This is a genomic window from Roseburia sp. AF22-2LB (genome assembly GCF_003461125.1).
In the GTDB taxonomy this organism is placed as follows: Bacteria; Bacillota; Clostridia; order Lachnospirales; family Lachnospiraceae; genus Roseburia_C; species Roseburia_C amylophila.
In genome coordinates, this window is the sequence record NZ_QTWM01000001.1 from 57,672 (window position 1) to 115,342 (window position 57,671).

47 protein-coding genes (2 of these 47 cut by a window edge) are annotated in these 57,671 nt (G+C 40.7%); 46 read left to right on the forward strand and 1 reads right to left on the reverse strand.

What is annotated here, in order from left to right:
• The 18 genes from rpoB to DWX96_RS00370 form a co-directional block, all read left to right on the forward strand.
• On the forward strand, window positions 1–1,273 hold the final stretch of the coding sequence (gene rpoB / locus DWX96_RS00285) for a DNA-directed RNA polymerase subunit beta (RefSeq protein ID WP_118056676.1). Its footprint begins 2,585 nt before the window's first position; only the last 1,273 of its 3,858 coding nucleotides appear in the window; its start codon lies off the left edge, out of view; it ends in the stop codon at window positions 1,271–1,273.
• Window positions 1,274–1,293: 20 nt separating this feature from the next.
• Window positions 1,294–4,965 (forward strand): DNA-directed RNA polymerase subunit beta', encoded by a 3,672-nt coding sequence (gene rpoC / locus DWX96_RS00290; RefSeq protein WP_117697278.1) that lies wholly within the window; start codon window positions 1,294–1,296, stop codon window positions 4,963–4,965.
• A gap of 242 nt (window positions 4,966–5,207) precedes the next feature.
• A complete protein-coding gene (locus tag DWX96_RS00295) occupies window positions 5,208–6,236 on the forward strand; it encodes a LacI family DNA-binding transcriptional regulator (RefSeq protein WP_117841460.1) in 1,029 nt (342 codons plus the stop codon).
• Window positions 6,237–6,349: 113 nt separating this feature from the next.
• Entirely contained in the window at window positions 6,350–8,059 is a 1,710-nt protein-coding gene (locus DWX96_RS00300) for a sugar phosphorylase (RefSeq protein WP_118056675.1), read from the forward strand.
• A complete protein-coding gene (locus DWX96_RS00305; RefSeq protein ID WP_118056674.1) occupies window positions 8,056–9,390 on the forward strand; it encodes an ABC transporter substrate-binding protein in 1,335 nt (444 codons plus the stop codon). The genes DWX96_RS00300 and DWX96_RS00305 overlap by 4 nt, the downstream gene beginning before the upstream one ends.
• 79 nt (window positions 9,391–9,469) lie before the next feature.
• Window positions 9,470–10,351: a carbohydrate ABC transporter permease gene (locus DWX96_RS00310; protein ID WP_118056728.1), complete on the forward strand. Its 882-nt coding sequence runs from the start codon at window positions 9,470–9,472 to the stop codon at window positions 10,349–10,351.
• Complete coding sequence (locus tag DWX96_RS00315; protein WP_242986059.1) at window positions 10,335–11,189, forward strand: carbohydrate ABC transporter permease; 855 nt, start codon at window positions 10,335–10,337, stop codon at window positions 11,187–11,189. Before DWX96_RS00310 ends, DWX96_RS00315 begins: the two co-directional genes overlap by 17 nt.
• Before the next feature lie 23 nt (window positions 11,190–11,212).
• Window positions 11,213–12,268, forward strand: coding sequence for a zinc-dependent alcohol dehydrogenase (locus tag DWX96_RS00320; protein WP_118056673.1), 1,056 nt, complete (start codon window positions 11,213–11,215; stop codon window positions 12,266–12,268).
• A gap of 32 nt (window positions 12,269–12,300) precedes the next feature.
• A complete protein-coding gene (locus DWX96_RS00325) occupies window positions 12,301–13,092 on the forward strand; it encodes a sugar phosphate isomerase/epimerase family protein (RefSeq protein WP_117697271.1) in 792 nt (263 codons plus the stop codon).
• A gap of 34 nt (window positions 13,093–13,126) precedes the next feature.
• Window positions 13,127–14,173 (forward strand): Gfo/Idh/MocA family protein, encoded by a 1,047-nt coding sequence (locus DWX96_RS00330; protein WP_118056672.1) that lies wholly within the window; start codon window positions 13,127–13,129, stop codon window positions 14,171–14,173.
• A gap of 9 nt (window positions 14,174–14,182) precedes the next feature.
• Entirely contained in the window at window positions 14,183–16,489 is a 2,307-nt protein-coding gene (locus DWX96_RS00335; protein WP_118056671.1) for a glycosyl hydrolase family 65 protein, read from the forward strand.
• A 4-nt stretch (window positions 16,490–16,493) separates the two neighbouring features.
• Complete coding sequence (pgmB, locus tag DWX96_RS00340) at window positions 16,494–17,126, forward strand: beta-phosphoglucomutase (protein WP_118056670.1); 633 nt, start codon at window positions 16,494–16,496, stop codon at window positions 17,124–17,126.
• An 18-nt stretch (window positions 17,127–17,144) separates the two neighbouring features.
• Window positions 17,145–18,293, forward strand: a complete 1,149-nt coding sequence (locus tag DWX96_RS00345) for a glycerate kinase family protein (RefSeq protein ID WP_118056669.1) — start codon at window positions 17,145–17,147, stop codon at window positions 18,291–18,293.
• A 306-nt stretch (window positions 18,294–18,599) separates the two neighbouring features.
• Window positions 18,600–19,979, forward strand: coding sequence for a PTS transporter subunit EIIC (locus tag DWX96_RS00350; RefSeq protein ID WP_118056668.1), 1,380 nt, complete (start codon window positions 18,600–18,602; stop codon window positions 19,977–19,979).
• Entirely contained in the window at window positions 19,966–21,432 is a 1,467-nt protein-coding gene (locus tag DWX96_RS00355) for a glycoside hydrolase family 1 protein (RefSeq protein WP_118056667.1), read from the forward strand. The genes DWX96_RS00350 and DWX96_RS00355 overlap by 14 nt, the downstream gene beginning before the upstream one ends.
• Window positions 21,416–22,366 carry a nuclear transport factor 2 family protein gene (locus DWX96_RS00360; RefSeq protein WP_118056666.1) on the forward strand — a complete coding sequence of 317 codons (951 nt, stop codon included), beginning with the start codon at window positions 21,416–21,418 and terminating at the stop codon, window positions 22,364–22,366. The genes DWX96_RS00355 and DWX96_RS00360 overlap by 17 nt, the downstream gene beginning before the upstream one ends.
• 39 nt (window positions 22,367–22,405) lie before the next feature.
• Complete coding sequence (locus DWX96_RS00365; protein ID WP_117697257.1) at window positions 22,406–23,275, forward strand: PRD domain-containing protein; 870 nt, start codon at window positions 22,406–22,408, stop codon at window positions 23,273–23,275.
• Complete coding sequence (locus DWX96_RS00370) at window positions 23,275–23,751, forward strand: PTS sugar transporter subunit IIA (protein ID WP_117841448.1); 477 nt, start codon at window positions 23,275–23,277, stop codon at window positions 23,749–23,751. The genes DWX96_RS00365 and DWX96_RS00370 overlap by 1 nt, the downstream gene beginning before the upstream one ends.
• 2 nt (window positions 23,752–23,753) lie before the next feature.
• On the opposite strand, the gene DWX96_RS00375 is transcribed toward DWX96_RS00370, so the two are convergent.
• Entirely contained in the window at window positions 23,754–24,176 is a 423-nt protein-coding gene (locus DWX96_RS00375) for a hypothetical protein (protein ID WP_118056665.1), read from the reverse strand.
• A 91-nt stretch (window positions 24,177–24,267) separates the two neighbouring features.
• Here DWX96_RS00375 and DWX96_RS00380 point away from each other — a divergent pair, with 91 nt between their 5' ends.
• From DWX96_RS00380 to DWX96_RS00515, 28 genes are all read left to right on the forward strand, one after another.
• Complete coding sequence (locus DWX96_RS00380; RefSeq protein WP_118056664.1) at window positions 24,268–25,353, forward strand: serine/threonine-protein kinase; 1,086 nt, start codon at window positions 24,268–24,270, stop codon at window positions 25,351–25,353.
• A 139-nt stretch (window positions 25,354–25,492) separates the two neighbouring features.
• A complete protein-coding gene (locus DWX96_RS00385) occupies window positions 25,493–26,257 on the forward strand; it encodes a hypothetical protein (protein ID WP_118056663.1) in 765 nt (254 codons plus the stop codon).
• A gap of 238 nt (window positions 26,258–26,495) precedes the next feature.
• On the forward strand, window positions 26,496–26,984 hold the full coding sequence (locus DWX96_RS00390; RefSeq protein ID WP_118056662.1) for a GNAT family N-acetyltransferase: 489 nt from the start codon (window positions 26,496–26,498) through the stop codon (window positions 26,982–26,984).
• Between the two features lie 28 nt (window positions 26,985–27,012).
• A complete protein-coding gene (gene sfsA / locus DWX96_RS00395; RefSeq protein ID WP_117841444.1) occupies window positions 27,013–27,714 on the forward strand; it encodes a DNA/RNA nuclease SfsA in 702 nt (233 codons plus the stop codon).
• Window positions 27,715–27,750: 36 nt separating this feature from the next.
• A complete protein-coding gene (locus DWX96_RS00400) occupies window positions 27,751–28,305 on the forward strand; it encodes an acyltransferase (protein WP_117697243.1) in 555 nt (184 codons plus the stop codon).
• Between the two features lie 698 nt (window positions 28,306–29,003).
• The gene (gene rpsL, locus DWX96_RS00405) at window positions 29,004–29,423 is read left to right on the forward strand and encodes a 30S ribosomal protein S12 (RefSeq protein ID WP_022242941.1); all 420 of its coding nucleotides are present in this window, start codon (window positions 29,004–29,006) and stop codon (window positions 29,421–29,423) included.
• A 191-nt stretch (window positions 29,424–29,614) separates the two neighbouring features.
• On the forward strand, window positions 29,615–30,085 hold the full coding sequence (gene rpsG, locus DWX96_RS00410) for a 30S ribosomal protein S7 (protein ID WP_207659146.1): 471 nt from the start codon (window positions 29,615–29,617) through the stop codon (window positions 30,083–30,085).
• A gap of 50 nt (window positions 30,086–30,135) precedes the next feature.
• A complete protein-coding gene (fusA, locus tag DWX96_RS00415) occupies window positions 30,136–32,253 on the forward strand; it encodes an elongation factor G (RefSeq protein ID WP_117841443.1) in 2,118 nt (705 codons plus the stop codon).
• A gap of 116 nt (window positions 32,254–32,369) precedes the next feature.
• Window positions 32,370–33,557 (forward strand): elongation factor Tu, encoded by a 1,188-nt coding sequence (gene tuf / locus DWX96_RS00420; protein ID WP_117697235.1) that lies wholly within the window; start codon window positions 32,370–32,372, stop codon window positions 33,555–33,557.
• Window positions 33,558–33,664: 107 nt separating this feature from the next.
• Window positions 33,665–34,861: a helix-turn-helix domain-containing protein gene (locus DWX96_RS00425; protein ID WP_242988671.1), complete on the forward strand. Its 1,197-nt coding sequence runs from the start codon at window positions 33,665–33,667 to the stop codon at window positions 34,859–34,861.
• Window positions 34,862–35,042: 181 nt separating this feature from the next.
• The gene (locus DWX96_RS00430; protein ID WP_197420785.1) at window positions 35,043–35,948 is read left to right on the forward strand and encodes a transporter substrate-binding domain-containing protein; all 906 of its coding nucleotides are present in this window, start codon (window positions 35,043–35,045) and stop codon (window positions 35,946–35,948) included.
• 49 nt (window positions 35,949–35,997) lie between these two features.
• Window positions 35,998–36,753, forward strand: coding sequence for an amino acid ABC transporter permease (locus tag DWX96_RS00435; protein ID WP_117841442.1), 756 nt, complete (start codon window positions 35,998–36,000; stop codon window positions 36,751–36,753).
• A gap of 11 nt (window positions 36,754–36,764) precedes the next feature.
• On the forward strand, window positions 36,765–37,505 hold the full coding sequence (locus DWX96_RS00440) for an amino acid ABC transporter ATP-binding protein (protein ID WP_022243679.1): 741 nt from the start codon (window positions 36,765–36,767) through the stop codon (window positions 37,503–37,505).
• A 15-nt stretch (window positions 37,506–37,520) separates the two neighbouring features.
• A complete protein-coding gene (locus DWX96_RS00445; protein WP_118056661.1) occupies window positions 37,521–38,186 on the forward strand; it encodes a cytidylate kinase-like family protein in 666 nt (221 codons plus the stop codon).
• A gap of 232 nt (window positions 38,187–38,418) precedes the next feature.
• Window positions 38,419–41,028, forward strand: a complete 2,610-nt coding sequence (locus tag DWX96_RS00450; RefSeq protein WP_118056660.1) for an ATP-binding protein — start codon at window positions 38,419–38,421, stop codon at window positions 41,026–41,028.
• Window positions 41,029–41,045: 17 nt separating this feature from the next.
• Complete coding sequence (locus DWX96_RS00455) at window positions 41,046–41,990, forward strand: GTP-binding protein (protein WP_118056659.1); 945 nt, start codon at window positions 41,046–41,048, stop codon at window positions 41,988–41,990.
• A 443-nt stretch (window positions 41,991–42,433) separates the two neighbouring features.
• Window positions 42,434–43,651 (forward strand): aspartate aminotransferase family protein, encoded by a 1,218-nt coding sequence (locus DWX96_RS00460; protein ID WP_117697227.1) that lies wholly within the window; start codon window positions 42,434–42,436, stop codon window positions 43,649–43,651.
• A gap of 213 nt (window positions 43,652–43,864) precedes the next feature.
• Window positions 43,865–44,470, forward strand: a complete 606-nt coding sequence (locus DWX96_RS00465; protein ID WP_117841438.1) for a cytidylate kinase-like family protein — start codon at window positions 43,865–43,867, stop codon at window positions 44,468–44,470.
• A 12-nt stretch (window positions 44,471–44,482) separates the two neighbouring features.
• Window positions 44,483–46,006, forward strand: a complete 1,524-nt coding sequence (locus DWX96_RS00470; RefSeq protein WP_118056658.1) for an APC family permease — start codon at window positions 44,483–44,485, stop codon at window positions 46,004–46,006.
• An 86-nt stretch (window positions 46,007–46,092) separates the two neighbouring features.
• Window positions 46,093–47,277 carry an iron-containing alcohol dehydrogenase gene (locus tag DWX96_RS00475; protein WP_118056657.1) on the forward strand — a complete coding sequence of 395 codons (1,185 nt, stop codon included), beginning with the start codon at window positions 46,093–46,095 and terminating at the stop codon, window positions 47,275–47,277.
• 109 nt (window positions 47,278–47,386) lie between these two features.
• Window positions 47,387–47,950, forward strand: a complete 564-nt coding sequence (locus DWX96_RS00480) for a helix-turn-helix domain-containing protein (RefSeq protein WP_022243671.1) — start codon at window positions 47,387–47,389, stop codon at window positions 47,948–47,950.
• Window positions 47,951–48,823: 873 nt separating this feature from the next.
• A complete protein-coding gene (gene mgtE, locus DWX96_RS00485; protein WP_242988672.1) occupies window positions 48,824–50,215 on the forward strand; it encodes a magnesium transporter in 1,392 nt (463 codons plus the stop codon).
• Window positions 50,216–50,247: 32 nt separating this feature from the next.
• Complete coding sequence (locus DWX96_RS00490) at window positions 50,248–50,955, forward strand: YjjG family noncanonical pyrimidine nucleotidase (protein WP_118056655.1); 708 nt, start codon at window positions 50,248–50,250, stop codon at window positions 50,953–50,955.
• 29 nt (window positions 50,956–50,984) lie between these two features.
• Window positions 50,985–51,926 carry a helix-turn-helix domain-containing protein gene (locus DWX96_RS00495; RefSeq protein ID WP_117697219.1) on the forward strand — a complete coding sequence of 314 codons (942 nt, stop codon included), beginning with the start codon at window positions 50,985–50,987 and terminating at the stop codon, window positions 51,924–51,926.
• 226 nt (window positions 51,927–52,152) lie between these two features.
• Window positions 52,153–53,430 (forward strand): ABC transporter substrate-binding protein, encoded by a 1,278-nt coding sequence (locus DWX96_RS00500; protein ID WP_117841431.1) that lies wholly within the window; start codon window positions 52,153–52,155, stop codon window positions 53,428–53,430.
• 55 nt (window positions 53,431–53,485) lie between these two features.
• The gene (locus DWX96_RS00505; protein ID WP_117841430.1) at window positions 53,486–54,373 is read left to right on the forward strand and encodes a carbohydrate ABC transporter permease; all 888 of its coding nucleotides are present in this window, start codon (window positions 53,486–53,488) and stop codon (window positions 54,371–54,373) included.
• 3 nt (window positions 54,374–54,376) lie between these two features.
• Window positions 54,377–55,234 (forward strand): carbohydrate ABC transporter permease, encoded by an 858-nt coding sequence (locus tag DWX96_RS00510; protein WP_117841429.1) that lies wholly within the window; start codon window positions 54,377–54,379, stop codon window positions 55,232–55,234.
• A gap of 16 nt (window positions 55,235–55,250) precedes the next feature.
• Window positions 55,251–57,671, forward strand: the 5' portion of a protein-coding gene (locus DWX96_RS00515) for a GH36-type glycosyl hydrolase domain-containing protein (RefSeq protein WP_118056653.1). The gene runs 315 nt beyond the window's last position; the window shows 2,421 of its 2,736 coding nt (coding positions 1–2,421); its start codon is at window positions 55,251–55,253; its stop codon lies off the right edge, out of view.

Here is a 57,671-nt window from a genome sequence, read left to right on the forward strand (position 1 = left end):
TAAGGTTACTCCAAAGGGAGAGACAGAGCTTACCGCAGAAGAAAGACTGTTACGTGCCATCTTCGGTGAGAAAGCAAGAGAAGTAAGAGACACTTCCCTGAAAGTACCACATGGTGAATATGGTATCATTGTAGAGGCGAAAGTATTTACAAGAGAAAATGGTGACGAATTATCCCCTGGTGTAAATCAGGCAGTTCGTATTTACATTGCACAGAAGAGAAAAATCTCCGTTGGAGATAAGATGGCTGGACGTCATGGTAACAAGGGTGTCGTTTCCCGTGTACTTCCGGTAGAAGATATGCCATTCCTGCCGAACGGCCGTCCGCTGGATATTGTATTGAACCCATTGGGTGTACCTTCCCGTATGAATATCGGTCAGGTCCTGGAGATTCACTTAAGTCTTGCAGCGAAAGCACTTGGATTTAACATTGAGACTCCTGTATTTGACGGTGCACGAGAGATTGATATTCAGGATACCCTGGAACTGGCAAATGATTATGTCAACTCCACCTGGGAAGAATTTGAAGCAAAATATAAAGATACATTGCGTGAAGATGTAATGCAGTATCTTTCCGATAACAGAGACCACAGAGAATTATGGAAGGGCGTTCCGATTTCCCGTGACGGAAAGGTTCAGCTTCGTGACGGACGTACCGGAGAAGAATTTGACTCACCGGTTACCATTGGCCACATGCATTACCTGAAACTGCATCATCTGGTAGATGATAAGATTCATGCACGTTCTACCGGTCCTTACTCCTTAGTAACACAGCAGCCTCTGGGTGGTAAAGCTCAGTTTGGTGGACAGCGTTTCGGAGAGATGGAGGTTTGGGCACTGGAAGCTTATGGTGCATCTTACACATTACAGGAGATTCTGACTGTGAAGTCCGACGACGTGGTTGGCCGTGTGAAGACATACGAAGCAATCATTAAGGGTGACAATATCCCTGAACCGGGAATCCCAGAATCCTTCAAGGTACTTCTCAAAGAACTTCAGTCCCTTGGTCTTGATGTCAGAGTATTAGACGAAGACCGTAACGAAGTTGAACTGATGGAGACCAGCGAATATGGTAACACAGATTTGAATTCCATTATCTCAGGCGATAAAGATTTCGCGTTTGAAGACAGCGAGTCCTTCGGAAAGATGGGCTTTACCAAACAGGAATTTGATTCTGAGAGTGGAGAACTCAACAACGTAGAAGAAGAGGAAGAGGATGATGACGCAGGCTTCGATTTTGACGATGCTGCCGATGAAGTTCTTGACGAAGAATAAATAGGAAGGGAGTGTCATTAATGCCAGGAACAGTAAAACAGGAAACTTACCAGCCGATACAGTTTGATGCAATTCAGATTGGTCTGGCATCACCTGAGAAAATCAGAGAGTGGTCCAGAGGAGAAGTTAAGAAACCTGAGACCATTAACTATAGAACTTTGAAACCGGAAAAAGACGGATTATTCTGTGAGAAGATTTTTGGACCGAGCAAAGACTGGGAATGTCATTGTGGTAAGTACAAAAAGATTCGTTATAAAGGTGTTGTCTGCGACCGCTGTGGTGTTGAAATCACCAAAGCCAGCGTTCGTAGAGAGCGTATGGGACATATCGAGCTTGCAGCTCCGGTATCCCATATCTGGTACTTCAAAGGAATTCCATCCCGTATGGGATTAATCTTAGATCTTTCTCCAAGAACATTGGAGAAGGTTCTGTACTTTGCTTCCTATATCGTACTGGATGCAGGTTCTACAGATTTATCTGTAAAGCAGGTATTATCCGAGCAGGAATATCAGGATGCAAGGGAAAAATATGGCAGCTCTTTCCGTGTTGGAATGGGTGCAGAAGCCATTCTTGAGTTATTACAGGCAATTGACCTGGAGAAAGATGCAGCAGAGCTGAAAGCAGAATTAAAAGATGCTACCGGCCAGAAACGTGCAAGAATCATCAAGAGACTGGAAGTGGTAGAATCCTTCCGTGAATCCGGAAATAAACCGGAGTGGATGATTATGACCGTTATCCCGGTTATTCCACCAGACTTACGTCCTATGGTACAGCTGGATGGTGGACGTTTTGCAACATCTGATTTAAATGATTTATATCGTAGAATTATCAATAGAAACAACCGTCTGAGAAGATTGTTAGAGTTAGGTGCACCTGATATCATCGTTCGTAACGAGAAGAGAATGCTGCAGGAAGCAGTAGATGCCCTGATTGACAACGGTAGAAGAGGAAGACCGGTAACCGGACCTGGTAACCGTGCTCTGAAATCTCTGTCCGATATGCTGAAAGGTAAATCTGGACGTTTCCGTCAGAACCTTCTTGGAAAACGTGTAGACTACTCTGGACGTTCCGTTATCGTCGTAGGACCGGAACTTAAGATTTATCAGTGTGGTCTGCCAAAAGAAATGGCAATCGAGCTGTTTAAACCGTTTGTTATGAAAGAGCTGGTTGCAAACGGAACTGCACACAATATTAAGAGTGCAAAGAAGATGGTTGAAAGATTACAGCCGGAAGTCTGGGATGTCTTAGAAGACGTCATCAAAGAGCATCCGGTTATGCTGAATCGTGCTCCTACACTGCACAGACTCGGTATTCAGGCATTTGAGCCAATCCTGGTAGAAGGTAAAGCAATTAAGCTTCACCCATTGGTATGTACCGCATACAACGCCGACTTCGACGGAGACCAGATGGCTGCCCATTTACCACTGTCACAGGAAGCACAGGCAGAATGCCGTTTTATGCTGCTTTCACCGAACAACCTGTTAAAACCTTCTGATGGAGGCCCTGTAGCCGTTCCTTCACAGGATATGGTTCTTGGTATCTACTATCTGACACAGGAAAGACCAGGTTCCTTAGGAGAAGGTGGATACTATAAGAGCGTAAACGAAGCAATTCTGGCATATGAGAATCAGGCACTTACACTGCATTCCAGAATCCATGTGCGTGTTCATAAGACAATGCCGGATGGAACTGTTAAGACTGGTGTCGTTGAGTCAACACTGGGAAGATTTATCTTCAATGAAATCATTCCTCAGGATTTAGGTTTCGTAGACAGAAGCAAGCCTGAAAATGAACTGGTACTGGAAATCGATTTCCATGTAGCAAAGAAACAGTTAAAACAGATTCTGGAAAAAGTTATTAATACACACGGAGCAACCAAGACCGCTGAGGTATTAGACGATATTAAGTCCATGGGTTACAAGTACTCTACAAGAGCAGCTATGACCGTATCTATTTCAGATATGACGGTACCGCCTCAGAAACCGGAAATGATTGCAAAGGCTCAGGATACGGTAGACCGCATTTCAAGACAGTACAAACGTGGTCTTATTACAGAGGAAGAGCGTTACAAAGAAGTTGTTGAAACATGGAAAGAGACTGATGATGAGCTGACAGAAGCACTGCTTTCCGGTCTGGACAAATACAATAACATCTTCATGATGGCTGATTCCGGAGCCCGTGGTTCTGATAAACAGATTAAACAGTTAGCAGGTATGCGTGGTTTGATGGCGGATACAACCGGTAGAACAATCGAGCTGCCTATCAAATCAAACTTCCGTGAAGGTCTTGAAGTATTGGAGTACTTCATGTCTGCGCATGGAGCACGAAAAGGTATGTCCGATACTGCGTTACGTACCGCCGATTCCGGTTACTTAACCAGACGTCTGGTAGACGTATCACAGGATCTGATTGTCCGTGAATCTGATTGCTGTGCAGGCACAGGAAGAGAGATTCCTGGTATGTATGTCAAAGCATTCATGGATGGAAAAGAAGAAATCGAAAGTCTCGAAGAGCGTATTACAGGAAGATTCTCCTGTGAGACAATTTGCGATAAAGATGGTAATGTGCTTGTAAAAGCAAACCATATGATTACACCAAAACGTGCTGCAGCAATTATGAGCAAGGGTGTAGATGAGAATGGAGAGCCATTAACCAAGGTTAAAATCCGTACCATTCTTACCTGCCGTTCCCACATCGGAGTTTGTGCAAAATGTTATGGAAGCAATATGGCTACCGGTCAGGCAGTACAGGTTGGTGAAGCAGTTGGTATTATCGCAGCTCAGTCTATCGGAGAACCTGGTACACAGCTTACCATGAGAACATTCCACAACGGTGGTGTTGCCGGTGACGATATTACACAGGGTCTTCCTCGTGTCGAGGAGCTGTTTGAGGCAAGAAAGCCTAAGGGACTTGCAATTATCACAGAATTTGGTGGTGTTGCAACCATTAAAGATACCAAGAAGAAACGTGAGATCATTGTAACAAACAATGAAACAGGTGAGACTAAGACTTATCTGATTCCTTACGGTTCCAGAATTAAGATTATGGATGGCGCAGTATTAGAGGCTGGTGATGAACTGACCGAAGGTTCTGTAAATCCACACGATATCCTTAAGATTAAGGGCGTACGTGCCGTACAGGATTACCTGATTCAGGAAGTACAGCGTGTATACCGTCTGCAGGGTGTTGAGATTAATGATAAACATATCGAGGTTATCGTTCGTCAGATGTTAAAGAAGATTCGTATTGAAAATAACGGAGATTCTGAGTTCCTGCCAGGAACATTAGTAGATAATCTGGATTACGAAGAGATGAATGAGCAGTTAGAGGAAGAAGGCAAAGAGCCGGCAGAAGGTAAACAGGTATTACTTGGTATTACCAAAGCATCTTTGGCAACCAACTCCTTCTTATCAGCAGCATCCTTCCAGGAGACAACTAAGGTTCTGACAGAAGCAGCTATCAAGGGCAAGATTGACCCATTGATTGGTCTGAAAGAGAACGTAATTATCGGTAAGCTGATTCCGGCTGGTACTGGTATGAAGCGTTATCGTAACATCAAACTGAACACAGATGTAAACGAAGAGGAAGAACTCTCCTTTGATGATTTTGACGGATTCGATGAAGCACCTGTGACAGATGAAATCGAAGAGACAGAAGCAAAAGAAGAAGTAACTGCTTCTACAGAAGAATAAGAGTCAGTTCTGTGAACTGGCAGAGCTAATGGAAGGGAAGCTCTGGCTTAATAGGCCGGAGTTTCCCTTTCTGACATATATAAGAATAGATTCACCGGATGAAGATATAAAATTGGATAGATTGAACAAAAATAAAAAATACATTTTGTGTATAATTTCATGAAGAGAGATGTTGACGAAATCACTAACATTATGTATAATGACAACGTAAGACAAAGAAAGATGGGTTGTGAAAAGTGCATATGACAACGAAAGACAATAAGAAGAAATCAAGTAATGTAACAATAGTGGATGTGGCGGATATGTGTGGAGTTTCCGTAAAAACAGTATCAAGAGTTGTAAATCAGGACTCTAATGTATCGGAGCGCACCCGAAAAAAAGTATTAGATGCAATTAAGGAAACGGGATATCAGGTAAATATGTTTGCCCGGGGATTGAAAGGACAGAAAACCAATATAATCATGATATTTACCGACCGGCATGGAGAAGAACATTTGAGCAACTGGCATACTTTGATGCTGAAATACCTTTTCCGCTATGCAAAAGAAAGTGGAATGAAGGTTGTGATGTCACCATCTAACAGTACAAGGTGTATTGATGATGATACAGACGGATTTACTCTGCTGGCAAATGGAATGGCAGATGGCGCAATCCTGCTGGAAAATGTACACAGTGACCCGAGGGCAGTATATTTCCGGGAACACAATATTCCGTATGTAATGTTTGGAGAACCGGATGATGATGAGACCTACGCCGTCAGTCTGGATAACTATCAGGTAGGATATAAAGGCGGTGAATATCTGACTGGCTGCAGATACCGCAATATAGCATTTTTGGTCGGAGAAGCAAAGTTCTTATCTACACAGAACCGTATAAAAGGATTTGAAGATTCCGTAAAAGGAAAAGAGGGAAAATACAGAGTTTATTCTGGTGTAAATTCCATACAGCTTGCGTATGAAAAAGCCAATGAATTGCTGGCAGAGGGAAATGTGGACGCTTTCTTCATATCAGGAGATGAAAGAGCACTCGGTGTTTATCAGGCAATACATGAACATGGGCTGAGGATTCCAGAAGATGTTGCGGTATTAGGTGTAGACAATATTCCGATTGGAAAATATTATTATCCAAGAATATCAACAATTGATCAGAACTTTGAACAATTGGCAAAAGAGTGTATTGACCGGCTGGTAAAATTAATTAGAGGTGAAAAAATAGAAGGTGGAAAAGTGATAGAGTTCCAGCCTGAAGTATTAGAAAGGGAGTCAACATAATGAAAGGCCGGAGAAAAATCTCCGGCACACACAATATATTTTTTTACCACAAAATGACAACGTTGTCAACAAATAACAAAATTGTTCAATAACCTGATACATAGGAGAAAATTATGCGACAGGAACTGGAAAAAGAATTAAGAGAATTATATAGACAGATATATGGAGAAAAGGAAGCAGAACAGCTGTTGAAGGATGTGGATGAATTGATAAAAAATAGTCCGCAGAAGAATACAAAGCAATGGCTTACACAGAAAGACGCAGTTCTGATTACTTATGGTGATTCTATCATAGATAAAGAAGAAGCGGGACTTAAAGCATTAAATGATTTTTTGAAAAAGCATGTAGCGGATGCTATCAGTATAGTACATATTCTGCCGATGTTTCCCTATACATCAGATGATGGCTTTTCGGTGAGCGATTACAGAAAAGTAAATCCGGCACTGGGTGACTGGGAAGATGTAAACAGACTTGGTGAATCGTATGATTTAATGTTTGATGCAGTAATTAATCACTGTTCAAAATCAAATGAATGGTTTCAAAAATGTTTAAAAGGAGAAAAACCATATAAAGACTTTTTTATAGAAGCAGATCCAAAAGCTGATTACAGCAAAGTGACCAGACCAAGAGCACTTCCTTTGCTGACAGAATTTGACACTAAGGAAGGGAAAAAGAGCTATTGGACAACGTTTAGCACAGATCAGATTGACTTAAATTATCAGAGTATTGATTTATACAAAGAAATCTTATCTATTCTTTTGTACTATACACAGAATGGTGCAAGAATGATTCGGCTGGATGCAATTGGTTTTTTGTGGAAAGAACTTGGAACAACATGTATGCATCTGCCACAGACACATAAGGTGGTGCAGAGTTTCCGCAAAATTTTAGATGAAGCAGCACCGGGAACATTGATTATTACGGAGACAAATGTGCCTCATAAAGAAAATATCAGTTATTTTGGTGAGGGCGAAAAAGAAGCACATATGGTATACCAGTTTCCACTGCCACCATTGGTTATGTTTTCGATTCTTACAGGGAACTCTGAAAAATTAATAGAATGGGCAAAAAATTTATCGGAACCACCGGTGGGATGCACTTATTTTAATTTCTTGAGTTCCCATGATGGAATTGGTGTCCGTCCGGTAGAGGGAATATTAACGAAGGAAGAAATTCAGCTTATGGTTGATGCAACTCTTCGGAATGGCGGAGAAGTCTCTTATAAAGATAATGGAGACGGAACAAAAAGTCCATATGAATTAAATATCAATTATCAGGATGCACTTGCCTCCCCGGAAGATTCGGATGAGATCAGAATAAAAAGATTTCTTGCAGCAGAAACAATTTTACTTAGTATGCAGGGACTTCCTGCAATTTATATTCATAGTCTTCTGGGTTCCAGAAATGATTATTATGATAAGGCAGTATCTGGAATTTACAGAAGAATAAACCGGGAACAGCTGGACGTAAGCAGGCTGGAGAGACAGCTTACAGAAGAAACAAACCGGAAGAAAATATTCGAAGAACTAATCCGGAGAATTAATATCCGGAAAGAACATCCGGCATTTGCGCCGGAGGCAAAACAGGAAGTAATCCAGACTTCTTCCAAGGTCTTTCACATCAGAAGATTTACGGAGGAAGAACGGCTTACCATATATATTAATATTTCAGAGGAAGTGTGGCAGAGTGGTGAGAATGAAGTGAGTGGAAAAAATCTTCTGACCGGTAAGGAGATAAAAGGAACACTTGTACTTTCTGGCTATGAAGCAGCATGGATTCTGGAAAATAACTCACACAATAAAGGAAAAGGAGAAGGAATATGAAGAAGAAAATTTTAAGCATGATGTTAGTAGCAGCAATGACCGTTGGAACATTGGCTGGCTGCGGCAGCAATTCAGGAAATGGAAATTCTGAAAAAGGAACAGATACGACAGCAGATGCAGGAGAAGAGGTTACTATCCAGTTTATGCATATGCAGGTAGAGCAGGAAAGACAGGATGTAATTGCAAAACTGATTGAAGAGTTTGAAGCAGAGAATCCTGGAATTAAAGTAGAACAGATGCCTACAAATGAGGATGATTATGATACAAAAATCACATCCCTTGGTGGAACCGGTGTACTTCCGGCAGTTATGGAATTCTCACAGGATCAGGCAAAGACAAGTGTAACGAATGATTTTATTGATTTGGAAGCAAATAAAGAGGTTATTGACGGAAAAGGTGAAGATGCTTTCTTTGATGGAGCATTAAACGTAATTAAAACAGAAGATGGAAATGACTATGTTGGAGTTCCTGTTTCCGGATGGGTACAGGGAATCTGGTGTAATACAGCAATGTTAAAGGAAAAAGGATTTGATGTACCTCAGAACTGGGATGATGTATTAGAAATTGCAAAAGCATTTTATAATCCGGACAACAAACAGTACGGAATTGCATTACCTACATCAGAATCTGCATTTAGTGAACAGGTATTTTCACAGTTCGCAATTTCCAATGGAGCAAATGTATTTGATGCAGATGGAAATGTAACCATTGATACACCGGAAATGAAAGAAGCATTAGATTTCTATAAAGAGCTTTCATCTTATTCTATGCCGGGTTCTACTGAAGTTGCAGATGTAAAAGATGCATTTATAAATCAGAATGCACCATTATGCCTGTATTCTACTTATATTTTAAGTGCTGTTCAGGAAGCAGGTTTCCTGGATGATGTAGAACTGGCATTACCAAATAAGACACAGCAGGCAGCATATGGTTGTGTTATCGTATTATCCATTGCTTCCGGATTAAGTGATGCAGAGAAAGCAGCAGCAGAGAAATTTGTATCCTTTATGCTGGAAAAAGAAAACAATGAATCCTGGCTTCTGATGGCTCCTGGCGGAATCCAGCCGGTATTAAGTGAAGTAGCAGAAGATGCAGCATACAAAGAGAACGAAGCAATTGTCCCACTGGCACATCTCTTAGATGAAGTTGGAGTAGCATTTGATAATCTTCAGTTATTTGGATGTGTAGATGGTAAAAATTACATGGTAATGGGTGATGTTACCAACAAAGGAATTTTAAGCAAGATGATTAATAACGTAGTAGTACAGGGAAGTGACTCTCAGACAGAGCTGACAAATGCTCAGGCAGAAGTTGAAACAATGCTGAAATAAGAAGAAAGACATGGAAGGGGCACAGGTTATTATGTGCCCCGGAAATGTCAACACTTTCCCGATAAATGAGGTAGAAAAGATGAGGAAAAGAAGAGCATTAAGCGATACAAAATTTGCATATCTGCTGTTAGCCCCAAGTTTGATTCTGCTGGCAGCATTAATTGGCTATCCAATGCTTTATAACATTTATATCAGTGTTCTGGACGTTCCGGTAAACCCACGTAAGCCTTCTGTATTTGTGGGATTAGATAATTATATATCTGTATTAACGGATCCATCCTTTTATCACAGTGTAATTACAACACTTGTGTTTACATTTGTAGTAGTTGTACTTAGTACGGTAGTTGGACTTGCAATGGCGTGCTTTTTGAACCGTAAATTTGTAGGTAAAAAACTGGTAAATTCTTTAATAATATTGTCTTATGTAATTCCGTCGGTGTGTCTGATTTTTGCCTGGCGTTATATGTTCAATAATATTTATGGAATTATAAATTATATTGTGGTGGATGTGTTACATCTTGCAAAAGAGGTGCCGCTTTGGTTTGACCAGCCGGTCAGTGCTTTTATACTGGCTGCACTGTTTTGTATCTGGCGCTTCTTCTCATATGCATATCTTTCTTTTACTGCAATTCTTCAGACCATTGATAAATCATTGTATGAAGCAGCAGATATAGATGGAGCAACAGCATGGCAGAAGTTTAAGGTGGTAACATACCCGGCATTAAAATCAACAATGGTTACCGTAGTAAGCCTGCGTATCATCTGGGTTTTCTATATTTATGCAGAAGTATATCTGTTGACGAAACAGGTAGATGTTATCGGTGTATATCTGTATGACATGGCATTTGCAACACATGATTTTGGAAAGGCAGCTGCAATATCATTACTGTTGTTTGTACTGATATTTGCATGTGTAATAATGGTTAGAAAGGTGGTGCTCCGCAGTGAGAAAGAGGAATAGGAATGCGAGAAAAATTCGTAAGAATATCGTCTTTTATGTAATACTCATTGCAGTTCTGGCGGTATTAGTATTTCCAATGATTATGATGCTGAGCATCTCTCTGAAAGAAACTTCAGAGACAATTGGATATCCACCGACAATAATACCAAGAAGTTTTACATTAAAGCATTTTGCAGACATATTTAATGAGAGTATTTTTCCGTTTATGAAGTATTTTAAAAACAGTATGTACATAGCGTTGATTACATCAGTGCTGGTAGTGTTCCTTGGAATCTTAGGAGGCTATGCACTGGCAAGACTTCGCTTTAAAGGGAAAAATGTAATGACAGAAATGTTTTTCTTTGTATATATGTTTTCCGGAATTTTATTGATTGTACCATTATATAAGATGCTTGCATCTATCGGATTACGAAATACAAGGGAAGCGGTAATTATCTGTATGATTATCCAGACATTGCCGACAGCTATTTACATGACACGAAGTTATTTTGAAACTGTGCCATATGAGCTGGAAGAGGCAGGAAGGGTAGATGGTTTGTCGCGAATGGGCATTATTTTCCGCATTATGACACCGTTATCCATTCCGGGTCTGATTTCCGTATTTGTATATGCGTTTATGATTGCATGGAATGATGTATTATTTGCATCCATATTCTTAGATTCACCGGATAAATTGACGATTACAATCGGATTGAATTCACTGTTTAATACACCGGATTATATCTGGGGCAGAATGATGGCAGCATCGCTTGTAACTTCACTGCCGATTGTAATTATGTATGCATTTAGTCAGAACCTCATAAAGAGCGGCGCAACCGAAGGCGGCGTGAAAGGTTAATATAGGAAAAGGAGAATATTAATATGAAAAAATTAGTCGCAACAGCCCCAAGAGAGGCAAAACTGGTAGAGTATGAAGACAGACCAATCGCATCAGACGAAGTAAAGGTAAAGGTTGAGTTTGCAGCCCCAAAGCATGGAACAGAGCTGGCAGATTTTCGTGGAACCACTCCTTTTATTGATGGAAAATTTGATGATGAGTGGAGAATGTTTGTACAAAGAGATAAAGAGGAACCTAGAGGAATTGTCTTTGGGGATTTACCACTTGGAAATATGTTTGTTGGAACCATTATCGAAGCAGGAGCAGATGTTACTGAATATAAAGTAGGTGACAGAGTATGTTCTTATGGACAGATTAAGGAGACCCAGATTGTAAAAGCAGTCAATAATTATAAGCTCCGTAAAATGAAACCGACAGATTCTGCAGCAAATGCAGTATGCTATGACCCTGCTCAGTTTGCTTTGGCATCGGTCCGTGATGCGGAAGTAAGACCGGGAGACTGTGTAGCAGTTATTGGTCTTGGCGCCATTGGTCTGATTGCATTACAGCTTGCAGTAAAAGCTGGTGCAGCAGTTGTAATTGGTGTAGACCCGATTGAACATCGTAGAGAAGTAGCAAAGAAAATGGGCGCTCATTTCACCTTTGATCCGACACAGTGTGATGTTGGTTATGAAATTAAAAAAGCAACCGGAAAAATGGGTGCAGATGGAATTATTGAAACCAGTGGAAGCATGCAGGCATTACAGTCCGCATTAAAAGGAGTTGCATACAATGGAACCATTGCCTATGCAGCATTTGCAAAACCATTTCCGGCAGGTCTCTGGTTAGGACAGGAAGGTCATTTTAATCAGGCAAAAATTGTATTTTCCAGAGCCTGCTCAGAGCCATTGCCAGAATATCCAAGATGGACAAGAAAGAGAATTGAAGATGTGGTATGGAATATGCTGATGAATGGATATTTAGATTGCCGTGATATTGTATATCCGATTATTTCATTTGAAGAAAGTGCAGAAGGATTCTGCAGATATGTAGACAGAGAACCGGATAAGAGCATCAAGCTTGGTGTAACATTTAAATAACAAAGGGCTTTATTGAAAAGGAGGAACAGAATATGTTACTTGGAACACAGGATAGAGACTTTTTTCCAGAAGATTTAGTTGGGAAACTTACATTTGCAAAAGAAATGGGATTCGAATGCTTTGAAATCGATGGAAAAGTTCTGATGGAACAGAAGGATGAATTAAAAGAGGCAATCAAAGAGTCAGGACTTCCGGTATCTTCTGCATGCGGTGGATATCGTGGCTGGATTGGTGACTTTATAGAAGAGCGTCGTCTCAATGGAATTGCAGATTTGAAAGTTATTTTAAAGAATATTGCAGAAGTAGGTGGAACAGGCGTTGTTGTTCCGGCAGCATGGGGTATGTTTACCTATCGTCTGCCACCTATGGTTTCACCAAGAAGTCATGAAGGTGATGTAAAAGCCATCCAGGATTCCCTGAAAGAACTGGATCCGGTAGCCGGAGAATATGGTGTGAAAATTTATCTTGAACCGTTAAACCGTTACCAGGATCATATGTTAAATACGACCAAAGACGGTGTAGACATGATTGACATGGGACATTTCAAAAATGTCCAGATTACAGCAGATTTTTATCATATGTCCATTGAAGAGGATGATATTTCTGAGACCTTAAGAAAATACAAAGATTATATCGGTCATGTACATATTGCAGAAAATCATCGTTATCAGCCGGGTACCGGTTCTATTGATTTTAAACGTCATATGCAGACATTAAAAGAAATCGGATTTGATGGTGCTGTAGTAAATGAAGGAAGAATCCGTGGAGAGAATCCACTGGAAGCATATCAGAAATCAGTAACTTATATGAAACAGTTTATTTAAAGACAGATATACATGACAGAAGGGAAGAAAGAGAATGGAAGAAAAGAAAGTAATTCGAGCCGCAATTATAGGATCAGGTCAGATTGCAAGAACTTCCCATATTCCGGCATACCGTTCAATGGAAAATGTGGAAATCGTGGCAGTAAGTGATGCAAATGAGGCAGCTGCACAAAGGCTTGCAGAGGATTTTGATATTCCTGCATATTATCAGGACAGCACCAGAATGCTTCGGGAAGTAAAATCGGATGTAGTGAGCATTTGTGTTCCAAATAAATTTCACTATCCACTGACAATAGAAGCTTTAAATGCCGGCTGTCATGTATTTTGTGAGAAACCTCCTGCAATGAACCCAAAGGAAGCTTTGGAAATGTGCCAGCTTGCAGAAAAGAATGGATTGCTTCTTACCTACGATTTTCATTTCCGGCAAGGAAGAAATACAGCAATTGCCAAAGAGAAAATTGATAAAGGTGACTTGGGAACAGTGTATTATACCAAAGCTTCCTGGGTGCGCAGAAGAGGAATCCCGGGATGGGGATGTTTTACCAATCGTGAAATGCAGGGCGGTGGGCCGCTCATTGATATTGGAGCCCATATGTTAGATCTTGCATGTTATCTTCTGGATTATCCGGAAATAGCATATGTGTGTGCAGGCAGCTTTGACAAAATCGGAAAGACTGGAAGAAAAGGAATTATGGGAGAATGGAATCCGGATAAATATAGTGTGGAAGACAGTTTGTTTGGATTCATCAGTTTTACTGACGGAAGAGTTATGCAGCTGGAGACAGCTTTTGCATTAAATATAAAAGAAAAGGATAAGCGGAATGTTGAACTTTGTGGAGAAAAGAGTGGACTATCACTTTTTCCACTGGAGATTTATCAGGGTGCAGAAATGAGCAATACAGCATTTCCGTTTATTGAAGATATGGAACTTCATACAAAGGCTTTATATAATTTTATAAAGGCGGTAAGAGGTGAAGAAAAATTGCTGGTAACAGCAGAACAAGGCTATTATGTGCAGAGATTAATCGATGCATTGTATCGTTCAGCGGAGAGTGGAGAACCTGTCATGCTGGAAGAATAGGAGTGGAGTATGTTCTATTATCAACCAATCAAAAATAAAGAGGGGCTTTGGCTGGCGGAAGAGCATTATAACAGACGTTACATAGCAAAAACAGAATCAGTATTTGCACAGAGCAATGGTCACTTTGGAGTCAGGGCAATGCTGGAGTTGAGAGGCATTGATGCAACTCCCGGTATGTTTGTGAGCGGATTATACCAGAAAGCACAGGATGGTGAAGTAACAGAACTTGTGAACTGTCCTGATGTGGTAGAATTAGGCATGTATATACAGGGAGAGTCAGTGAACCTTGACAATGTCCGGGTAGAGGAATTTCAAAGAAAATTAAATCTTTATACCGGGGAACTGTGGATAAATATTCTGTTCCGGACACAAAACGGACTACGTTTTCTACTCCGGTCAAAACGTTTTGCAGCAGATTTTGAAAAAACCCTGTTTTACCATAAGACAGAAGTAACATTGCTGGATGGAAATAAGACAACAGTTACATTTGAATATGGAATTAATGGACAGATAACCAATTCCGGAACTTCTCATTTTCAAAAAACAGAATGCAGAGTCTATGGAAAAGAGATTATGGCATATCATGGCGCACTGCAGGATGATGGACTGGAAATACTGACAGGAACCTGTTTTGAAAAAAATCAGGAACAGCAGGACTGCTCCTATCATTTAAAGAGACGCAGTATCTACGCCAAAAACAGCATCTTAATGGAAAAGGGAGATGCGATAACTCTGTTTCGAATTTCTCATATACAGGAAGATTCCGCAGAATGTAAAGATGTTCTGGAAGAAAAATTAGAAAAAATACAGCAGCAGTTAAAGCGTGGATATGAGCAGGCAATAGCAAACCAGAAAAAAAGTATGGAAGGGTTCTGCCAAAGAGCTGCAATTGAAATTGATGGAGCCAGTCTGCAGGAAAAGGCAGGAATTGCATTTGCACAGTATCAGATGTATGGCATGGATCCGGCTTATACCAACCGGTATAGCATAGGGGCAAAAGGGTTAACCGGTGAAGGTTATAAAGGACATGTATTCTGGGATACAGAATTGTTCATCCTGCCATTTTTTGTCGCTGAGTTTCCGGAGGCGGCAAGAAAGTTATTGGAGTACCGCTATAGAGGAAAAGCCGGTGCAAAAAGAAAAGCAGAAGATTATGGCTTTCAGGGATTTATGTATCCCTGGGAATGTGCAAAGGATGGCTTTGAAGAAACACCGCTTTATGCAGCGTTAAATATACATACCGGTAAGGCAAATAAAGTATGGTCGGGTATCAAAGAGCATCATGTAACCGCAGATATTGCATTTGCAATAAGCCGTTATTATTATTGGAGTAATGACAGGGAGTTTTTGAATCAGTATGGAACAGAAATACTTTGTGAAACAGCAAATTTCTGGGTGTCCAGAGCAGAAGAACGGAATGAAAGACTGGAAATTCTCAATATCATCGGACCGGATGAATATAATGAGCATATTGATAATAATGCTTATACCAATTATATGGCGGCATATAATGTAAAACTTGCCCTGAAAGCATCCAAGGAAACATTGGATAGTCCATATGTTAAAAAGATGAAGGAAAATGGAACCCTGAAAGTCATGCAGGAAAAGTGGCAGTATTTTCTGGAACACATTTACCTTCCAAAGCCGGATAAAAATGGAATTATTCCGCAAGATGATGCATTTCTTGGCAAAGAAGAATTAAAGGATATTGAAAAATACAGACAATCACCTGTGAAACAATCCGTTTTGCTGGATTATTCCAGAGATGAAGTGGTAGATATGCAGGTATTGAAACAGGCAGATTTAGTAATGCTGTTTACACTTTTTCCGGGACTGTTTCCAGCAGATGTTGTAAAGAAAAATGTTCTGTTTTATGAAAAAAGGACTTTGCATGATTCCTCCTTAAGTTATTGCGCCCATGCACAGATTTGCGCAGAAATAGGGGAGATGGAGATGGCAGAAAGATTTTTTGCCAAGGCATTGGAAACGGATTTATGCGACAACCCGCAGGATTCTGTAGATGGTATTCATGCAGCATCCTTAGGCGGAATCTGGAAATGTGTTATTGCAGGATTTGCAGGAGTATCCTGTGATGAAGATGGTATTATATTAGCTCCACATCTTTTGGGACACTGGAATTCCATAAAATTTTCTGTTATGGTGCAAGGACAAAAAATGGACTGCTTTATGGATAAAGAAAATATTTCGCTCCATTTATGTAACAGCGGAAAAAGCAAGGAACCGGTAACCATAAAAGTCCAGGGAAAAAAATATATTCTGAAAGATGACCTGCATTTGAAATATGGAAAGGAATAAGGATATGAAGGCAATCATATTTGATCTGGATGGAGTATTGGTGCATACAGACCAGTATCATTATCAGGCATGGAAAAGTCTTGCAGATGAATTAAATCTTCCGTTTGATGAAAAGAAAAATGACAGACTGCGTGGAATCAGCCGTATGGAGAGTCTTGAGATTGTATTAGAAGACTCAGATAAGACTTACACCAATGAAGAGAAGGAGCATATGGCAGAAAAGAAAAATGAAATATACCGCCGGTTATTATCACAGATGACTCCACAGGATGTGAAAGCTGAAGTAAGGGAAGCGTTATCACGGTTAAAAAGTATGGGTTATCTTCTTGCGGTCGGTTCCTCCAGCAAAAATGCAAAATATATTCTGGAGAGAACGGCATTGACGGGATATTTTGATGCAATTTCAGACGGAAATGGATTACAGCATTCCAAACCGAATCCGGAAGTTTTTTTGAAGGCAGCAGATATGCTGTTGGTGAGACCGGAACTCTGTTATGTGGTAGAAGATGCAGAGGCTGGTATACAGGCAGCAAAAGCAGCCGGAATGGTGGCAATTGCCATAGGCAGTGCTGCGAAATGTAATATTTCAGACTTTTCAATTCATGATTTTTGTGACATACTTCAGGTAGTAGAATAAGCAAATGAGGAAAATCCAATGAAAGTAATCGTAGCAATAGATTCATTAAAAGGCAGTTTAAGTTCCTTAGAGGCGGGAAAAGCAGTGGAAGATGGTATTAAAAAAGCAATACCAACAGCAGAAGTTATGATAAAGCCGGTTGCAGATGGTGGAGAAGGAACAGTAACAGCCCTGACCACTGGATTGCAGGGCAGTCTGGAAAAGGTAGCGGTAACAGGTCCCCTTGGACAGAAGGTCGAGGCAGCGTATGGTATCCTGCCGGATAAAACAGCAGTCATTGAAATGGCAGAAGCCGCCGGACTGCCACTGGTGCCGGTGGATAAACGAAATCCAATGGAAACCACTACTTATGGTGTGGGGGAACTGATAAGCCATGCCATGGACAGAGGCTGCCGTAAGTTTATCGTTGGAATTGGCGGCAGTGCCACCAATGATGGCGGTGCCGGAATGCTGCAGGCATTAGGCTGTCATTTTTATAAAAAAGATGGAATCGAAATAGGATTTGGAGCAAAAGAACTGAAAGACCTGGAAACGATAGATACGGAGGCGTTGGATAAGAGGCTGAAAGAATGTACCTTTGAAATAGCCTGTGATGTGACAAATCCATTATGTGGCACAACAGGTGCCAGCGCTGTGTTTGCACCACAGAAGGGTGCAGATGAAGCAATGCTGGTAAAACTGGATGAGGCGTTATCTCATTTTGCTGATGTATCAGAAAAGGCTTTAGGAGTAGACAACCGGAACATGCCGGGAGCCGGAGCAGCAGGCGGACTGGGCTTCGCATTTGCATCTTATCTGGGCGGGGATTTACGTCCGGGCGTAGAGATAGTATTAGATGCGGTATTGCCGGAGAAAGAATTAAGTGAAGCTGATATCGTAGTGACCGGAGAAGGAAGATTTGACGGACAGACTGCTATGGGAAAAGCGCCGGTTGGAATTGCAAAGCGGGCAAAAGAAAAGGGCTGCATGGTACTGGTATTTGCCGGAAGCATTGAACCGCAGGGCGTCCGGAAAGTGCAGGATGAAATGCAGCTTATCGATGGAGCATTTCCAATTTTGCCGGGTGTGATGACATTGGAAGAAGCCATGCAGAAGACTGTGGCATATGAGAATATGAGCTATACGGCAGAGCAGGTATTCCGGGTGATTGGAAATTGTCAGAAGTGACGAAATTTTCCGGTATAATTTGGCAAATATTACGGCTTGTAATTGCTGGATTTGCATGGTACCATAAATATATCAATTGAGAACAAGATTGTAACTCCTTGGAGGCATTACTTGTACAGCTTTTCGTTGTATGGTGCCAAAGAGGAGCTTTTTTGTTGCAGCAAATGGAAATTTCCGAGAGGATTGTTATCCTGGAAACAGGAGCATTACCCAAAGGACATAGTAAAGCGCGTGCTATGTGTTTTGGGTATTTTTTGTTAAAAATGATTGTTATAAAACGAGGCAGCAGAAAGGAGAGTGTTTCATATGCAGAGTAAATTTGAAAAAATAGCGGAAGAAATACTGGAAAGAATAGGGGGAGCAGCAAATATAAGTAATTGCACACATTGTATGACCAGACTGCGGTTTACATTAAAAGATACCAGCCTGGTGAAAGCAGAGGAAATAGAGGCATTACAGGGAGTACTGGGCATAAAAAATGCAGGAGGACAATTTCAGGTAATCATTGGAAAAGATGTGAATGATGTCTATGACTGTGTCTGCAAAATTGCAAATATCAAAACTACAGAATTAGATATTACAGATGGAGAAGAGGCTGGAGAAAAGAAAAAAATCGGACAGCAGATATTAGATTATATCAGCAATGCATTCATACCATTGGTTCCGGCACTGGTTGGTTCCGGTATGTTAAAGGGATTCCTGTCCTTGCTTACTTATTTAGGCTGGCTGGATGCAACCAGCGCAACGTATGCTGTATTGTCAGCAGCAGGAAATGCAGTATTTTATTTTATACCACTTTTAATTGCATATAATACAGCAAAATATTTAAAAGCAAATATTGTTGTTGCAATGGTTATCATGGGAGCGTTGATGGAACCGAATTTTACGGCACTGGCAGGAGCAGAAGACCCATTAACATTATTTGGACTGCCGCTAACGGTAATAACATATTCTTCCATGATTATACCAGCATTAATTATAGTACCTATACAGGCTCAGCTGGAAAAATTACTGAAGAGGTTTATTCCCAAATCAATCCAGTTATTATTTGTGCCACTGATTACCATTTTTGTTATGGTGGTATTGAGTGTATTGGTAATTGGCCCGGCATCCAGTGAATTGTCCAATCTGATTGGAAAGGCAAGCAACTGGCTGAATGATACCAATGCAGTTTTATTTGGAATTCTGGTAGGTGGAACTGTTGGATATCTGACTATTCTTGGTGTACATATGGCACTGGTACCTATTGTTATGTTGAATTTTACAAATATGGGAGCTGACCCGGTATTGGCATTTATGAGTGCAACCTGTTATGCACAGATTGGAGTGGCATTTGCTATCTGGTTCAGAAGCAAAGACAAGGAAGTAAAATCTCTTGCAGGAGCAAGCGGAATTACCGCATTACTTGCCGGAGTGACAGAGCCGATTCTCTTTGGCGTATGTATGAAATATAAACGTTCTTATGCAGTGATTGGTATTGCCGGAGCCCTGGGCGGTATGATAATGGGAATTTTCGGATGTAAGGCAATGGGATTTGTCAATGCAGGAATTTTAGGATTATCCGGATATTTTTCAGATACATTTGGATTCTATTTACTGGCAGCAGCAGTAAGTATGGTCGCAGGATTTATTTTGATGGCAGTGTTTGGATTTGGTAAAGGAGAGAGAAAGGATGCAGCAAGATAAAGGAAGCTTTCCAGATGATTTTCTGTGGGGTGGTGCTGTTTCAGCGTGTCAGACAGAAGGCAGCTGGAATGTAAATGGAAAAGGAGCCAGCATAGCAGACTGTATGGCATTGGGAGATAAGGAGGAGGGGAGAAAATGCTTCCCCTCCTTAGATAAAAAATATATTTATCCATCTCATTATGGAAATCATTTTTATGAGCATTATGAAGAAGATATCAAATTATTTGCAGAAGCAGGATTTCGATGTTTCCGGATGTCTGTTGCGTGGACAAGAATATTCCCAACGGGAGAGGAAGAAACTCCGAATCAGGCAGGCTTAGACTACTATAGAAGCGTGTTTGAAACCTGCAGAAAATATAAGATGGAGCCGATAGTTACAATTCTGCATTATGATCTGCCATTGGCACTTGCAATGAAATATGAAGGCTGGAGTAATCCAAAGCTGATTCCGCTATATGAAAAATATGCAAAAACCATAATCGATGAATATGCAGATCTGGTGGTTTACTGGATTCCTTTTAATGAGATAAACGGCCTGACACTGCCGCTTGGAACAGTATTTGGCGGTGGAATAATTGAAAAAGAAGGATGCAATATTTTGCCGGAACAGGATGACATGGAAAGAAGATATCGGTGTTTGCATCACCAGTTTCTTGCGGCAGCATGGGTAAGTGCATATGCCCATGAAAAATATCCACATATCAGGGTTGGTACAATGATTGCCTATTACTGTACCTATCCTTATTCCTGCAGACCGGAGGATGTAAGAATGGCACAGGAGCATCATAAGATTCACAATCTCTTTTGCCTGGATGTGCGGTTAAAAGGAAAGTATCCATGGTATATGAAAAAATTTTTCCGGGAAAATAAGATTTCGATAACATGCAGTAAAGAAGAGAAAGAACTTTTGCAGAAAGGAACAGCCGATTTTTGTGGATTCAGCTATTATTTTTCGAACTGTATCAGTGGACAGCAGGGATTGGAGTCCTCCATGGGAAACCTGATGGTAGGAGTGAAGAATCCATATTTAAAACAAAGTGAGTGGGGCTGGCAGATTGATGCAGAGGGACTTCGGATTGCTTTGAATGAATTGTATGGAAGGTATGAAGTCCCGCTTATGGTATTGGAAAATGGTCTGGGAGCACGAGACCATATAGAAAATGGAAAAATTCAGGATACCTACCGCATTGCCTATTTAAAGGAACATATAAATGCCGTAAAAGAAGCACTGGAAGATGGTGCGGATGTGAAGGCTTATACGGCGTGGGGATGTATAGATTTAGTAGGTGTGAGTACAGGTGAAATGGATAAACGCTATGGAATTATTTATGTAGACTTTGATAACAAAGGAAATGGAAGTGGAAAGAGAATTCCAAAAGAATCTTATTACTGGTACCGTCAGGTTATAGAAAGCGGGGGGAAAGAGAGTTTATCATATGAGAGAAAGAGATAAAATAAAGCAACAGTTTGAATATTTTGTCCAGGGTCTGGAAAAGAATGATGCGAAGTTCTGGGAGGTGGTCATTGCCAAAGATTGCAGAATGCAGTCGGAAACGGTTGGAGATGCGGAGGGATTTGATGCAGTCAAAGAGAAATTGGTCTGGAGAGGACCAAAGCTGGATTTCAGCCGGTACCGGATTTACAATACATGTATTTTTCAGGAAAAGGATCAGGCGGTGCAGTCGGCATATGTGATTGCAACAGTGGGAGTGAAGGAAGATTATTATTTACACTGGTTTACATTTGGCGGACACTATCTGATAAACTGGATAAAGGAAGATGCGATATGGAAAATGAGTAGTCTGAAATACTGCCATGATATGGAATGCGGAAATACATCCTTTGTCCGTGGATGGTGGAAGTTAATTGATTATGATATCTGGACCGGCTATAAAAAACATCCTGTTATTTCAAAAGAGGAAGCACCATGGCGGGTAATGGACAATGGGGAAGACTGGACAGAGGAAGAAAAGATTGCAGATCTGTTCTGCCGGTATGCATGGGGGATTGATGAGGATGACTTTGAGATTACAGCATCGGTTATGACAGAGACGATTCAGTCGAATATACCGGGAAACTCCTTTGAAGAAAAAAAGGAACTGCTCACTATGCTGCAGGGAAAGCGGAAAAAGGAAAACAGTATGTCGCATGTGGGAAAGATTGTGTCGATAAAGCAAACCGGCAATGAAGCAGAAATGGTGGTATGGCGGTATGAACCGCACAGAATCGGCACAAAATTTACCCATGCTGGTAATATTGATACTATGTTTTATTCGGTAGACTACCTGTGGCACCTGAAAAAAGAGGATGGCAGGTGGTTGGTAACAGGAATCGATTATAATATTGGTGTATTTGGTGAAAAAGATGATGGAAGATACTATCAGTAACGTAGTATAATAGAGAAAACTCATGTGGAGGAAAAAGCGATGCTTGCAATTAAGAAAATCAATAATAATGTAGCAGTATGTAAAGATGGGAATGGTTGTGAATTAATTGCTTTTGGAAAGGGAATTGGATTTCCACAGATGCCATATGAGATAAAACTGGAAAATATAGACAGGACATTTTACAATATCAGCGCACAGTACATGGGACTGATGAATGAACTGCCGATGGATATCATAGAATTTACAATGAAAATACTGCCGGTGGTACAGAGCAAGCTGGATTATGATTTAAATCCAAATCTTGTGCTGACACTGGCGGACCATCTGGCATTTGCAATGGAGCGGGAGAGGAAGAAAATTTATATTGAGATGCCGCTTATTTATGACATGGAGCAGCAGTATCCCATGGAAATGAAATTGAGCCGGTATATTGTGGCACAAATGGACAAAGTATTTCATGTGAAATTAAAAAGAAATGAATTATCAGGAATTGCCATGTCTATCATAAGTGCAAAGATTACATCCGAGCAGAAGACAAATGGAACGGATAAGATTGACTTCGAAGGCGTATTGAAGGATATCGGCCGGATTATAGAAAAGGAGCTTCATATCGTGGTAAATAAAGAATCCTTTGATTATGCCAGATTTGCAACTCATATAAAATATCTTTTGGACCGGATTTGCAGCAAACAATATATTGATACGGATAATATCACACTGTATCAGAATCTCAGGGAAGAGTTTGCGGATATTTCCAGATGTGTGGACTGTATTATAGAATATCTGAATCAGAAATTAGATTGTGAAGTAACAGAAGAGGAAAAAATGTATCTGATTCTGCATGTAAACCGGATTTGCAGTAAGGAAAAATGTGCAGAAGAAACAGAGGATGGGAAAGGAAATAGATAATGTTTTTTAAGAAAAAAGAAAGTGGAGAAGAAATATTTGCTCCGATGAATGGAAAATATATCGAACAGGCACAGATTCCGGATGCAATATTTGCAGAAGGAATGCTGGGAACAGGATGTGGTATCTGCCCGGAAGATGGCACCGTTTATGCACCGGCAGATGGTAAAATCGTTTCTGTGGCAGAAACTGGACATGCCATTGGAATAGAGACACCAAAGGGTGCAGAACTGCTGATTCATATAGGTATGGATACAGTGGAACTGAATGGACAGGGCTTTGAAGTATTTGCAAAAGAAGGGGACAAGGTAACAAAGGGACAGAAACTTATAAGCTGTGATCTGGAATTTGTGAAATTAAAAGGATTTTCTACAGTTACCGCATTGGTTGTCACCAATGCTGCTGAATTTAATGAAATTCATTTTGAAACAGGAAAAACATTTCCTGCCACAGCTTTGCTGGGCGAAGTAAGAAAATAATTTCAGGCGAGTTCCTTATATCCTAATTCATACAGTAAATCATTTACATCTGAGAGTGCACAGTTCCGCTGCAGGGAAAAGATAATCGCGCTGTCCCGTTCTATACGGGCATAGAGAATGGGATATCCGGTGGCTTTTAAAAGATTCTGTACTTCCGTAAAGGATAAATGCATGGCAAAGCAGAGAGCAAGCACTTTGTCTCTGGAAGGACGCTTGCGTCCATCAAAAATCTGATAACAGTAGTTACGGTCAAGACCGCTTTTCCGAATGAGAGAAGGCAGGTCTTGATTTTTTGTATGAATCAGCTGATTGAGATAATCGGAAACAGAGACCTGTACCAGCTCTGGTTCTTCTTGCTCGGTATAATCGGAGAAGGAAGGCGTATTTTTTAAAATATCTAAAAGTTCCTGCGTTGATTTTTTCATTTGGCGAATCCACCCATTTCTGCTATAGTGATATTGATTATCATAGAATGTAGAAGATAAAAATGCAAGAGAAAAAGGGAGTCTGACAGCAATGAGCGAAAAATTATACCAGGAGTTTCAAAGAAAACAGCAGGTGCCATTGACGATATTGGGAGGTAAGATGCCTTATCAGACGCAGCTGGTGCAGGACACTTCCACGGGAAGGATTCTGGTTCAAAAAATTATAAAGAAAGAAAATATTCCCATTTATTGTAAATTACAGAACCTGCAAAGTCCACATCTTGTAAGAATCATAAGCTGCAAAGAGCAGCAGGATGTGGGCGTGATATTAGAAGAATATATCAGCGGAGAAACACTGGATGAAAAATTGCGGCGATATGGGACAATGCCGCCGGAACTTGTCGGAAATTATGCACAGCAGCTGTTGGAGGTGCTGGAGCAGATTCATGCACAGGGAATTGTACATCGGGATATTTCACCGAAAAATATATTGATTTCCACAGATGGAGTTGTAAAATTACTGGATTTTGACATTTCTCGGCAATGGAAAATGAACCGGAATGCAGACACAACGATTCTTGGAACGGTTGGCTTTGCATCTCCGGAACAGTATGGTTTCCTTCAGACAGATGCAACGGCAGATATTTATGCAGTGGGTGTCCTGATGAATGTGATGTTAGAGGGCGTGCTGCCGAATGTACGGCTGACAGGGAAAAAACCATTCCAGGGTATCATAAAAAAGTGCATAGAGATTGACCCACAGAACCGCTACCAGAGTGTCAGTGAACTCAGGCTGGCATTTAAACCGGAGAGACAAATGCCCCAGGGGAAGCAGACGATTCTTCCGGGCTTCCGGACCGGAGTTGTCTGGAAAGAGATACTGGCAGTTTTTATTTATCTGTTTCTGATTATAGGCAGTATACAGTTTATGATGATGTATGGTAAAACGCCGGCCGCTTTTGGACTGGAAGCAATTGCGGTACTTATCTATGCATGGCTGTCCTGCGCGGTGGGATTCAATTTCCTGCTGTGGGATACCAAAGTTCCGGGAATCCGTTCGCTTCAGAAACCGGTACGGATAATCATCCGGATTATCCTGGCACTTATCCTTTTCTATTTTGGAATGCTACTGGAAAATTATGTAAAATTTACGCTGCTTGGGCTGACATCACAATAGAAATTGCCTGGCAGGAAGAGACAGGAAAATGATTGACATAAAAACGATTTAAAAATGTATGCCGTCAGCATACCACAAAACCTTCCGACTCATATATGATTGTCTCATACATAAGATTTATGAAAACGGGAGGCATAAGATGGAAAAAGTAAAGAAACCAATTTATAAGAAATGGTGGTTCTGGGTAATTATCGTTGTAGTCGTATTTGCAATTGCAGCAGGCGGTGGAAGCAGCAAGAAGGATTCGGATAAGAATTCTGTTACAGACACAGAACAGGCAGAGAGCGGCAAGAGCAAAGATACTGATAAAGATGCTGGGAAGGAAGATGCTCCGGAAGAAGATTTATCACAAATCGAGACGGACTATACGCTTGGAGCAGGACATTACACAGCAGGTGTTGACCTTCCTGTTGGTAAGTGCAATCTGACAGCAGTAAGCGGAAATGGAAATGTCAGCAGCAGTAATATGTTTAATGGCGGCATCAATGCAATGTTTGGCGTGGATGATGGGAACGGACTTTATGAATCCTCTTTTAACGGATTGAAAATGAAGGAAAACGTGGAACTTAAGATTTCAGGAGATGTAGTAGTACAGGTCAGCTATACAGAAGTAACCGGAGGCATGAGTGGAAGAGAATATGATGAATCAGCGGCAGTGGAATTAGGCAGTGGCAATTATACGGCAGGCACAGATTTCCCGGCAGGAACTTATACCGTAACAGCTGTGGATGGAACCGGAAACGTCAGCACATCAAATTTATATGATGGTGGAATGAATGAGATGTTTGGAGTAGACGATGGAAATGGTCTTTATACACCAGAAGTGAAAAATGTGGAACTGAGTGATGGCGTGGAATTGAAGGTAAGCGGAGTAAACATTCGCCTGGTGCCAGTGAAAGAATAGTTTGGATTTCAGAAAGCAGAACAGAAAAATATAATAAAAAACAGAATAGAAAAGCACGACAGAAATTGTCTTTGATAAAGAACAAGGCTGTTGTGCTTTTCCCGTTTCACAGGAAATACTACGAGAACTGGAATTCGTCTCTTGAGAAAAATCATAAGGGGTTATACAATAGGAGAAAGTTATAAAAGGTTATAAAAGAATTAAAAAGTTATAAAGAGTTATAAAAGGAGTACACAAAATGACAATCCGTACCGCGCAGATGGAAGATATTGATGCAATTACAGCCGTGGAGACAGAATGTTTTCCACCGGCAGAAGCAGCAACGAGGGAAGAATTCGCAGAACGTTTAAAATATTATAAAGACCATTTCTGGCTGATGTTCGATGGGGGACATCTGGTGGCATTTGTTGATGGCATGGTGACCAGTCAGAAAGACCTTACGGATGAAATGTATGAAAAAGCAGAACTGCATGAGGAGCAGGGGGACTGGCAGATGATTTTCGGCGTGAATACCATTCCGGCATACCGAAGACGTGGTCTGGCAGAGCAGCTATTAAAAAGAGCTATTGCAGATGCAAAAGCCCAGGGAAAAAAAGGACTGGTGCTGACCTGCAAGGATAAGCTGATACATTACTATGCGAAATTTGGATTTGAAAATGAAGGCGTATCAGAGTCTGCCCATGGAGACGCGGTGTGGAACCAGATGCGTCTGACTTTTCAGAAATAAGATAAACAGGAATCAGAGGATATAGAAATTGAAATATCAAAAAGTGATAGAGGGAAAATTTGTAGACCGTCCCAACCGTTTTATTGCGCATGTTAAAATTGATGGAGAACTTCAGACGGTGCATGTAAAAAATACCGGGCGCTGCAGGGAACTGCTGCTTCCGGATGCAGCAGTCTATCTGGAAGTGGCAGACAATCCAAAACGAAAGACAGCATATGATCTGATTGCTGTATATAAAGAAAATTTCGGGCTTATTAATATAGATAGTCAGGCGCCTAACAAGGTGGCAAAAGAATGGCTTGAGACACAATCGTTTGATTTGATCAGACCGGAATATAAATATGGAAATTCCAGGATAGATTTTTATATGAAAAAAGGACAGCAGGAATATTTAATGGAAGTAAAGGGCTGTACTTTGGAACGTGATGGCATTGGTTATTTCCCGGATGCACCGACGGAACGTGGCGTGAAACATTTGCGGGAGCTGGCAGAAGCAAGGAAGGCTGGCTATGAATGTATATTGGCATTTGTAATTCAGATGGAAGGTGTGGAAGAAGTGCGGGCAAATGTAATGACCCATCCTGAGTTTGGAAAAGCATTGGAAGAGGCAGGCGCAGCAGGCGTAAAGATATGGTTTCTTATGTGTAAAGTAGAAAAGGACGGCCTCAGCGTGAAAGACTGGGCTCAGCGTGCAGAAACAGCGGAAACACGATTGCATTCAAATGGTTAATTGCCAAAGGAAGAATAATTAAGGAGAATACAGCGAATGGATTGCAAAGAAGTAAGAGTTGATATGAGGATACCAAATCCAAAAGACCGGGAAGAAAATGTAAGGGCGGCGCAGATTATGTTTCAAATGAACCATACGATGCCTTTTACGGAAGAATATCAGACGCTTTTAAAAGAATTGTTTGGAGAGAACCTTGGAGAGGGAAGCTACGTTGCAGCACCAATCAGTGGTGCCTGTGTCAGTACCATGAAAATTGGAAAAAATGTTTATATTAATTCTGGGCTGCTGGCAATGGCACGTGGTGGAATCGCCATAGAGGATGGCGTGCAGATTGCAGCTAATGTCCAGCTGATTTCGAATAATCATGATCCTTATGATTTGTCGATACTGACCTGCAAGCCGGTGCTAATTAAAAAAGCCGCATGGATTGGCGCGGGCGCAAGCATCCTGCCGGGGGTAAGCATTGGAAAACATGCCATCGTCGGGGCAGCATCAGTAGTGACAAAAGATGTGCCGGACTATGCAGTCGCAGTCGGAAATCCGGCAAGGGTAATAAAGTATCTGGATGCCAGCCGTTTCGAAGAGATATAAGGAATAGATTTTATGGGATGGCAGGCAATATATAGCCAGGAAAAGAGTGCTGCGATTCAATATTGTAATGGTGGGTTCCCATCGCAACCGGGCTACATAGTCGGGAAAAGGGTACTACGCTTCGATGACATTTTTTACTGAGAAGCAGCATAATTAGGAGGAAGAATGATAGCTGAAAAATAGTTGGTTAACAGAAATATCATACTAACGCTAATAATATAGAAGAAATGGTATGAAAAATGAGGGAAAATCTCTTGAAAAGTAAGCTATAAAGCAGAAAAATCATACTTAAAAGAAGATAAAGACAGATTTAGTATGAGAAAAGTAAGAAAAGTTGCGGAAAAATCATACTAAAAGGAATATGTTGCTGCATTTAGTGTGAAAAGATGCCACTTCAATTCCGCTGCGCTCCATCTCAGTCGTGGCTGTCGCCACATGAACGGAAAGATTCAGGCATAAGAACGAGAACCGCAACTTCGATTCCGCTAACGCTCCATCTCAGTCGTGGCTGTCGCCACATCAAAAAGAAAGCTTTCAGCCGTTATCAAATAAATTTGAACAGCTGAAAGCCTTCTTTTTTTCTCTGGCTCGTAGCTTGCACGAAAAATTTGCTTGACAAGTGGCGAATCGGCTTATATACTGAATTAGTGTGCATACAAATGCACATTTATCAAATAATAGCACAGGAGGTGAAAATAATGCCAACATTTAACCAGTTAGTAAGAAAAGGACGTCAGACATCTGTTAAGAAGTCTACTGCACCTGCACTTCAGAAGGGCTACAATTCTTTAAAGAAGAAAGCAACTGATACTTCTGCTCCTCAGAAGAGAGGTGTTTGTACCGCTGTTAAGACAGCTACACCTAAAAAACCTAACTCAGCTCTTAGAAAGATCGCCAGAGTACGTCTTTCCAACGGAATCGAAGTAACAAGCTACATTCCAGGAGAGGGACACAACTTACAGGAACATAGCGTTGTTCTTATCCGTGGTGGTCGTGTTAAGGACTTACCAGGTACAAGATACCATATTATCCGTGGAACTCTTGATACAGCAGGAGTCGCTAACAGAAAACAGGCTCGTTCCAAATACGGCGCTAAGAGACCAAAAGACGCTAAATAAGCTTAGCGCACACCAATAGTATCACAAACAGAGCTAAAGGTAAGTGTTGGAATTATTGTCACATACGATATATTTCCGCACGAACACATTTTAGAGAGACACATGTGAGTACCGTTGAATTAATCGAAACAAATACTACATGACAGGCACAATGACCTGTGATGCAAAACATGATTAAGGAGGGAAGTAACGTGCCACGTAAAGGACATACTCAGAAAAGAGACGTATTAGCAGATCCGATGTACAATAACAAAGTGGTTACCAAGCTTATCAACAACATTATGTTAGATGGTAAGAAAGGTATTGCACAGAAGATTGTATACGGTGCATTTGACAGAGTTGCAGAGAAGACTGAGAGACCAGCTCTTGAAGTATTCGAGGAAGCTATGAACAACGTTATGCCAGTACTTGAGGTAAAGGCTAGACGTATCGGTGGAGCAACTTACCAGGTACCTATCGAAGTTAGACCGGACCGTCGTCAGGCTCTGGCGCTTCGTTGGCTTACACTGTTTTCACGCAAGAGAGGCGAGAAGACAATGGAAGAAAGACTGGCAAATGAGATCATGGATGCAGCAAACAATACTGGTGCATCTGTAAAGAAAAAAGAAGATATGCACAAGATGGCAGAAGCAAACAAAGCTTTCGCACACTATCGTTTCTAATCAGAACGAGAGCATATTTTTTCGGTTAAGAAAATTAGGAGGAAAAAACCTTGGCTGGAAGAGAATATCCGTTAGAGAGAACCAGAAACATTGGTATTATGGCGCACATCGATGCTGGTAAAACAACATTGACAGAGCGTATCCTTTATTATACCGGTGTTAACTATAAGATTGGTGATACTCATGAAGGTACTGCTACCATGGACTGGATGGAGCAGGAGCAGGAAAGAGGTATTACCATTACTTCAGCCGCTACGACATGTCACTGGACTTTGGAAGAGTTTACAAAGCCGAAGAAAGGTGCTTTAGAGCATCGTATCAATATCATTGATACTCCTGGACACGTAGACTTTACGGTTGAGGTTGAGCGTTCACTTCGTGTACTGGACGGCGCTGTCGGCGTGTTCTGTGCAAAAGGTGGAGTAGAGCCTCAGTCAGAAAATGTATGGCGTCAGGCTGACACATACAACGTACCTAGAATGGCATTCATTAACAAAATGGATATCTTAGGTGCAAACTTCTACGGAGCTGTTGATCAGATTCGTACAAGATTAGGTAAAAATGCAATTGTTCTTCAGTTACCAATTGGTAAGGAAGATGATTTTAAGGGAATTATTGATTTGTTTGAGATGAAAGCTTACATCTACAATGATGATAAGGGAGATGATATCTCTGTAACAGACATCCCGGATGATATGAAAGACGACGCAGAATTATATCATACCGAACTGGTTGAGAAAATCTGCGAGTTAGATGATGACCTTATGATGCAGTATTTAGAGGGAGAAGAGCCATCTGTTGATGATATGAAGGCTGCCCTCAGAAAAGGTACCTGCGAGTGTACAGCAGTTCCGGTATGTTGTGGTTCTGCTTACCGTAACAAGGGTGTTCAGAAATTATTGGATGCTATCGTAGAATATATGCCAGCTCCAACAGACATCCCAGCTATTAAGGGTGTTGACCTTGAAGGAAATGAAGTAGAGAGACATTCATCTGATGATGAACCATTCTCCGCTCTTGCATTCAAGATTATGACTGACCCATTCGTAGGAAAACTTGCATTCTTCCGTGTTTACTCTGGTGTAATGAACTCCGGATCTTACGTACTGAATGCAACAAAAGATAAAAAAGAACGTGTAGGCCGTATCCTTCAGATGCATGCAAACAAGAGAGCAGAGCTTGAAAAAGTTTACTCTGGAGATATTGCAGCAGCCGTTGGATTTAAGTTTACAACTACTGGTGATACCATCTGTGATGAACAGCATCCGGTTATCTTAGAGTCCATGGAATTCCCAGAGCCAGTTATCGAGCTTGCTATCGAGCCTAAGACAAAAGCTGGACAGGGTAAGATGGGTGAAGCTCTTGCAAAACTTGCAGAAGAAGATCCTACTTTCCGTGCTCATACAAATACAGAAACAGGACAGACCATCATCGCTGGTATGGGTGAGCTCCATCTGGAAATCATTGTTGACCGTCTGCTTCGTGAATTCCATGTAGAAGCAAACGTAGGTGCTCCACAGGTTGCTTACAAAGAGACATTTACAAAGCCAGTTGATCAGGAATACAAATATGCAAAACAGTCTGGTGGACGTGGACAGTACGGACACTGTAAAGTTAAATTCGAGCCGATGGATGCCAACGGAGATGAACTCTTCAAGTTTGATTCTGCAGTTGTTGGTGGTGCTATTCCTAAGGAATACATCCCTGCAGTAGGCGAAGGTATCGAAGAAGCTACCAAAGCTGGTATCCTTGCAGGATTCCCAGTAGTAGGTGTTCATGCTACCGTATATGATGGATCTTACCATGAGGTCGATTCATCTGAGATGGCATTCCACATTGCCGGATCCATGGCTTTCAAAGAGGCTATGGCAAAAGCAGCTCCTGTAATTCTTGAGCCAATCATGAAAGTTGAAGTTACTATGCCGGAAGAGTACATGGGAGATGTTATTGGTGACATTAACTCTCGTCGTGGACGTATCGAAGGTATGGATGACATCGGTGGTGGAAAAATGGTTAAAGCATATGTTCCACTTGCTGAGATGTTTGGATACTCAACAGACTTACGTTCCAGAACTCAGGGACGTGGTAACTACTCAATGTTCTTCGAGAAATATGAGCAGGTTCCGAAGTCTGTACAGGACAAGATTGTTGCATCTAAAGCAAAATAATAAAAATGCTTGAAAAACTCGCAAGTTTTTTATATAATCAGAAATAGCCGAGTGACTTATTAAAATGTAAAAATAAGCGCCCAGAAAGGGCATAAAATTAAGGAGGACGTTTTAAAATGGCAAAAGCTAAGTTTGAAAGAACCAAACCACATTGTAATATCGGAACCATTGGTCACGTAGACCATGGTAAAACAACTTTAACAGCAGCTATTACAGCAGTTTTAGCAGCAAGAGTTGCAGGTAATACAGCTACAGATTTCGCTAACATCGATAAAGCTCCAGAAGAGAGAGAAAGAGGTATCACTATCTCTACAGCTCACGTTGAGTATGAAACAGAGAAGAGACATTACGCACACGTTGACTGTCCTGGACATGCTGACTACGTAAAGAACATGATTACCGGAGCAGCTCAGATGGACGGCGCTATCCTTGTTGTTGCTGCAACTGATGGTGTTATGGCTCAGACAAAGGAGCACATCCTTCTGTCTCGTCAGGTAGGTGTACCTTACATCGTTGTTTTCTTAAACAAATGTGATATGGTAGACGACCCAGAGTTAATCGAGTTAGTAGAAATGGAAGTTACAGAGCAGTTAGAGGAATATGGTTTTGAAGGCTGCCCAATCATCCAGGGTTCTGCTCTTAAAGCTCTTGAAGATCCTAACGGACCATGGGGCGACAAGATCATGGAATTAATGGATACTGTAGATAGCTATATCCCAGATCCACAGCGTGATACAGATAAACCTTTCTTAATGCCAGTTGAGGACGTATTCACAATCACAGGTCGTGGTACTGTTGCAACAGGTAGAGTAGAAAGAGGAACATTACATCTGAATGACGAACTTGAAATCCTTGGTGTTAAGGAAGATGTTCAGAAGACAGTTGTAACTGGTATCGAAATGTTCCGTAAACAGTTAGACGAGGCTCAGGCTGGTGATAACATCGGTGCACTTCTTCGTGGTGTTAACCGTGACCAGATCGTTCGTGGACAGGTTCTTGCTAAACCAGGTACTGTTACTTGCCACAGAAAATTTACAGCTCAGGTTTACGTTTTAACAAAAGATGAAGGTGGACGTCATACACCTTTCTTCAATAACTACAGACCGCAGTTCTACTTCAGAACAACTGACGTAACTGGTGTTTGTGAATTACCAGCAGGTACAGAGATGTGCATGCCTGGTGATAACGTAGAAATGACTATCGAACTGATCCATCCAGTAGCTATGGAGCAGGGTCTTACTTTCGCTATTCGTGAAGGTGGACGTACTGTAGGTTCAGGACGTGTTGCTACAGTTATCGAGTAATCTTTGCTCTTGCAATGAATTGCTAAAATAAGTAAAATTAACCCGGAGAGTGTTCGCACTTCTCCGGGTTTTTTGCAACTTGCACACAACCAACAGAGGGAGACATTATGGTTACTTGTAGAGACGTCAATAATTTGGATCTGGATGGAGTAGAACTGCTGACAGGGGAAGTAGGACTGGACAGAGTGGTGTCCTGGACATATTTTGTGCAGACGAAGCCCTATGAAGAGCATATGAATCCTGGCAACTTCGCACTGATTGTAGTGGATTATCTGCGGTTTGACATCGAGAAGACCTTTGAAACAATGGTAGAATTGAATGCACTGGGAATTTCCGGGCTTGCAATATCGATTGTGGATGACCGGGAGAAGATTCCACAGAAAATGATAGACAAGGCGGTTGAATTGAAATTGCCACTGTTCTATGTCCGCTGGGAAGGCGCAACCTTCGTGGATATTGCACAGAGTATCGGGCAGCTGATACTGGAAACCAATATTACAAATAAGCGTACCGGGGACTATTTATATAATCTACTGTTTGGATATGAAGTAAATGATAAATATATTGAAAAAATATCCAGCCAGTTTGGACTGGCTTTCGACCGGGCGTACCGGGTTGGAATCATTGTAATTGACCGGAAATATGGAATTAACCTGGAGCAGGATGAGCATACTTATCTCTATTATACGGACTGTCTGAACCGGGAAGTAATGCATATGGAAAATCGTCCGATGTATATGCGTTTCTTAAATAAATTTGTGCTGCTGTTTGAGGCAACGGAGGATAAGGAGACAGAACGGCAGATTGAACAATTGCTAAAGAAGCTGGACAGCCGCCCGCAGTTTGCCGGGCTGATACACAGTACCTGTATTTTAGGCGCAGCTTATACGGATCCGTCTGAATTTGGCAAGAGCTATCAGGAAGCAAAAAATCTGATTCCAAAGAAAGATTATCTGCCGAATCCTACTAATAAAAAAGTGCTTAGTGCCAGTTCCATGGGCATTTATAAATATATGTTTAACAATGGAAATCAGCAGGAGATACTGGACTACTGCAATGACAAATTAAAGAAGCTTGAGATGTATGACCAGACCAATGGGGCATTTCTGGTGGAGACACTGCTGACATATTATATGAGTGGATTTAATGTGGGAAAGACAGCAGAGGCTTTGTATATCCATCGGAATTCTCTGCAGTACCGCCTGAAGAAGATAGAAGAAATACTGGAGGTTGACCTGGAAGATTCCATGGAATATCTCGATATTGTAAACTGTATTCTGGTAAAAAGATTGATGTTTAATTAAGATGCTGTGCAAATTGCACAATCAAATTGTGCAATTTGAAAGTTGAAAAGAAGAAAAAGAAAGTATACTATACTGTCTATCAGCAAAGACGCTTTGAGAGAAAGAAATCTCAAGCGTCTTTTTTGATACTCTAGAGAAACAAAAAGTCGGCTTCACATTTGCATTTAAGGAGGAACATATTATGAATAAAAGAAAATTATTAGCATTGGTACTGACAGGAGTTATGGCAATATCTACATTGGCAGGATGTGGTTCATCAGATACAAAAACATCCGATACAGATGTGAAAACCTCAGAGACAGCAGAGACATCTGATAAGAATGTATTAAGAGTTGGAATGGAATGTGCATATGCACCATTTAACTGGACACAGGACAGTGATACAACACCGGATGGAAGCAAGGCGGTTCCGATTTATGGATCTGACTATTATGCATATGGATATGATGTGGCAGTAGCCCAGAAGCTTGCTGATGAGATGGGAATGGATTTAGAAGTTCATAAAGTAGAATGGTCTTCCATTGGAATCTCATTAGATGCAGGAGATTATGATGTAATCATTGCAGGAATGGGAAAAACAGCAGAAAGAGAAGCTTCTTATTCATTTACAGAACCATATTATTACAGAGATAACTGTATCGTAGTAAAAAAGGGAAGTGCTTATGAAAATGTAAAAGGACTTTCTGATCTGGCAGGAACCGGATGTAAAGTAACAACACAGTTAGGAACCGGCTGGGTACCTCTTTTGGATCAGATTGAAGGTGCAGAGCAGTCAGGAAATTATGAGACAACATCCGAATGCTTCATGGCAATATCCAATGGTGTTGCAGATGTATGTGTCGTAGATTTGCCAACCGCACAGTCAGCAGCACTTACCAATGATGACCTTGTGATTATCCAGTTAGATGAAGATGATTCTTTCACCGGTGATGATGAAATGGTAAATGTATGTATCGCTACCAGAAAAGATGATACCGCATTAAGAGATAAAATCCAGGATGCAATGGATGCCATTGGCTGGAATGATAAAGCCAAAATGGATGAGCTGATGGATACTGTTCTGACACAGCAGCCGGCAGCAAACTAGAAATATTTCCAGCGTGAGCTGAGTAACAGATAAAGTGAGGTAGAGAAATATGTTAATAGAAAATCCGAGTAATTCGTTAGAGTGGATGATATTTTTAGCCCAGAAATATGCAAGTATGTTTATCAAAGGAACCTGGCTTACGCTGGAAATTGCTGTAATCGGAACGCTGGTTGGTTTTGTGTTAGGTTATATTGTCGGACTTGTAAATGATGCAAAAATCAGCGAGGGTGATAATGTTTTCAAGAAGCTTCTGATGCGGCTTTTGAAAATCATTTTTACCGTATATGTGGAAATCTTCCGTGACACTCCAATGATTGTTCAGGCAATGATTGTATACTATGGAATAAAAATGCTGGGAGTAGAAATGACACCGGTATTTGCAGGTATTGTGGTAACGGTATTAAATACCGGAGCTTACATGGGTGAGACAGTACGTGCCGGAATCGGCTCCATTGATATGGGCCAGCGTGAAGGCGCATGGGCAATGGGAATGTCGCCATTTAAGACAATGTTGTATGTGGTATTGCCACAGGCATTTAAAAATATTATCCCGGAGATGGCAAATACTTTCCTGACAAACCTGAAGATGACATCCGTATTAAATGTAATTGCAGTACAGGAACTTTTCATGGCTGCAAAAACAGTCGGAGGAAATTATTACAAATACTTCGAGTCATACCTGGTAATTGCAGTGATTTACTTTGTATTGTGCTTTGTCTTTGATAAGATTTTCAAATTCATTGAAAAGAAAATGCAGGGCAAGACAGATTATGCACTGGCAATTGAGTATATGGATAATCAGTAGGAGGAACGGATATGGGAGAGACAGTAATTTCAATCAAGGATTTGAGCAAATCATTTGGGAATCATGAGGTTTTAAGAAAAATAGATATTGATATAGAAGCAGGAGAAATTATCTGTATAGTTGGTTCTTCCGGTTCCGGAAAGTCAACGCTGCTGCGGTGTATCAATAAACTGGAGCGGCAGACCTCTGGTAAAATCCTTTACCATGATAAGGAAGTCCGGAATGTACAGAAGGACATCAATGAATACCGCTCCAGGGTGGGAATGGTATTTCAGTCCTTTAACCTATTTAACAATATGACTGTATTGCAGAACTGCATGCTCTGCACCAGAAAGGTGCTTCATATTTCCAAAGAAGAGGCATTTAACCGGGCAATCACACATTTAAAGGATGTAGGAATGGCTCCTTATATCAATGCAAAACCATCACAGCTTTCCGGAGGACAGAAACAGAGGGTTGCCATTGCAAGGTCTCTTTGCATGAATCCGGAAGTACTTCTTTTCGATGAGCCGACTTCTGCACTGGACCCGGAAATGGTAGGAGAAGTATTAAATGTTATGAAAGAGCTTGCCAAGACGGGACTTACAATGATTATTGTTACTCATGAGATGGCATTTGCAAGGGATGTGTCCACCAGAACCATTTTCATGGATTCCGGCTATGTGGCGGAGGATGCAGCTCCATCCGAACTGTTTACCAATCCGAAAAATCCGAGAACACGGGAATTCTTAAGTCGTTATTTAGCAGGTTAAAGGAGGACAGAAAATATGGAGAATTTTGTAATAACCTTTGCAAGAGGATTCGGAACAGGCGGAAAGGCGATTGCTTCCCAGCTGGCAAAGGAGTTAGGTATTCACTGTTATGAAAACCGAATCTTAACGCTGGCAAGCCAGCTCAGTGGACTGGATGAGAATATTTTTCAGGAAGTAAATGAAAAAATGAGGGAGACCAGTGGATTTTCCAGCTTTTTAAGAGGGCTGCCACGATCAAGACGTTACATTTCCAGAAATGAAAAATTCGTATCGGATGACAAGCTGTTTGAATATCAGAGTGAAATTATCAAAGATCTGGCAGAAAAAGAGTCCTGCGTTATTGTCGGAAAATGTGCCGACTATGTACTGAAGGGCAAGCCAAATGTGGTGAGTATCTATATTGAAGCACCGAGAGCATTCTGTGTGAACCGTACCATGGAAAATATGGGTGTGAGCGAAGAGGTCGCTAATGCAACCATAGAGCGGACGGATAAATTCCGGGCAGATTATTATGAATATTACACACACGGAAATTGCTGGACAAACCCGGTCAATTATGACATGACATTAAACAGTGAGCGGGTCGGCGTGCAGAACTGTGTAAAAACCATTGAGCAGTACCTGATTATCAAAGGGCTGATTACACCGGATATGATACATCCGGCAGGAGAATTAAAATAAGAGTTTTTGAGAAGGGTTCGAAATGAAAGTTTGAAATGAAAAGTTCACAATAAGAACAGAGTTGAAAAAATAGAAAAAGACAGAGAAAAGCAGGAACACCGAAACTGGAACGGAGCTCCTGCTTTTTTGCGGCAATAAGAAAATGCTGGTGGCAGCTTCTGCAGGGATTGTTTTATTGCGAACAAATTGGATTTTATATATAATGAAGTAAAACAACTCGGGAGAAAAATTGATGGAAGCAGGAATGATTACAACAGTGCTTTTGGTGGCATGTGCAACTATATGTATTGGCGTTGGCATCTTTTATTTTTTTATTAATAATACGAAAAACAAGGGGCGGATTTGTATCCTGCTTCTGGGAATAGGAGGAGGAATCTGGGCACTGGGTTCAGCATTGTATGGAAATTGTACAGATGACAGATTGGCACAGAATTTCTTTTGCATGACAATTGTGGGCTTTAATTTATATGTCATTGCGATTGTAATTTATGTGGCGTGTCTGACTGGTGTAAAAATAAAGGGATATGGTCTGATGGTTGGATTAGGAATACTGACATCTCTGGTGGATGGTGTTTCTTTTGGAAGTATGCGGATCCGCCATTTTTACAGGGTCAATGGAAGAACCTGCTTTACCACAGAATTTCATGGCAGCGTGTTTTATCACTGGATGTATATTATGCTTTGCTTTTTGTGCTGCATCTATATTGTACTATATTGGTCGAAGAAAATTATGCGTAAAAGTCAGAGAAAATATGTGGCATATATCATTCTGGGAAATACAATTATGCTTCTTTCGGCAATTCCGGATACGGTTCTGCCATTTTATGGAATTAAATCTTATCCCAGTTCGGTTTATGGCGTAACAGTTTCGTTTTTAATGACTGTATTTTTTAGTATCCGGTATGATACTTTTGGAATATCAAAATTAACAGTTTCAGATTATCTGTTTAATCAGATTGACTATGGTGTGATGGTATATGATTATCAGAGAACACATATTTTACATAATACAAATGCAGAAGTGTTGTTTGGTGCAGATGTGGAACAGCCTTTTGAAGAACTGGTAGCCTGCGAGGGCAAAAAGGAAGAATTTGCAGAACAGCTTTATCAGGGAAAATTAGAGCACTGCAAGGTGAAATGCCTGCAGGGCAATCAGATTTTATCGGTAACGTCTTCGATGGTCTGCGATGAATATGGCGAGATGCAGAACACTATCGTAACACTGGTGGATATTACTTACGAAGAAGAACTTTTAGAGCGGCTCCGGGTGTCAGACCGGGCGAAGACCGATTTCCTTACGAATATGTCTCATGAAATCCGTACGCCAATCAACGGTATTATGGGAATGAACAGCCTCCTGCTCCGGCAGATTGATACACTGCCAAGAGAGAAGATTGCAGAGTATGCAGGAAATATGCAGCGGGCCAGCAGAACTCTGCTTGCCATTGTAAATGACATTTTGGACATTTCCAAAATTGAATCCGGAAAGATGGAGCTGCTTTGCGAGGGTTATGAGCTGGCATCCCTCATCAATGACTGCTATACGATAGTTGCCTCTAACTGCAAGAAAAAGAATCTGAATCTGTATATGGAAATTGATGAGAATCTTCCATCCATTTTATATGGAGATGATGTCCGTATCCGCCAGATAGTAAATAATTTTCTGTCTAATGCGGTAAAATATACCAAGCGTGGTCATGTAATTTTAAAAATTTCTTATAGCAGGATAGATGAGGAAAATATTAATCTGCGTATCGATGTAAAGGACAGTGGAATTGGAATCCGGAAGAAGGATATGGAGAATCTTTTCCAGAATTTTACCCGGCTGGAGGAACATAAGAACCGGAATATTCAGGGAACCGGACTGGGATTGAGCCTGACGAAACGTCTGGTAGATATGATGCACGGAGAAGTGCAGGTAGAAAGCCAGTATGGAGAAGGCTCAACGTTTACCGCAATCATACCGCAGAAGGTCATCTGTGAAGATGACATTGGCGATATGAAACAGATTTTCGAAAACTATGAGCTTTCTGTCGGTGCTATGATGCCGGTACCTCAGTTTTCCGGTGTGCATATCCTTGTGGTAGACGATATGGAAATGAACCGCATTGTGGCAAAAGAGATGCTGCTGCAGACAGGTGCAATCGTGGATGTGGCAGGCAGTGGAGAAGAAGGGCTGACTCTGATGAAAGAGCAGCACTATGATCTTATTTTCATGGATCAGATGATGCCGGATATGGATGGCATTGCCACATTTGAGGAAATGAAGCGAATGAATCATCAGAATAAAACTACACCGGTAATTGCCATGACAGCTAATGCGGTAAAAGGAGCAAAGGAAATGTATCTGCAGCATGGATTTGCCGATTATATTTCCAAACCGATTTTTGAAGAGAAGATGTGGAAGATACTGGAACGTTTTCTGGCAGACAAGCAGACAGAGGCAGTGGAAAAGAAAAATTCTGACGGTGGAGCAGAAGAAAATAAGAAATCATTGCAGGAGCGTTTTCCATACCTTGACACCGAGCAGGGAATGTCCATATGCATGGAAGACGAAGATTTTTATCTTAAGATATTAAAAGTTTATCTGAAAGATGAGATGGTGGATATTCTGCAGCAGGATTATGAGGCAGGGGCCTGGGCACAGTATCAGATTCATGTGCATGGACTGAAAAATGTGTCTGCGAATATCGGAGCCATGGAGTTGTCTGAGCAGTTTAAGGGATTAGAGTATGCCATCAAGAATCATGACATTCCGGATACGGATTATATCCGAAGTCATCACGATAAAGTAATGGAGGCATACCAGGAGCTCTTGCGGCGGCTGGAGCGGGATGTCTGAGAAGGAGGAAGACAAACATGGTAAAAATCGACTTAATTACCGGCTTTTTAGGTTCCGGTAAAACAACATTTATAAGAAAATATGCCCAGTATCTGATGAAACAGGGCATGAATATTGGAATCTTGGAGAATGACTATGGCGCAGTAAATGTGGACATGATGCTGCTGCAGGATTTGATGGGAGATAACTGTGAGTTGGAAATGGTAGCCGGAGGCTGTGATAAGGACTGCCACAGAAGACGTTTTAAGACAAAGCTAATCGCCATGGGCATGTGCGGATATGACAGGGTGCTGGTGGAGCCATCCGGAATTTTTGATGTGGACGAATTCTTTGATGCATTGCGGGAAGAACCGCTGGATCAGTGGTATGAGATTGGAAATGTAATTGCAATCGTAGATGCCAAGCTGGAAAAAGAGCTGTCCGATGAGGCAGGTTTTATTCTGGCATCAGAGGTGGCAGATGCAGGCTGCATTCTATTAAGCCATGCTGATGAAGCTACAGCAGAAGAAATGGATGCAACGGTTGCACACATCAACGAAGCCTTGGAGAAGATTCACTGTAAGAGAAGACTGGGAAAAGAGATTCTGCGTAAGAGTACACCGCAGCTTACTTCGGAAGATTTGCATCGGATTATGAGCAGTGGCTATGTGATGGAAAATTATGAGAAAATGGACCTGGAGGAACACTCCGGTTTCGAGTCCCAGTATTTTATGAATGTACCTATGACGGCAGAAAAAATGCAGAAGGTCGCAAAAGAAATCTTAGAAGACAGCTCCTGCGGAGCAGTATTTCGGATTAAGGGATTTATAAAAGCAGAAGATAATTCCTGGATACAACTCAATGCTACCCACAACGGAGTGCGGATGGAACCGATTCAGGAAGGTCAGGAAGTCATTATTGTAATCGGAGAGCATTTGCGTCGGGAAAGAATTGATGCATATATCGGAGTAGAGAGTGTATAAAGACAAAACGATACTATAGTGTACGAATGAATAATACAAATGTACAATATAATACACAAAAACATACAATATATTCTATTAATTCTCATGAACAGACTGAAAAAAGCAGAAAAAACAGGAAAATGCAACTTTTTGTAAAAAAATATTGACAGAGCAAAAAAGACGTGATATTGTATAACTGTTCAAAATAATAGAAAAACAAAAGTGAAGGCGCTTACCAATCGGTAAGTGCCTTTTTTTACTTTACAGGAAATTGTTTTCCTGTAAAGTAAAAAACGCTCTGCGAGGATGCGCACTGCGGCGTATAAGGTAGATGTCGCAAGCGACCGACGCAGGCGCGAGAATGTGCCGAGGCACATTCTTTGTTCCGTCGATTGAACAAAACAAACCGGTTTAAAGAGAAAACAAAAAAGAGTAAAGAATATGTCAAGGAGGATTCAATTATGAAATTAAAAGACACAGGATTAAGCGTACAGGACATTAAAGATAAAGTAAATAAATATATGATTGAAACATATGAGCGTTTTGATTTTCTGGCTGAGACAGCAGAGGGCATGTACCTCTATGATGAGAAAGGAACACCATATCTTGACTTCTATGCAGGAATCGCTGTTAACAATGCAGGAAACCGTAACCCGAAGGTAGTAGCAGCAGTCAAAGATCAGGTAGATGATATCATGCATACCTTCAACTATCCATATACCATTCCACAGGCACTGTTAGCAGAAAAAGTTTGTAAGACCATTGGCATGGATAAAATTTTCTATCAGAACTCCGGAACAGAAGCAAACGAAGCAATGATTAAAATGGCTCGTAAATATGGAATTGAAAAATACGGTCCAAATAAATATCATATCGTAACTGCTAAAATGGGATTCCACGGAAGAACATTTGGAGCAATGTCAGCAACCGGTCAGCCGGGAAATGGCTGCCAGGTAGGATTCGGACCAATGACTTATGGATTCTCTTATGCACCATACAACGATTTGGAAGCATTTAAAAATGCATGCACAGAGAATACCATTGCAATTATGATTGAACCGGTACAGGGTGAAGGCGGAGTACATCCGGCAACCATGGAATTCATGAAAGGCTTAAGAGAGTTCTGTGATGAGAAAGGAATGCTCTTATTATTAGATGAGGTACAGACCGGATGGTGCAGAACCGGAGCAGTAATGTCTTATATGAATTATGGCGTAAAACCGGATATCGTATCTATGGCAAAAGGTCTTGGCGGCGGAATGCCAATCGGTGCAATCTGTGCAACGGAAGAGGTCGCCAAAGCATTTACTCCTGGTTCCCATGGAACAACCTTTGGTGGACATCCAATCAGCTGTGCAGCAGCTTTAGCTGAGGTAGGAGAGCTCTTAGACAATGACTTAGCCGGAAATGCAAAGAAGATGGGAGATTATTTCTCAGCAAAATTAGAAAAATTACCACATGTCAAAGAAGTAAGACATCAGGGCTTATTAGTTGGTGTAGAATTTGATGATACCATTTCCGGTGTAGATGTAAAACATGGCTGCTTAGACAGAAAGCTTCTGATTACAGCTATCGGTGCACATGTCATTCGTATGGTGCCGCCACTTATCGTATCCGCAGAAGAATGCGACAAGGCATATGCAATCATTGAAGAAACGGTAAAATCATTGGAAAAGTAAGAAATTTAGGAATCCGTGTCCTTCAAACCGGGCACCGGAAGAATAACAGAAAGATAAAAATAAGAAATAGAAAAGACGAGGATGTCACAGAAAATAAGTGCGCCCTCGTCTTTTTTATGCAGATAGTTGTCAGACATCCATACGAAGCTGCCAGTGGCAGGTTCGTATGGATGAGAAAAAACGCATGTATATACATTAAGGAAGGGAAGCAAAATGGAACATCTTGTTATTACAATAGGATGCGAATATGGCGCAAAAGGAAATCAGATTGGGAGAAAGGTTGCACAGGATTTGGGCATCAAGTTTTATGACCGTGAAACGGTAGATGAGATTATCAAAGAAGTAGGAATTCCCAAAGATATTATGGAAAAGGTAGAAGAAGGAGTGACCATTGCCGGTAAAGGAGCAGAAGGTGATGTCAGGGGTTCTTTCTCCAAATACGCTGATTTGACAGAACGTGCAATTCACGTCCAGAAAACAATTATTCGAAAACTCGCAGCAAGAGAGTCCTGTGTGATTATAGGACGTTCTGCTGATTATATTTTAAAAGAACAGAAACCAATATTACGCATTTTCATTTATGCACCGGACGAAATCCGGATAAAGAATGTAATGGAAAGCCACAATCTTTCGGCAGATGATGCAAAATTGCTGATTGTGGAAAAAGATAAACGTTATCACAAAAGACATATGGCACTGACCGGAAGCAATCGTGGAGACAGACATAACAGGGATATGCTGATTAACAGCGATTTGCTGGGTGTGGATGGAACTGCACAGTTGATTGAAGAAGTAGCCGGAAAAGTATTTCAGGAATAGGAGGTAGTAAATATGGAACAGAAGAAAACAGAATTCAATAAAGTATTTAATGCCTGGGATATTCTTGTCATTGCATTTGGTGCCATGATTGGATGGGGCTGGGTCGTATCCTCCGGTGGCTGGATTCAGAAAGGCGGAGTTCTTGGAGCAGCTATCGGATTTGTTCTTGGTGGAATCATGATATTCTTTGTGGGATTGACTTATGCAGAACTTACAGCAGCCATGCCACAGTGCGGTGGTGAGCATGTGTTCAGTTACCGTGCAATGGGCTCAAATGGTTCCTTTATCTGTACATGGGCAATCGTCCTGGGATATGTCGGAGTTACCTGCTTTGAAGCATGTGCATTTCCAACGATTCTGACTTATCTCTGGCCGGGATTTTTAAAGGGATATCTTTATACGGTAGCTGGATTTGATATCTATGCTTCCTGGCTGATTGTAGCAATTATCGTTGCATTTTTAATTATGATAATAAACATTTTTGGAGCCAAAACAGCAGCTATTTTACAGACCATTCTTACTATTATCATTGGTGGAGCAGGAATTTTATTGATTGTTGCATCCGTCATCAACGGAAGTGTGGATAATCTTAACGGACAGATGTTTGCCGGCACATCAACCGGAGGTGGAATCAAGGCAGTACTCAGTGTTGCGGTGTTATCTCCATTTTATTTTATCGGATTTGATGTTATCCCACAGGCGGCAGAGGAAATCAATGTTCCACCGAAGAAAATTGGAAAAATGCTGATATTATCTGTTGTACTGGCAGTACTGTTTTACTCGCTGGTTATCATTGCAGTAGGTCTGGTATTAAAGCCGGATGCCATTGCAGCATCACAGACAGGAACCGGTCTTGTAACCGCAGATGCCATGGCGGTAGCGTTCAAAACATCGGTTATGGCAAAAGTAATTATTGTTGGTGGAATGTGCGGAATCATTACTTCCTGGAACTCCTTTATGATTGGTGGTTCCCGTGCTTTATATTCCATGGCAGAATCCTATATGATTCCAAGAACTTTTGCAAAACTTCATCCAAAGCATAAGACCCCGTTAAATGCATTAATCCTGATGGGAATTCTTACGATGTTAGCACCGTTTGCGGGACGTGTCATGATGGTATGGATTTGTGATGCAGGTAACTTTGGATGCTGTCTTGCCTATTGTATGGTATCCATTTCATTTCTGATTTTAAGAAAGAAAGAACCGGATATGCCTCGTCCGTATAAAGTGCCTGGTTATAAATTTGTGGGTGTAATGGCAGTTTTAATGTCAGGATTTATGGTATGCATGTACTGCATTCCGGGAACCGGCGGCAGCCTGATTCTTCCGGAGTGGTTGATGGTTGGAGCCTGGAGCTTGCTTGGAGTTGTATTCTTTGTAATCTGTAAAAAGAAATACAAAGAGTCCTTTGGCAGTCTGGTACAGCTTATTTCAGATGAAGATGCAGCAACATTGATGCCGGAGGCAGATGATGTGGAGCTGGATCAGGTAATCGATGTGGCAATCGACCGTGTATTGGCGCGGCTGGCAGGATAATGGAATGTATAGAGTAAAGAAAGCAGAATATAGAAAAGTCGAGTAGTAAGTTCTGAAAATACCGACAGAAAATGAGAGGAAAAGCTATGAACGAATTTAATTTTTCAGTACCACAGAATATTATTGTAGGAAGAGGCTCTATGGCAAAACTTCCGGAAGTTGCAAAAAGAATGGGTGGAAAGCATGCGTTTATCATATCCGGACCGCATCTTAAGAAGATGGGACTGGTGGAGAAAGCTGCAGAATCTTTAAGAGCCGAAGGAATTTTGGTGGATGACTTTACGGATATCGAAGGAAATCCTTCCGTTACAACCGTGGAAGCAGCGACAGAAGCATTTCAGGCTTCCGGGGCAGACTTTATCGTAGCTTTTGGCGGCGGTTCTCCGATGGATGTAGCAAAAGCAGTCGGTGTAGTAGCAAAATACGGTGGAAGCATTACCGAATATGAAGGGGCACATAAAGTGCCGGGCAAAATTATTCCATTGGTGGCATTACCGACTACAGCAGGAACCGGTTCTGAGGTAACAGCTTTTTCTGTAATTACCGACCACAGCAGAGACTATAAACTGACGGTATTTTCTTATGAACTGCTGCCGGCATATGCTATTCTGGACGCAGACCTGATTACAACGGCACCAGCCAGTGTGGCGGCAGCCTGCGGAATTGATGCATTTATCCATGCAGAAGAGGCGTATATTTCAACTGCGGCTTCTCCGTTTTCTGACGCCATGGCAGAAAAAGCAATGGAGCTCATCGGAGAAAATATCCGGAGATTTGTGGCAAACCGCACCGATGTGAAGGCGGCAGAGGCAATGATGGTAGGCTCACTGTTTGCTGGAATTGCATTTTCTTTTGCAAGACTTGGAAATGTACATGCCATGAGCCATCCGGTCAGTGCATTTTTTGATGTGCCACACGGAGTTGCCAATGCTGTATTGCTTCCGGTAGTAGCGGAGTATAATGCCTTAGCTGACCATGGAAGGTATTATAAAATTTATAACTACATCAGTGAAATTCCGGCCTATGAAGATGAATTTGAACCGATGATGTTAGTGGATGCCATCCGTTCCTTATGCAAAGCTATCGGAATTCCGGCAAATCTTACGGAAGCCATCAATCAGGCAGGCAAAACAGGAAGCATCAGCCGGGAGACCATCGAAGAGAAAATAGAAGCAATGGCAGCAGATGCCATGAAGAGCGGCAATATTGCAGTGAACCCACGGTCATCCCGTCAGTGTGATATAGAAATGTTATACCGCAAGGCACTGTAAAACAGATATCTTTATCAAAAACATCGGTTAATATCATAAAAATTTGATGCGAAAAGTTTGATGTAAAAAATTTGAAGTGAAAGTTTCAAATGGAAAGAGAGGAAAATGCATGGATTACCTGTCACACAATGTATCGGAAAATTTAAAGAGACTGCGACAGTCCAAGGGAATGAGTCTTGATCAGGTGGCAGAGCAGACCGGTGTAAGTAAGAGTATGCTGGCACAGATTGAAAAGGGAACGGCAAATCCATCATTAGGTGTGCTTGGAAAGATTACAAGCGGACTGCGGATTGAATTTCAGACTTTAATTGAAGCTCCCCGTGTGGATTTCTGTCTGGTGAAGCCGGAAGAAATGATTCCAACCAAGGAACTGGAGGGACAGTATAAGGTTTTTACCTGCTTTCCATTTGAGGACTCCCAGTCCGTAGAAATCTACCGGATTGACGTAGAGCCGGGCGGTGTATACACCAGTGGAAGCCACGGCGAGCGGACGAGAGAATATATTACGGTAATTGACGGCGCGCTGACCATAGAATGCCATGACCACAGCCAGAAGGTGGAAAAGAGCCAGGTCTACAAATTTGAAACAGACCAGCCGCACATTTACCGGAATGAAGGAAGTGAGCGGGCAAGCTGTATGTGCTTTTTCTTAGACTATACAAATATTCGATAAATATAGCAGGCAATTGCGAAAGAGAGATAGATTTTGCACGGAAAATATTACGTTGATTCACAGAGGATTATCTTTATCCGATATGAAATGCCAACAGTTCTTAGAATGCGGGGGTTTCTTGCTTGTAAACTGTCTTTCCGCTTGCTTTGTCAGAATCGCTGCACTGTCCGTCGAGAGCAGATGCCACATAAAGCCTGCAAGGGGCACTGAGAATTTCGATATAATTATAATTTCATCTGGCAACCGGCACAAATTCACATCCATGTTCAATTGCACCTCGCTGGTACATCCCTGTACCAGCGTTGCCTGTTGCCAGACGAAATTCCCAGTGCCCCTAACAGCCCTTATCAGGCATCTGTACTTCGACGAACCGTGCAGTTATTCTGACAAACATTGGAAAGACTGTTTTTATAACAAAAAGAACCCCCCGCATTTTAGAACTGTGGTATTTCGTAGCGAAAGAAAATCCACTGCGAATCAACGTAATATTATTGTGGCAACTCTTCTTAATCCCTCATTCACAATTGCCTGGAATATTTATGGAAGAAATAGAATAAAGAATATATATTTTACAAAGATTATATAAATATCAGACAAAGCAAAACTTGACTTGATTCATTCCGAGGATTAGAATGGAAAAAGAGAATGAATCAGGAGGTGAAATGCATGGACAGTTGCGATAGTACTGGGCGAAGTAGTATCTGCGGTAGCAGACAGAAGATGATTTTGGCGCAATTGGCCATGGATTTCTGATAAGAATCCAGACAGGACAATTGCTCTTTTTACGCTGGAAATGCGCTGTGTGTTTCCTGTAATTGTGAGGGTATCATCTGTGCTGCTGCTGCAGGAAAATGATGTAAGGAGGCAGAAGCAGTGGACGAGAAAATAAAAGAGCAGAATTATGTAGAAGAGTTAATAGAGATAATCCGTAGTACGAAGAGCAATGAGGAACTGCGGGATAAATTATCCGATTATCATGAAAATGATATTGCGGATGCATTTGTGCGTCTGGATGAAGAAGAACGAAAGAGATTATACCCAATCCTGGGAGCGGAACAGGTTGCGGAAATCTTTACTTATATTGATGACCCGGATCTATATCTGAATGAATTGGATCTGGATAAAGCGGCACGGGTTATTTCCTACATGGACTCCGATGATGCGGTAGATGTCTTAGACGAACTGGATGATTCCAAGCAGGCACAGCTGGTAGAATTGCTGGATGAAGAATCCAGTCATGATATTAAGATGATTCAGTCCTATGAGGATGATGAAATTGGTAGCAAGATGACCACGAACTTTATCGTGATTAAAAATGACCTTACCATCCGGCAGGCCATGCGGGAGCTGATTCGTCAGGCGGGAGAAAATGATAACATTTTGACCGTTTATGTTACTGATGAAGCTGGCAAATTCTATGGAGCCATCGATTTAAAGGACTTAATCATTGCCCGTGAAAATAATGCACTGGAAGATATCATCAGCACATCCTATCCGTATTTGCGTGATCATGAACAGATTAGTGAATGTATTGAGCGAATGAAGGACTATGCAGAGGACTCCATTCCGGTACTGGATGAAAATGATGAAATCTTAGGTGTTATCACATCTCAGGATATCGTAGAAGTTGTGGATGATGAGATGGGTGATGACTACGCAAAGTTAGCAGGTCTGACCGCCGAAGAAGATTTACAGGAAACGCTGGTAGAGAGTATGAAGAAACGTCTGCCATGGCTGATTATCTTACTGGTACTTGGCATGGGCGTATCTTCCGTAGTGGGGATTTTTGAGACCGTTGTAGCCGTAATTCCAATTGTCATGTGTTTCCAGTCGCTGATACTTGACATGGCAGGAAATGTCGGAACACAGTCGCTGGCTGTAACCATTCGTGTACTGGTAGATGAAAATCTTACATCAAAACAGAAGCGTCATCTGGTAGGAAAAGAAATGCGTGTTGGGTTTATGAACGGGCTTTTTCTGGGGATACTGGCATTTTCCTTTATCGGATTATATGTCTGGTTGTTAAAGAATAATCCGGTAAGTCATGCATTTATTATTTCAGGATGCGTGGGTCTTGCACTGATGATAGCAATGGTAATATCAAGCCTTGTGGGAACCTTGATTCCAATGCTTTTTCATAAGATTAAGATTGATCCGGCAGTGGCATCCGGTCCATTGATTACCACAATTAATGACCTGGTAGCAGTAGTAACCTATTATGGATTAGTCTGGCTGCTGTTGATAGATATATTGCATTTTGCATAGCATAAAATCATAGGATGATGAGGAAATAAAGGATGAATAAAATCCAGAATATAAAAGTCCTTTTTTGGGATATTGATAATACACTGCTTGATTTTGATGCCGGAGCAGAAGATTCCATGAAACAGGCATTTGCGGATTTTGGACTGGAATTCAAACCGGAAATGTTTGGTGTTTTTCAGAAAGAAAATCATATCCTCTGGGACAAAATTGAAAAGGGTGAATTATCAAGGGAAGACCTTCCCTATGTCCGCTGGCAGATTATATTAAAACGGCTGGGATTAAAAGCTGATGGTGTGGCAATGGATCATGTGTTCCGAAGCTATCTTCATAATAGTGCAGTGCCGGTGAGCGGTGCATTGGAAACATTGGAAGCTTTAGCAGGAAAATACATATTCTGTGCAGCAAGCAACGGACCGTATGAGCAGCAGCTAAACCGCCTGGAACGAGGCGGCATGCGTAAATATTTTACACATTGCTTTGTTTCGGAAAAGGTTGGCGTAGAGAAACCGAGCCTTCGTTTTTTTGAAAAATGTATGGAAGAATTGCCTGGAATTGAACCGGAAGAATGTCTGATGATAGGTGATTCCCTGACAGCAGATATTGCAGGAGGGCATGCTGCAGGACTTAAAACCTGTTGGTATCATCCGGAAGATGCCATAACCAATGAAAAATTAAGAGAGTTAGAGCAGCAGGCAGATTACAGAGTAGAAAAATTGGTGGATTTGACAAAAAAATTATAGCTTGGATGGGAGAGATTAACAGGAGAAAAATGGAAGACAGGAAAGAAATTATAAAAATCAAAGAACCCATATCAACTGCAAATAAGTTTCACTCTTCGGAGCTTTTTTATATTGAAGAGGCAAAATTACCGTTCTCAGCAGGAATTTATACTTTAGCGGGGTGTGCGATGCACTGGCATCATTCATGGGAAATTTTGTGCCAGTTAGAGGGTGAAGCATATGTAAGATTTGGTGGGGAGAAGATTATTTCAAGACCAGGCGACATCACGGTCATTTCTGGGGAAGAACCACATGAAACGGAAAAAATTACAAAGCGACATAAAATATTGTTGTTACAGTTTCAAATGGAACCTGTTTTACCCTATTTTTCTGTGGCAAAGGAATATCAACACATTCCAAGTATATTATTAGATCCGTTTCGAAAAGTTGGACATTTTAATTTGAGAAGTAAAAAAGTAGAATCCATTATGTGGAAAATAGAGGGAGAATATAAAAAGAAGATTTTGGGATATGAGATTCGGATACCTGCGTATATTATGGAACTAATGGTATACTTTATGCGAAATGATTATATTTGTGCCAGAAGACCTGCGACAGAAGTTATGATAGCCTTGGAAAAAATCAGACCTGCGTTGTCTTACATAGAAGAAAATTATCAAAATCATATAGAGTTACAAAATGTAGCAGAATTGTGTTGCATGAGTATGTATACATTTTGCAGAGTGTTTAAACAGGCAACAGATTATACATTTGTAGAGTATTTAAATCATATCCGATTAAAATCTGCAGAAAAATTATTGCTTTCCACAAAACTCCCCATCAGTGAAGTGGCATATGAATCTGGTTTCTCAGGATTGAGCTATTTTAACCGGAAGTTTAAGGAAGTATATTCTATGGGACCAAGCAGATACCGTAAAATAAGTGGAAATGAAGAATTAAACTGTGAGGGTTATCATCATTCCAGAATTTAAAATATAGTAGTATATAAAGGAGACGAAATATACAAAATGTGATTAGTATATTTCGTCTTTTTTTATTAAAAATGTCTCGCGCAAAATAGTGCAAAAATAAAGCAAGAATGAAATTGAATCATGAATATAAAATCGTTATATTAAAACTACAAAAAGCAAGGAGAATAAAGTAAAAGGCGCCAGGGGAGAAGAACAAAAAAGTATTAGTGTAAAAGGAGGAAAAAGAATGAAGAGATTAGTTGCAGTACTGTTGTGTATGACAATGGCAGTATCAATTACAGCTTGTGGTAACTCTGAAACAGAAAATAACAAAGTAGCAGGAACAGAAGCCGGAGATAAACCGGAAAGCATTAGCGTTATTTGTACAACCGACGAAGAAGGACTTTATGAGTATGCTGGAAAGAAGTACGAAGAAATGTATGGTGTAAAAGTAAATCTGATTTGTCAGTCCTATGATAGTACACACGAAAAAATTACTACAACATGGACCGGTGGAGGCAATGCGGATGTTTGCTATGTAGATATTCCATGGGTTGCAGAATTTGAAAGTAAGGGAGTAACCATAGACTTGAGTGAATATATGGATGAAGATGTAAAAAACAGTTTGATTGAGAGTTCGTTAAATCAGATGATTTATAATGGAAAAACAGAAGCAATTCCGTTTGCGAATGGTGGAAAATGGATGTTTTATAATAAGCAGATGTTAGCGGATGCTGGATATGAGGAGCCACCAAAAACATGGGATGAATTAAAAGAAATGTCTCAGGATATGATGGATAAAGGCATTTGCAAGTATGGTATTGCGTGGGGAGCATCCCAGGCAGAAGGTTTGATTTGTGATTTGACAACCATGATTTACAGTTTTGGCGGAACATGGCAGAAAGAAGATGGCTCATTTGACATCAACAGTGAAAGTGCAAATAATGCAGTACAGTTTATGTATGATTCGATGCAGGATGGATGGGCAGATCCAGCATCAATTACCTACACGGACAGAGATTGCCTGGATCCGTTCATGGCAGGAGATACAGCATTTGTTATGAATTGGGCTTATGTGTATGGATATGCAAATAATCCAGAGAATTCTACTGTTGCAGGAAATGTAGATGTATGTTTAATGCCTGGAACTGATAAAGCAGAAAGTGCTTCAGTAACTGGTGGCGGTGGCTTCGGAGTATTATCTACCTCAAAATATCCGGAGTATGCATATAAATATATTGAGTTATTTACTAGTGAGGATATTCAGAAATATGCATATGAGAATTATAATGTACTGCCGACAATTGATGCATTATATAAAGATGAGAATCTGGTGACTGAACATGAAGAGCTGGCTAAGTTTTATCCGCAGTTTGCAACAGCTCATCCAAGACCTCAGCTTGCTGATTATAGTGAGTGGTCTAATACAGTACAACCATTATTTTCGGCAGCACTGTCAGGTTCAACTTCAATAGAGGATGCACTAAATCAGGCAGAAGAAGTATCAGAAAGTTTTGTGAATTAAATAGAGAATGGCAGGTAGGTAAACTGCCTGCCATTTTTAATATGAGGGTAAGAATATGAAGAGGAAGAATAAATCAAGTATATCACAAGCAAGAACTGCTTATGGAATGATTACTCCTGCCATGCTGATTATCATGGGATTAGGATTATTTCCTGTTTTGTTTACATTGTGGTTCAGCTTAAATGATGTAAATCCAGGTAGTCTTGCAACGAAATTTGTTGGATTAAAGAATTATGCAGAAGTTATGAGTACCCATGCATTTTGGAATTCTTTAAAAATTACTTTATATTTTTCAGTTGTATCAGTGATAATTCAGATTATATTGGGAACACTTACAGCATTATTGCTGAATCAAAATTTTAAGGGAAGAGGCTTTGTGCGTGGAATTATTCTGATTCCATGGGCAGTGCCAACGATTGTAAATGCAAATTTGTGGAAATGGATTTTTAATGCGAACGCAGGAATTTTGAATAAAGTATTATTAAAATTACATTTGATAGATGAAAATATAGTCTGGCTTGGAAGTGGTAAGCTTGCAATTAATATGATTATATTATCAGATACATGGAAGATGCTTCCACTTGTTATCATTATGCTGCTTGCAGGACTCCAGACCGTGTCTAATGATGCAAAGGAGGCATCAATTATAGACGGGGCAAATGCATGGCAGAGATTTAAAGTAGTGTATTTTCCTGCATTAAGGCCAATGTATATAGTGGTTCTTGTTTTGCGTACAATTCAGACGATTCGAGTTTTTGATATTGTATATTCGTTGACGTCAGGTGGACCAAATGACAGTACACAGGTAGTAAGCTTTTATGCGTATCATGAAATCTTTGATTACTTACATTATGGTAAAGGTTCGGCAATATGCGTAATTATAGCAGTTGTTATATTGTTATTGAGCCTTCTTTACCTGAAAGCAGGAAAAACGGAGGATTAAGATATGAATCGAACGGTAAAGAGAAGAATAGGAAGGATATTATTATATTTGGCAGTGATATTATTGGTTCTTTGGACGCTATTGCCAATTATCTGGATGTTTATATCCAGTATCATATCAGAAAATGAATTGTTAAGTAGTGACAAAATACTGCCTACATCAATTACCTGGGAACGATACAAAATGTTATTGTTGGATAAAAATCCAACAAAACAAGTTGAAGTATTCCGAATGGCAATAAAAAACAGTTGCATTGTTGCGGGTACAACAACAGTAATTAGTCTTGTATTAGGTGCAGTGGCATCCTATGCGTTTGCAAGATTACGCTTTCGAATGAAAAAACCAATGTTATTTGGAGTAATGTTTTTTCAGCTGCTACCACCAATTGCATTGGTAATACCGTATTATATCATGATTAGCCGGATGGGGCTGCTGGATCATTTGGGAACATTAATATTAATTAATACAAATGCAGTTCTTGCCTATGTAATCTGGGTCTTGAACGGATATTTTAAATCGGTTCCATTTGAACTTGAAGAAGCAGGACGGGTAGATGGTTGTAGTTGGAATCAGGTGTTTTGGAAAATTATTATGCCGACAGCATTACCGGGGTATGTTGCAGTAGGTGTTCTTGCATTCCTTATGGCATGGGATGAATTTCTGTACGCATTAATTTTTACTACATCAAAAACTTCGAAGACATTAACGGTTGCGGTATCAGAGTTTGGAACAAAGTATGGAATTGATTATGGAATGATGATGACTGCAGGATTGCTGGCTACAGTTGTACCAATGGTATTAGCACTAATTTTCCAAAGATATATTGTAGGAGGATTAACGGCAGGAGCGGTTAAGGGTTAAGAAAAAGGAGTAAAGAATGGAACACGGATTTAAGTGGAATTTTATTGACAAAAAAGGGACTTTTGTTTGTGAAAATGCCCGGGAAGTAAATCAATTATATTTTCCTATATGCAATGAGGCTGGAATGAAAGCATCGGTGACACCCTGCTTAAATGGAGATGCCAAAAAGAATCAAAATGAATTTTTGTATCTGCCAGTTTCAGTAGAGGACTTACATAATAATCGTTCTGGAAGAAATTTCTGGGTTTATACAAAAGAGCAGGGAGCATTTTCTGTGGTGGGAAATTCTGCAAGACAGAGAGCGGAGCATTGCTTTAAAGATGAAGAAAAATGGAATAAAATAGAGTGCGGTTTGCTATATCACAGCTTGTATTATGCAATCCCTGAATTGAAATTAAACTGTATTTTTACAACGTTTTGTCCGGCAAATGAGGATGTAGTAGAAATTAACAGGGTTATTCTGGAAAATTACGGGTCAGAAATTCTGGAATTTGTGCCAACAGCGGCATTCCCTATTTTTGGACGATCGGCAGATAATTTAAGAGATCATAGACATGCAACATCACTGATGCAGAGGATAACATTGGAAGAAAACGGGATTGTTGTAAAGCCAACGATACACCATGATGAAAGAGGTCATGAACCGAATGATACAAGTTATTTTGTATATGGATCAGATGAAAGCGGGCAGGCAGCAGTAGAAATGTTCCCTACAGTAGAGGAGTTTATTGGAAAGGGAGGAACATTGGACTGGCCTGGAACAGTAGTAGAAAATAGTATACCAGAACATGATATGACATATCGGAAAGATGGTATGGAATGCATTGGCGCAATGCGTTTTGCAAAGGTACGGTTAGCACCAGGCGAAAAAAAAGAATATATTATCTGCGCTGGAATTACTGAAAAAGAAAATTTTAACAAGGAGTTTGAAAAGTATAACAGTAAAGAAAAGGTTGAAGCTGCGTGGAAACAAAATGAAGAGCATTGGAATGGAGAAGCTGACAAGATAAAATTTCAAGGCAATTCAGATAAGTTTGATGGCTGGTTAAGGTGGGTAAGTATACAGCCTGTTTTAAGAAAAATATATGGTTGTTCATTTCTTCCATATCATGATTATGGAAGAGGTGGTCGCGGGTGGAGAGATTTGTGGCAGGATTATCTGACATTATTATTACAAAATCCAATGCGGGTTCGAAGTGTTTTTGTTCATAACATGAAAGGTGTCAGACTGGATGGAAGTAATGCAACTATTATTTTGGACGGTGAGGGCAATTTTCAGGCAGACAGAAACAAAATATCCAGAGTTTGGATGGATCATGGTGTCTGGCCATTATTTACATTGTTGTTATATATGAATCAAACTGGAGATATTTCTATTTTAGATGAAGAAGTGTCTTACTGGAAAGATGCACAAATTGAAAGAGCGAAAAGGATTGACACAAATTGGAAAAAAGAAGATGGAAATAGTCAAAAGACAAAGGATGGTGAATGTTATACCGGAACAATATTAGAGCATTTACTTTTAGAAAATTTAATTTGCAGCTTAAATATTGGAGAACACGGGAATATAAAGCTTGAAGATGGAGATTGGAATGATCAGTTGGATATGGCTCCGGATAAAGGGGAAACAATACCATTTACGGCTTTTTATGGAAAAAATATATGTGATATAGCAGATTTACTTGAGATTCAAATAGAGAAAGAAGACCGAAAAACGATTTCTGTATTTGAAGAAATGGAAATACTGCTTGAGGGATTAAAGGAAAAGGAACCCCAAAAAGAAGTGGAAGTATTAAAGAAATATTATGAACACATAAGATTTGGAATAAGCGGAAAAAAGAAAAAAATACCGGTTTTAGAATTAAAAGATATGTTGCGCTGGAAAGGAAAACAATTATTACAGCAGGTCCGAGAAAATGAATGGATTGAATTATCATCAAAAGAAGGCTTTTTTAATGGTTATTATAATAATAATGGAAATGCAGTTGATGGAATTCTTGGAGATGGAAAATTGCGATTTGGATTGACAGCCCAGACCTTTTCTATTATGTCAGGGGCGGCGACGGATGAACAGGTTCAAAAAACAATACATGCTGTAAATAATTATCTTCCGGATAAAAATACCGGAGGAATCAGGCTGACGTTACCATTGGGAGATAATACCTGGAATTTTGGAAGAGGATTTGCACTTATTTATGGAGAAAAAGAAAATGGTGGCATGTTTAGCCATATGACAACTATGTATGCTTATGCGTTATATAGCAGAGGGTATGTAAGGGAAGGTTATCAGATTATAAAATCTATTTATGAACTTTCTACAAATACACAAATAGCACAAATATATCCTGGTGTGCCGGAGTATATCAGTAGCAGAGGAAGGGGAATGTATTCTTATGTTACTGGTGCAGGAAGCTGGACAATTTTTCTGATGCTGACA

Bases quoted from the DNA above. Each gene is read 5' to 3' on its own strand.
- rpoC (WP_117697278.1), top strand. From the start codon at position 1,294: ATGCCAGGAACAGTAAAACAGGAAACTTACCAGCCGATACAGTTTGAT.
- DWX96_RS00295 (WP_117841460.1), top strand. From the start codon at position 5,208: ATGACAACGAAAGACAATAAGAAGAAATCAAGTAATGTAACAATAGTG.
- DWX96_RS00300 (WP_118056675.1), top strand. From the start codon at position 6,350: ATGCGACAGGAACTGGAAAAAGAATTAAGAGAATTATATAGACAGATA.
- DWX96_RS00305 (WP_118056674.1), top strand. From the start codon at position 8,056: ATGAAGAAGAAAATTTTAAGCATGATGTTAGTAGCAGCAATGACCGTT.
- DWX96_RS00310 (WP_118056728.1), top strand. From the start codon at position 9,470: ATGAGGAAAAGAAGAGCATTAAGCGATACAAAATTTGCATATCTGCTG.
- DWX96_RS00320 (WP_118056673.1), top strand. From the start codon at position 11,213: ATGAAAAAATTAGTCGCAACAGCCCCAAGAGAGGCAAAACTGGTAGAG.
- DWX96_RS00325 (WP_117697271.1), top strand. From the start codon at position 12,301: ATGTTACTTGGAACACAGGATAGAGACTTTTTTCCAGAAGATTTAGTT.
- DWX96_RS00330 (WP_118056672.1), top strand. From the start codon at position 13,127: ATGGAAGAAAAGAAAGTAATTCGAGCCGCAATTATAGGATCAGGTCAG.
- DWX96_RS00335 (WP_118056671.1), top strand. From the start codon at position 14,183: ATGTTCTATTATCAACCAATCAAAAATAAAGAGGGGCTTTGGCTGGCG.
- pgmB (WP_118056670.1), top strand. From the start codon at position 16,494: ATGAAGGCAATCATATTTGATCTGGATGGAGTATTGGTGCATACAGAC.
- DWX96_RS00345 (WP_118056669.1), top strand. From the start codon at position 17,145: ATGAAAGTAATCGTAGCAATAGATTCATTAAAAGGCAGTTTAAGTTCC.
- DWX96_RS00350 (WP_118056668.1), top strand. From the start codon at position 18,600: ATGCAGAGTAAATTTGAAAAAATAGCGGAAGAAATACTGGAAAGAATA.
- DWX96_RS00355 (WP_118056667.1), top strand. From the start codon at position 19,966: ATGCAGCAAGATAAAGGAAGCTTTCCAGATGATTTTCTGTGGGGTGGT.
- DWX96_RS00360 (WP_118056666.1), top strand. From the start codon at position 21,416: ATGAGAGAAAGAGATAAAATAAAGCAACAGTTTGAATATTTTGTCCAG.
- DWX96_RS00365 (WP_117697257.1), top strand. From the start codon at position 22,406: ATGCTTGCAATTAAGAAAATCAATAATAATGTAGCAGTATGTAAAGAT.
- DWX96_RS00370 (WP_117841448.1), top strand. From the start codon at position 23,275: ATGTTTTTTAAGAAAAAAGAAAGTGGAGAAGAAATATTTGCTCCGATG.
- DWX96_RS00375 (WP_118056665.1), bottom strand. From the start codon at position 24,176: ATGAAAAAATCAACGCAGGAACTTTTAGATATTTTAAAAAATACGCCT.
- DWX96_RS00380 (WP_118056664.1), top strand. From the start codon at position 24,268: ATGAGCGAAAAATTATACCAGGAGTTTCAAAGAAAACAGCAGGTGCCA.
- DWX96_RS00385 (WP_118056663.1), top strand. From the start codon at position 25,493: ATGGAAAAAGTAAAGAAACCAATTTATAAGAAATGGTGGTTCTGGGTA.
- DWX96_RS00390 (WP_118056662.1), top strand. From the start codon at position 26,496: ATGACAATCCGTACCGCGCAGATGGAAGATATTGATGCAATTACAGCC.
- DWX96_RS00400 (WP_117697243.1), top strand. From the start codon at position 27,751: ATGGATTGCAAAGAAGTAAGAGTTGATATGAGGATACCAAATCCAAAA.
- rpsL (WP_022242941.1), top strand. From the start codon at position 29,004: ATGCCAACATTTAACCAGTTAGTAAGAAAAGGACGTCAGACATCTGTT.
- tuf (WP_117697235.1), top strand. From the start codon at position 32,370: ATGGCAAAAGCTAAGTTTGAAAGAACCAAACCACATTGTAATATCGGA.
- DWX96_RS00425 (WP_242988671.1), top strand. From the start codon at position 33,665: ATGGTTACTTGTAGAGACGTCAATAATTTGGATCTGGATGGAGTAGAA.
- DWX96_RS00430 (WP_197420785.1), top strand. From the start codon at position 35,043: ATGAATAAAAGAAAATTATTAGCATTGGTACTGACAGGAGTTATGGCA.
- DWX96_RS00435 (WP_117841442.1), top strand. From the start codon at position 35,998: ATGTTAATAGAAAATCCGAGTAATTCGTTAGAGTGGATGATATTTTTA.
- DWX96_RS00440 (WP_022243679.1), top strand. From the start codon at position 36,765: ATGGGAGAGACAGTAATTTCAATCAAGGATTTGAGCAAATCATTTGGG.
- DWX96_RS00445 (WP_118056661.1), top strand. From the start codon at position 37,521: ATGGAGAATTTTGTAATAACCTTTGCAAGAGGATTCGGAACAGGCGGA.
- DWX96_RS00450 (WP_118056660.1), top strand. From the start codon at position 38,419: ATGGAAGCAGGAATGATTACAACAGTGCTTTTGGTGGCATGTGCAACT.
- DWX96_RS00455 (WP_118056659.1), top strand. From the start codon at position 41,046: ATGGTAAAAATCGACTTAATTACCGGCTTTTTAGGTTCCGGTAAAACA.
- DWX96_RS00460 (WP_117697227.1), top strand. From the start codon at position 42,434: ATGAAATTAAAAGACACAGGATTAAGCGTACAGGACATTAAAGATAAA.
- DWX96_RS00465 (WP_117841438.1), top strand. From the start codon at position 43,865: ATGGAACATCTTGTTATTACAATAGGATGCGAATATGGCGCAAAAGGA.
- DWX96_RS00470 (WP_118056658.1), top strand. From the start codon at position 44,483: ATGGAACAGAAGAAAACAGAATTCAATAAAGTATTTAATGCCTGGGAT.
- DWX96_RS00475 (WP_118056657.1), top strand. From the start codon at position 46,093: ATGAACGAATTTAATTTTTCAGTACCACAGAATATTATTGTAGGAAGA.
- DWX96_RS00480 (WP_022243671.1), top strand. From the start codon at position 47,387: ATGGATTACCTGTCACACAATGTATCGGAAAATTTAAAGAGACTGCGA.
- DWX96_RS00490 (WP_118056655.1), top strand. From the start codon at position 50,248: ATGAATAAAATCCAGAATATAAAAGTCCTTTTTTGGGATATTGATAAT.
- DWX96_RS00495 (WP_117697219.1), top strand. From the start codon at position 50,985: ATGGAAGACAGGAAAGAAATTATAAAAATCAAAGAACCCATATCAACT.
- DWX96_RS00500 (WP_117841431.1), top strand. From the start codon at position 52,153: ATGAAGAGATTAGTTGCAGTACTGTTGTGTATGACAATGGCAGTATCA.
- DWX96_RS00505 (WP_117841430.1), top strand. From the start codon at position 53,486: ATGAAGAGGAAGAATAAATCAAGTATATCACAAGCAAGAACTGCTTAT.
- DWX96_RS00510 (WP_117841429.1), top strand. From the start codon at position 54,377: ATGAATCGAACGGTAAAGAGAAGAATAGGAAGGATATTATTATATTTG.